Consider the following 54,975-nt stretch of genomic DNA (forward strand, 5'->3'; position numbering starts at 1 on the left):
ATGCGGAGACCATGGCGGCCTATGCGGCGGCAGTGGAGGGGGGCTACCGCTTCTTCAGTTACGGTGATGCCATGTTCATCACCCGCAATCCCGCTCCGCGCGGGCCCGAGGACCCAGCATGACCCGCACCTGCCGAATGAACTTCGAGCTCTTGGCCACCGATGGCAAGGCCCGTCGCGGCCGTTTGACCTTCCCGCGTGGCGTGGTGGAAACCCCTGCTTTCATGCCGGTCGGCACCTACGGCACGGTGAAGGGCATGCTGCCGCGCGATATCGAGGCAATCGGTGCGCAGATCATCCTCGGCAACACGTTCCACCTCTGGCTACGACCGGGGATGGAAGTGATCAAGCGCCACGGCGACCTGCATGGCTTCATGCAATGGCAGGGGCCGATCCTCACCGACTCCGGAGGTTTCCAGGTGTTCAGCCTGGGCGCTATGCGCAAGATCAAGGAGGAGGGGGTGACCTTTGCTTCCCCGGTAGACGGCGCCAAGGTCTTCATGGGGCCGGAGGAGTCGATGCAAGTCCAGCGCGACCTGGGCTCCGATATTGTGATGATCTTCGACGAATGCACGCCCTATCCGGCTGACTTCGACGTGGCCAAGCGCTCCATGGAGCTGTCGCTGCGCTGGGCCAAACGCTCGAAGGTTGCCCATGGCGAAAGCACTGCAGCGCTGTTCGGCATTGTTCAGGGCGGTATGCATGAAGAACTGCGCATGCGCTCTCTGGAGGGCCTGGGCGCGCTGGATTTCGATGGACTGGCCATCGGTGGGCTTTCCGTTGGTGAGCCGAAGGAAGAGATGATTCGCGTCCTCGACTACCTGCCGGCGCAGATGCCAGCCGACAAGCCTCGCTACCTGATGGGGGTGGGCAAACCCGAGGATCTAGTGGAGGGTGTGCGCCGGGGGGTGGACATGTTCGACTGCGTGATGCCGACCCGTAATGCGCGCAACGGCCACTTGTTCATCGAGACGGGCGTGTTGAAAATCCGCAACTCGGTGCACAGGCACGACGAGTCTCCCTTGGATCCGACCTGCGATTGTTACACCTGCAAACACTTCTCCCGTGCCTACCTGCATCACCTCGACAAATGCGGTGAAATGCTGGGCAGCATGCTGAATACAATCCACAACTTGCGCCATTACCAGCGCCTGATGGCTGGTTTGCGCGAGGCTATCCAACAGGGTAAATTGGCCGCCTTTGTCGATACCTTCTATGCCCGACGTGGCTTGCCAGTGCCGCCTCTGGATTGAGTCGAAGCAATCGTTTCAAGACCTGGATATTCAAATCCTTATAACAGGAGTTTTACATGAGCTTTCTGATTCCCGCCGCTTATGCCGACGCCGCCCCGGCCGCTGCTGCTGGCCCCGCCGGTACCGGTTTCGAGTGGGTTTTCCTGGTCGGCTTCCTGGTCATCTTCTACCTGATGATCTGGCGTCCCCAGGCCAAGCGCGCCAAGGAGCACAAGAACCTGCTTACAAGCCTGCAGAAGGGTGATGAAGTGGTGACCTCTGGTGGTATCGCCGGCAAGGTGGTCAAGGTCTCCGATGACTTCGTCGTCATCGAGGTGTCCGACACTGTCGAGCTGAAGTTCCAGAAGGCGGCCATCGCAGCGACCCTGCCGAAGGGCACGCTCAAAGCCATCTAACGAATCACGGATCACCATCGACGGGGCGCTTGAGGCGCCCCGCGTCATAACGGGCGGTGTCATGCTCAACAAATATCCACTGTGGAAGTACCTGCTGATCCTGGCTGTGCTGGCGATTGGTCTGGTCTATTCCGCTCCCAATCTCTATCCAGATGATCCGGCCATTCAGGTCAGCGGCGCCAGCACGGCGCTGAAGATCCAGCAGGCTGATCTGGACCGGACCATCGAAGCCCTCAAGGGCGCGGGCATTGAGGTCAAGGCCGCCTCCCTGAGTGAGCGCGGTGGTTTGCTGCGTCTGACCAAGCTGGCTGATCAGCTGCCGGCCAAGGATGTGGTACGCAAGGTCCTGGGTGACGATTATGTGGTGGCCTTGAACCTGGCGCCGACCACTCCGGATTGGCTGCGCAATCTGGGCGCCACGCCGATGAAGCTGGGCCTCGACCTTTCCGGTGGTGTGCACTTCCTGCTGGAAGTCGACATGGAAAAGGCGGTATCGGCTCGTGTGAAAATATATGAAGGTGAAGTCCGTACCCTGCTGCGCAAGGAGCGTGTCCGTTACCGCAGCCTGCCGGCCCAGGACAATGGCTTCCAACTCGGTTTTACCGACCAGGATTCCCTCGACAAGGCCCAGTCGTTGATTCGCAAGAGCTTCACCGACTTCGACCTGACCACCACTGAGCGTGGTGGCCAGCAGGTGCTGCAGCTCGCCTTGAAACAGGCCAAGCTGGCGGAGATCCGCGAGTATTCCATCAAGCAGAACCTCACCACCGTCCGTAACCGCGTCAACGAATTGGGCGTGGCGGAACCGATCGTACAGCGCCAGGGCGCCAACCGCATTGTGGTAGAGCTGCCGGGCGTGCAGGACACGGCTGAAGCGAAGCGTATTCTTGGCAAGACTGCCAACCTGGAGTTCCGCCTGGCGGCCGAGCCGACTGCCAGCAAGGCATCCACAGAATCGTTCGAATTCCGTGAACCGGGTCGTCCGCCGGTGGCGCTGGAGCGCAGCCTGATCATCACCGGCGACCAGGTCACTGATGCCCAGGCCAGCTACGACGAGAACGGTCGCCCGCAGGTGAACATCCGACTCGACGGCCATGGCGGCGAGCTTATGAGTCGCGCTACCCGCAATAACGTAGGCCGCAGCATGGCGGTGATCTTCATCGAGCAGCGTCCGATGACACGCTACGTGAAGCAGATGGTCGACGGCGTCGAGCAGGAAGTGGCAGTACAGAGCTTCAAGGAGGAGAAGAAGATCATCAGCCTGGCGACCATTCAGTCGCCGCTGGGCAGTCAATTCCGCATCACGGGCCTGGATGGCCAGGGCGAGTCCTCCGAACTGGCACTGCTGTTGCGTGCGGGTGGTTTGGCCGCGCCAATGTATTTCGCCGAGGAGCGGACCATTGGCCCGAGCCTGGGGGCGGAAAACATCATCAAGGGCATCGAGTCTACCGAGTGGGCGATGGTCTTCGTCTCCCTGTTCATCATCGCCATTTATCGCTTCTTCGGCTTCCTGGCGACCATTGCACTGGCATTCAACCTGGTGCTGCTGGTGGGGCTGATGTCGGTGATCGGGGCAACTCTGACCCTGCCAGGTATTGCCGGTATCGTGCTGACCCTGGGTATGGCGGTGGACGCCAACGTGCTGATCTACTCCCGTATACGCGAGGAGCTGGCCAATGGCCTGTCGGTGCAGCGGGCAATCCATGAGGGCTTTGATCGCGCCTACACTGCGATCGTCGACAGTAACCTGACCACGCTGCTGGTCGGCGGCATCCTATTCGCGCTGGGGACCGGTCCGATCAAAGGCTTCGCCGTGACCATGTCGCTGGGGATCATCACTTCGATGTTCACCGCCATCATGTTCACCCGTGGCATGGTCAACCTGATCTTCGGTGGCCGCAACTTCAAGAAACTGTGGATTTGAGGTCTTGCCATGATCAAGTCAACCATCCGTTTCATGGCGATACGCAATATTGCGTTCTCCATTACCGTGATCATCAGCCTCATCGGCATTGGCAGTCTGTTCGTCAAGGGTCTTAACTTCGGCCTGGACTTCACGGGCGGCACGCTGATCGAGCTGGCCTACGAGCAGCCCGCCAATCTCGACCGGATCAAGACCGAGCTTGGGCAAGTGGGTTATGAGGATGCCGTGGTGCAGAGCTTCGGTGCCTCAACCGACGTCCTGGTGCGGCTTGCTGGTGATGACCCGCAACTGGGTAACCAGGTTGCCGAGGCGCTGCGAAAGGTCGATGCCGAGAGCAAATTTGTGCTCAAGCGCGTCGAGTTCGTTGGTCCGCAGGTGGGCGAAGAGCTGCGCGACCAGGGTGGTCTCGCAATGCTGCTGGCGCTTGGGGGTGTCCTTCTCTACCTGGCCTTCCGCTTCCAGTGGAAGTTCGGTGTAGGGGCGATTGCCTCGCTGGTGCATGACGTGATCGTGACCCTGGGCATCCTGGCGTTCTTCCAGATCCCCTTCGATCTCACCGTGCTGGCAGCCGTGCTGGCGATGATTGGTTACTCGTTGAACGACACCATCATCATCTTTGACCGTATCCGCGAGAACTTCCGGGTGCTGCGCCGTGCCGACTTGATCGAGAACATCGACGTGTCCTGCACCCAGACTCTGCTGCGGACAATTGCTACTTCTGTCTCTACAGCGCTGGCATTGTTCGCTCTGCTGATCTTCGGTGGTGACAGCTTGCACGGCTTTGCCTTGTCGTTGCTGGTGGGTGTGGTGGTGGGTACCTACTCATCCATTTATATCAGTGCACCGGTGCTGATCTGGCTGAAGTTGACCTCAGAGGACCTGATCCCGCCGGCGGCGACTGCCGAGGCGGATGATCGTCCCTAAGGGTGCGTTGAACGAAGTCTGCACGCAGGGCCCGGCATAGTCGGGCCTTGTCGTTTATGGTGATGCCGTTTGATCGTCAGAGACTGCCGTCTCATTTGTCTGATTATTCTGGTGTGTCTGGGAACTTGTGTATTAACTGCTCCTCCAAGGCAAGGAGTGGGCGTGATTGCCTGGTAGGGAAGAGAATCAGGAGGTTCATGTGAACAAGTCGATGCTCGTCGGTGCCATTTTGGGTGCGGTCGGCGTTACTGCTGGCGGCGCCGTTGCAACCTATAAGCTGGTTGGCAGCGGTCCGGAATATGCCGAGGTGCTCGCTGTCCAGCCGGTCAACGAAACAATTCAGACCCCACGTGAGGTTTGTAATGATGTGGCGGTCACCCGACAGCGTCCGGTGAAGGATCAACACCAGATCGCTGGTACCGTGATTGGTGCCGTGGCTGGTGGCTTGTTGGGCAACCAGGTTGGTGGTGGTACGGGCAAGAAGATCGCTACCGTGGCGGGAGCTGTAGGTGGTGGTTACGCCGGCAACAAAGTGCAGGAGCACATGCAGGCAAGTGACACCTATACGACCACCGAGACTCGATGCAAGACAGTGACCGATACCAGCGAGCAGCTGGTGGGTTACGACGTGAAATACCAGATTGACGGCAAGGTTAGTCAAGTGCGGATGGATCATGATCCGGGTAGCCGTATCCCGCTGACTGACGAGGGGCAATTGGTTCTGACGCAGCAGCAGCCGGCAGGTATTCAGCAGTAAAAGCAGAATCGAGCCATAAAAAAACCCGGCCAAGGCCGGGTTTTTTGTGTGAGTGCAGGATCAGCGCTTCAGCGATGGGGGCAGGTGCGGCTGGATAGCCGTCAATACGGCCTTGAAGCACTTGGTGTTGCCCGCTACCACATGGCCCTTTTCGAGGAAATCGTGGCCGCCGTTGAAGTCGCTGACCAGGCCGCCCGCTTCTTGGACCAGTAGGGCGCCCGCGGCCATATCCCACTCGGAGAGGCCGAATTCCCAATAGGCATCGAAGCGGCCAGCTGCGACATAGGCAAGGTCCAGGCTGGCGGAGCCGGCGCGGCGGATGCCGGCGGTCTGGCCAACCAGGCTGCGGAACATGCCGAAATAGTTGTCGAGATGATCCATCTGGCTGTCGCGGAACGGGAAGCCGGTCCCCAGGAGTGCGCCTTCCAGGCTCTTGCGCGGACTGACGCGCAGGCGGCGACCGTTCAGGGCTGCGCCGCGGCCGCGGCTGGCGGTGAATTCTTCCTGGCGGACCGGGTCGAGGACTACTGCATGTTCCAGGCGACCTTTGTACTTGCAGGCGATGCTCACGGCGTAATGGGGGACTCCACGGATGAAGTTCGTGGTGCCGTCCAGCGGATCGATGATCCACTGGTAGTCCGCGCCTTCACCGCTGCCTTCAAGCACGCCACCTTCTTCACCAAGGATGCCGTGGTTCGGGTAGGCCTTGCGCAATGCCTGGACGATGGTCAGCTCGGCTGCGCGATCGACCTCGGTGACATAATCCTTGGCATCCTTCTCGTTGATCGAAATAACGTCCAGGCGTTCGATCGAGCGGAAAATCAATTCACCGGCGCTGCGGGCGGCGCGCAGGGCGATATTCAGCATAGGCTGCATGGGGAAGTCACCTGGGTCGTTAAAGAAAGCCGCACATGGTATCAGAAAATGTCTGGTGCAGGCAGGGGCGGTGCCATGTTTCGTGGCGTCGGGGCGAGGGCTCCGGTAATATTCCGCTCCCCCTGGCGTTCTGGTAAGAGGCAAGGCGTTGCTGCATAACATTCGTGTGGTGCTGGTCAATACCAGTCATCCCGGCAATATCGGTGGTGCCGCGCGCGCCATGAAGAACATGGGTCTGTCGCGCCTAGTCCTGGTCGATCCCGAGGATTTTCCCAGCGTGGAGGCGCTTGCCCGCGCGTCCGGGGCCGACGACCTGTTGGCCAATGCCCAGGTGGTCAATACCCTGGAAGAAGCGCTGGTGGGTTGCAGTCTGGTGCTTGGTACCAGCGCCCGCGACCGGCGCATTCCGTGGCCGTTGCTCGATCCGCGTGAGTGCGGGCGCGCTACGGTTGAGCAGGTCCAGCAGGGTGGTGAAGTCGCGCTGGTGTTCGGTCGCGAGTATGCCGGCCTGACCAATGAGGAGCTGCAGCGTTGCCAGTTCCATGTGCATATCCCCTCCGATCCGGATTTCTCTTCCCTCAATCTCGCGGCTGCGGTCCAGGTACTGACCTATGAGGTGCGCATGGCCTGGCTGGCGGCGGAGGGCAAGCCCAGCAAGACGGAGAAGCTGGAAACCACTGCGATGCTCAATGCAGTGCCGGTGACCATGGACGAGCTGGAGCTTTTCTATGGGCACCTCCAAAGCACGCTGGTGGAGATCGGTTTCCTTGATCCAGAAAAGCCGCGTCACCTGATGTCGCGTCTGCGTCGACTTTACGGGCGCAGTGGAATCAGCAAGCTTGAGATGAACATCCTGCGTGGCATCCTTACTGAGACCCAGAAGGCTGCGCGTGGGGAAATACAGAAGCGGAGAGACTCCTGATGTTAGAGCGCATGCGAGAAGACATTCAAAGCGTTTTCCACCGAGATCCGGCGGCGCGCAATGCCTTCGAGGTGCTCACGTGTTATCCAGGGTTGCACGCAATCTGGCTGCATCGTATCGCCCATGCCCTTTGGGTGGCTGGCTGGAAGTGGGTTGCGCGCCTGGTGTCGAATTTTGGTCGCTGGTTCACTGGGATCGAGATTCATCCAGGGGCGAAGATCGGTCGCCGATTCTTCATCGATCATGGGATGGGTATCGTCATCGGCGAGACGGCCGAGATCGGTGATGATGTCACGCTCTACCAGGGTGTGACCCTGGGTGGCACCAGTTGGAACAAGGGCAAGCGCCACCCGACGCTTGAGGATGGTGTCGTGGTGGGGGCGGGTGCCAAGGTGCTTGGACCGTTCACTGTGGGTGCCGGGGCCAAGATCGGCTCCAATGCCGTGGTGACCAAAGCTGTTCCGGCTGGTGCTACCGCAGTTGGTATTCCGGGGCGGATCATCGTCAAGGTCGATCCGGAGCAGGAGGCCAAGCGCCAGGCGATTGCCGAGCGATTCGGGTTCGATGCTTACGGTGTCGGCCAGGATATGCCCGACCCTGTAGCGCGTGCGATCGGTCACTTGTTGGATCATGTGCAGGCCGTGGATGAGCGGCTTGATGGCATGTGCAAGGCGCTTACCGCTCTGGGCAGTGACTACTGCGCCAAGGCCCTGCCGGAGCTTCGCGAGGAAGATTTTGCGGGGGTCAAGGACGAGGAAAGCAAGCCGGTTTCCTGATGCCCCACCAGGGGCGCGGTTTCTGCTATGATGCGCGCCCCTGCAAGATGTAATCCCGACTGTTTTGATAGGTCTTATAGTTGACTTAAATAGTCGGGAATTGCATACTCGCTGCACTTCAGCGATTCCGTGGTATCCACCATGCGATTGACCACCAAAGGCCGTTACGCCGTCACCGCCATGCTTGACTTGGCGCTGCATGCGCAGCATGGGCCGGTTTCTCTGGCCGATATCTCCGAGCGGCAGGGCATATCTCTGTCTTATCTCGAACAGCTTTTTGCCAAGTTGCGTCGTGGCAACCTGGTTAGCAGTGTGCGTGGCCCGGGCGGCGGTTACCAGCTGTCCCGTGATATGCACGGGATTCACGTGGCTCAAGTGATTGATGCGGTCAATGAGTCTGTGGATGCCACCCGTTGCCAGGGGTTGGGCGACTGCCACTCCGGCGATACCTGTCTGACCCACCACCTGTGGTGCGACCTGAGTCTGCAGATCCACGAGTTCCTCAGCGGCATCAGTCTGGCTGACCTCGTCAACCGTCGCGAGGTCCAGGAAGTCGCTCAGCGACAGGATCAACGCCGTTGTGGAAGCAGCGACAGGGCGTCACACCTCGATAAGATTGAAGCGTCCGCCATCGATTGAGCAGGGCGCTGGCCGGATTGGCCCCGATACCTGATAGGAGAGCCCAGATGAAATTGCCGATTTACCTCGACTACTCCGCCACCACGCCAGTGGATCCGCGGGTTGCCCAGAAAATGAGCGAATGCCTGCTGGTCGATGGCAATTTCGGTAACCCGGCCTCGCGTTCCCACGTGTTCGGCTGGAAGGCTGAAGAGGCGGTGGAAAATGCCCGTCGTCAGGTGGCTGAGCTGGTGAATGCCGATCCGCGCGAGATCGTCTGGACCTCCGGTGCCACTGAGTCCGATAACCTCGCGATCAAGGGCGTGGCACACTTCTACAGCAGCAAGGGCAAGCACATCATCACTTCGAAGATCGAGCACAAGGCGGTGTTGGATACCACTCGCCAGCTCGAGCGTGAAGGCTTCGAGGTCACCTACCTGGAGCCGGGTGAAGACGGTCTGATTACCCCGGCGATGGTCGAGGCCGCGCTCCGCGACGACACCATTCTGGTCTCGGTCATGCACGTGAACAACGAGATCGGCACAATCAATGACATCGCGGCCATTGGCGAGCTGACCCGCTCCCGCGGCGTGCTGTTCCATGTCGATGCTGCCCAGTCCACCGGCAAGGTCGAGATCGATCTCGAGAAACTCAAGGTCGACCTGATGTCTTTCTCCGCCCACAAGACCTACGGCCCGAAAGGCATTGGTGCCCTTTATGTGCGTCGTAAACCGCGCGTGCGTCTGGAAGCCATGATGCATGGCGGTGGTCACGAGCGTGGCATGCGTTCCGGCACTCTGGCGACCCACCAGATCGTTGGCATGGGCGAGGCGTTTCATATCGCCAAGCAGGAGATGGCCAGCGAGACCAAGCGTATCAAGGCGCTTGCTGATCGTTTTTGGGCGCAAATCGATGGCATGGAGGAGGTCTATTTGAACGGAAGCGCTACTTCTCGCGTGCCGCATAACCTCAATGTCAGCTTCAACTACGTTGAGGGCGAATCCCTGATCATGGCGCTGAAGGACCTTGCGGTGTCCTCGGGCTCGGCCTGTACTTCGGCCTCCCTTGAGCCGTCCTATGTGCTGCGTGCTCTGGGTCGTAACGATGAGCTGGCGCACAGCTCCATTCGCTTCACCTTTGGCCGTTTCACGACCGAAGAAGAGGTTGACTACGCGGCTGCCAAGGTTCGTGAGGCAGTGAGCAAGCTCCGCGAATTGTCCCCACTGTGGGATATGTACAAAGAGGGCGTCGACCTCTCCCAGGTCGAATGGCAGGCGCACTGACGCCCCCCTGATGAGCGAGGAATAACTACCATGTCATACAGCGAAAAGGTCATCGACCATTACGAAAACCCGCGCAACGTCGGCAAGCTCGACGCGCAGGATCCGAACGTGGGCACCGGCATGGTCGGCGCTCCGGCATGTGGCGACGTGATGCGTCTGCAGATCAAGGTCAATGAAGAGGGCGTCATCGAAGACGCTAAGTTCAAGACCTATGGCTGCGGTTCCGCGATTGCTTCCAGCTCGCTCGCTACTGAGTGGATGAAGGGCAAGACTCTGGATGAGGCGGCCTCGATCAAGAACACTACCATCGCCGAAGAGCTCGCTCTGCCGCCGGTGAAGATTCACTGCTCGGTACTGGCCGAGGACGCCATCAAAGCGGCTGTCCACGACTACAAGCAGAAAAAGGGTCTGCTCTAAGCGCTCGAACGAGTAAGGAGTTGCAATGGCCATCAGCATGACCGAATCCGCCGCCAGCCACGTGCGTCGCTCGATCGAGGGGCGCGGCAAGGGCGAGGGTATCCGTCTTGGGGTGCGTACGACCGGCTGCTCCGGCCTCGCTTACGTGCTCGAGTTTGTCGACGAAGTGACCTCTGACGACCTGGTCTTCGAGAGTCATGGCGTGAAGGTGATCATCGATCCCAAAAGCCTGACTTATCTCGATGGCACCGAGCTGGACTTCGTCCGTGAGGGGCTCAACGAGGGCTTCAAGTTCAACAATCCGAACGTGCGCGGCGAATGTGGCTGCGGCGAGAGCTTCAACGTCTGAGGCCAGTGTGGGAACTCCTTGCCATTTCGCACTGTTCGACCTGAAGCCGGATTTTCGTATTGATCTCGAGCAGCTTGCTGCTCGTTATCGCGAGTTGGCGCGCAGTGTCCACCCAGATCGTTTCGCTGATGCTTCCGAGCGCGAACAGCGGCTGGCGTTGGAGCATGCGGCGCAACTCAACGATGCGTACCAGACGCTTAAGAGTCCGCCGCGCAGGGCCTTGTACCTGTTGGCCTTGAAAGGGCAGCAGTTACCCCTTGAGGCGACGGTGCAGGATCCGCACTTCCTCCTGCAGCAGATGCAGTGGCGTGAAGAGTTGGAGGAGTTGCAGGAGAGTGCCGATCTTGCAGGTGTTGCCGCCTTCAAGCGGAGACTCAAGGTTGCACAGGGCGAGCTGGATAGCGATTTTGCGGAATGCTGGGACGATCCTGAGCGCCGTGAGGAGGCTGAGCGGCTTATGCGGCGCATGCAATTTCTCGACAAGCTGACCCACGAAGTGCGCCAACTGGAAGAGCGCCTCGACGATTAACCCGCGTTACCGCCTCGGTTGTCGGTACGCCTGACAAATAGACAAGCATGGCCTTACTGCAGATCGCTGAACCCGGGCAAAGCCCCCAGCCGCACCAGCGCCGTCTGGCGGTGGGTATTGACCTGGGTACCACCAATTCTCTGGTCGCCGCAGTGCGTAGCGGCGTTTCCGAGCCGCTGCCGGATGCTGAGGGGCAGGTGATCCTCCCGTCGGCAGTGCGTTACCACGCTGATCGCGTCGAAGTGGGGCACTCTGCCAAGCAGGCCGCCGCCAGTGATCCCTTGAACACCATCCTATCGGTAAAGCGCTTCATGGGGCGTGGCCTGGAGGATGTGAAGCTCCTGGGCGATCAACTGCCTTACCGCTTCATTGGTGGCGAGTCGCAGATGCCGTTCATCGACACTGTCCAGGGCGCCAAGAGCCCTGTTGAAGTGTCGGCAGACATCCTCAAGGTCCTGCGTCAGCGTGCCGAGGAAAGCCTGGGCGGCGACCTGGTCGGTGCGGTGATTACGGTTCCTGCTTATTTCGACGAAGCCCAGCGCCAGGCTACCAAGGATGCTGCGCGTCTTGCGGGGCTCAATGTCCTGCGCCTGCTCAATGAGCCTACGGCTGCAGCAGTTGCTTATGGTCTGGACAAGCAGGCTGAGGGAGTCGTTGCCATCTATGACCTGGGTGGCGGTACTTTCGATATTTCCATCCTGCGCCTGACGCGCGGGGTATTCGAAGTGATGGCTACTGGCGGCGATAGCGCGCTGGGTGGCGATGACTTTGATCATGCCATTGCGGGCTGGATGGTTCAGCAGGCGGGGTTGTCGGCGGATCTTGATCCGGGCGCCCAGCGTAGCCTGCTGCGTGCAGCCTGCGAGGCGAAAGAAGCCCTCACTCACGTTGATAACGTTGAGCTGGCCTATGGCGATTGGCGCGGCACGCTGACTCGCGAGCAGTTCGATGCCCTGATCGAGCCCATGGTGGCTCGTAGCCTGAAAGCGTGCCGTCGTGCTGTCCGCGATGCGAGCATAGAGGTCGACGAGGTCGAGGCAGTGGTCATGGTCGGTGGCTCGACTCGTGTACCGCGTGTGCGCTCAGCGGTAGCTGAAATGTTCGGCAGGGAGCCGCTGACCGATATCGATCCGGATCAGGTCGTTGCCATCGGTGCTGCGGTCCAGGCGGATACCCTGGCGGGCAACAAACGTGGCGAGGAGCTCCTGCTACTTGATGTGATTCCGCTTTCCCTTGGTCTGGAAACCATGGGTGGGCTGATGGAAAAGGTGATTCCTCGCAATACCACCATTCCGGTGGCCAGGGCGCAGGACTTCACGACCTATAAGGATGGCCAGACGGCCATGATGATCCACGTGCTTCAGGGTGAGCGCGAGCTGATCAAGGATTGCCGGTCCCTGGCGCGTTTCGACTTGCGCGGTATCCCGCCGATGGTGGCGGGTGCGGCGAAGATTCGTGTGACCTTCCAGGTGGATGCCGATGGACTGCTCGGGGTAACGGCTCGTGAGCTGGCCTCCGGCGTCGAGGCAAGCATCCAGGTCAAGCCCTCCTACGGCCTGACCGATGGTGAGATCTCGCGCATGCTGAAGGACTCCTTCCAGCATGCCGGCGAAGACAAGAACGCCCGTGCGCTGCGCGAGCAACAGGTTGAGGCAGAGCGCTTGCTCGAAGCGGTTCAGGCGGCAGTGGATGCTGATGGCGAGCGCCTGCTCGATGAGACTGAGCGCGCTGCCATTCTAGATAGCATGCAAACCCTGCGTGAACTGGCCGGTGGCACTGATGTCGTCGCCATCGAGATGCAGATCAAGCGTTTGTCGCAGGTGACCGACGCATTCGCCGCGCGTCGCATGGACGCCGCTGTCAAAGCGGCATTGTCCGGCCGCCGGCTCAATGAAATCGAGGAATGACCCAGAGATGCCGCAGATCATATTCCTGCCCCATGCCGAGCATTGCCCAGAGGGGGCTGTGGTCGAAGCGCAGCCGGGCGAGAGCATTCTGAAAGCTGCACTGCGCAATGGTATCGATATCGAGCATGCGTGCGAGATGTCCTGTGCCTGCACCACCTGCCATGTCGTGGTGCGGGAGGGATTCGACTCCATGGAGCCTTCCGACGAACTGGAGGACGACATGCTCGACAAGGCCTGGGGGCTGGAGCCTAATTCGCGCTTGTCCTGCCAGGCAGTGGTGGCGGACGAAGACTTGGTGGTGGAGATACCCAAGTACACCATCAACCAGGTATCGGAAGGGCACTGAGGAGTTTGCCATGAGCCTTAAATGGATCGATGTGCTGGAAATTGCCATCCAGCTCGCCGAAACCAAGCCGGATGTCGATCCGCGCTTTGTCAACTTCGTCGACCTGCATACCTGGGTCTTGGCCTTGCCTGACTTCTCTGACGATCCGCAGCGTGGCGGCGAGAAGGTCCTTGAGGCGATTCAGGCGGCCTGGATCGAAGAAGCAGATTGACCTCGGGCTACGGCCCTACGCATTTAACCTTAACCCGCGTATAATTCGCGGGTTTAATTTTTCGCTTTAATCCTTGTTTCTGGAGTTTTTCCATGGCTGTCGAACGTACCCTCTCCATCATCAAGCCGGATGCCGTTGCCAAGAACGTCGTTGGTGAGATCGTCACCCGCTTCGAAAAGGCTGGCCTGCGCGTCGTTGCGGCCAAGATGGTCCAGCTGTCCGAGCGCGAAGCCGGCGGCTTCTATGCCGAGCACAAGGAGCGCGGCTTCTTCAAGGACCTCGTTTCCTTCATGACCTCCGGTCCGGTTGTCGTTCAGGTACTGGAAGGCGAGAACGCCATTGCCAAGAACCGTGAGCTGATGGGCGCTACCGATCCGAAGAAAGCTGACGCCGGCACCATTCGCGCTGATTTCGCCGTTTCCATCGACGAAAACGCCGTTCACGGTTCCGACTCCGAGGCTTCCGCTGCTCGCGAAATCGCTTACTTCTTCGCCGCCACCGAAGTGTGCGCTCGCATTCGCTAATGGCGAACGCGCGAGGGTGAAGCCATGAATGAATCGACCGGTAAAGTGAACCTGCTGGGCCTGACCCAGCCGCAACTGGAAAGCTTCTTCGAGTCCATCGGGGAGAAGCGCTTCCGCGCCGGCCAGGTGATGAAGTGGATTCACCACTTTGGCGTCGATGATTTCGACGCCATGAGCAATATCGGCAAGGCCTTGCGCGAAAAGCTCAAGGCCTCTGCCGAGATTCGCGGCCCGGAAGTGGTCAGTCAGGACATTTCCAGCGACGGCACCCGCAAATGGGTGGTGCGCGTGGCCTCCGGTAGCTGCGTTGAAACTGTTTACATTCCCCAGGGAGGGCGCGGCACGCTCTGCGTTTCGTCCCAGGCCGGCTGTGCGCTGGATTGCAGCTTCTGCTCCACCGGCAAGCAGGGTTTCAACAGTGACCTGACTTCGGCTGAAGTGATCGGCCAGGTCTGGATCGCCAACAAATCGTTCGGCACCATCCCGGCGAAGATCGACCGTGCCATCACCAACGTGGTGATGATGGGCATGGGCGAACCGCTGCTGAATTTCGATAACGTGGTCGCCGCCATGAACATCATGATGGACGACCTCGGCTACGGTATCTCCAAGCGCAAAGTCACGCTGTCCACCTCGGGCGTGGCCCCGATGATCGACAAGCTTGGCGAAGTGATCGATGTATCGCTGGCGTTGTCGCTGCACGCACCCAACGACCCGCTGCGCAATGAGTTGGTACCGATCAACAAGAAGTATCCGCTGGCTGTGGTACTGGACGCCTGCCGCCGCTATATCTCCCGTCTTGGCGAAAAGCGCGTGCTGACGATCGAGTACACCCTGCTTAAGGACGTCAACGACCAGCCCGCGCACGCGGCGCAGATGATCGAGTTGCTCAAGGACTTCCCTTGCAAGATCAACTTGATCCCCTTCAACCCGTTCCCGCACTCGGGGTATGAGCGGCCGAGCAACAACTCGATCCGCCGCTTCCAGGACCTGTTGCACAAGGCCGGACACAATGTCACCGTCCGCACCACGCGTGGCGAAGACATCGACGCAGCCTGTGGACAGCTGGTCGGCCAGGTGATGGATCGCACCCGCCGCAGCGAGCGCTATATCGCTGTGCGTCAGCTGAATGCTGACGCTGAGACTGCACGCGATACTGCGAACCGGAACTGAAGGACGAACACCCATGACCCTGCGCGCCATGCTGCTGCTTGTTTTCGCTAGCCTGCTGGCTGCCTGCGTGTCGACTGGTCACGTCGATCCGATGACGACTGACCAGGGGCGTGATGCCGCGCGTGACGCCTATATCCAGTTGGGCATCGGTTACCTGCAGCAGGGCGATTCGGAGCGGGCCAAGGTACCGCTGAAGAAAGCCCTGGAACTGGATCCTTCGAACGCCGACGCACATGCGGCACTGGCCTTGGTGTTCCAGAGCGAGATCGAGCCTGAACTGGCTGATGAGCACTACCGCAAGGCGCTATCGGCGCGTAAGGATGCTCGTATCCTGAACAACTACGGCAGCTTCCTCTTCGAGCAGGGGCGTTACAAGGACGCTTATGAGCGCTTCGAGGAAGCGGCCGCTGATAACCTCTATCCAGAGCGCTCACGTGTCTTCGAGAACCTCGGCATGACCGCGTTGAAGATGCAGCAGGTGCCGCTGGCCAAGCAGCATTTTGAGAAGTCCCTGCGCCTCAATCGTCAGCAGCCATTGGCGCTGTTGGAGATGGCGCAGCTCTCGTTCAACGAAAAGCAGTACGTCCCGGCACGTGATTATTACAAGCGTTTCAGCGGCATAGCCCCACAGAATGCGCGGAGCCTGCTGCTCGGCTCGCGCCTGGCACGGATTTTTGAAGACCGTGATCAGGCTGCCACCCTGGGCCTGCAACTCAAACGACTCTATCCCGGTACGCCGGAATATCAGCAATACCTTTCGGAGCAATGATGAAAGCGTCGCATCCCGAAGCTGTAGCGGCGACTCGCGCGAACCCAGGCGAGACCCTGCGTCACGCCCGCGAGGGCAAAGACTGGACCATCGACGAGGTCGCTCGTCATCTCAACCTGACCGAGCAGGCCCTGCGCCAGCTCGAAGCTGGAGCGTTCGACCAGCTGCCGGGGCATACCTTCGCCCGAGGCTACGTGCGCGCCTACGCAAAGTTGTTGGGCATGGACCAGGCTAGCCTGGTGAACGAGTTCGACCAGTACACCGGTACCGATGCCAAGGGCAGCAGTGTGCACAGCCTCGGTCGTATCGAAGAACCTGTGCGCCTGTCGCAGAGTGTTCTGCGAATTGTCAGCTTTGTCATCCTGGTGGCCCTTGGTGGTATCGGCTTCCTCTGGTGGCAGGAGCAGTCGCAGCGTGGCAAGGAAGAGCCTGCCAACGCCAGTCTTGAACATGTGGAAGTCGAGAGTGCCGATGGCACCACGCAGATCCACCCGCTGGATGAACCCGAAGACCAGGCCGCTGCACAAGCCCAGGAGGGGGAGGCTCCCGTGCCCGTCCAGGTTTCGCCTGAACTGGCGGCCCAACCTGATCAGGCCGCGTCACCCGACGCGACTCCGGCCGCGCCTTCTGCTCCGGCAAGTGAGGCTCCGGCACCCCCTGGCTCCCCTGAGGACTCCATACCAACGCCTGCCAATCCGGCTGCACCGGCACCTGCGCCGTCAGCTCCAGCTCCGGCGCCCGCAATACCGGCAGTACCGGCAGCGAGCGTTGCCGCAGTTGCCTCTGATCCTGCTTCCGCTGCGGCACCTCAGCCGCCGGCCGTTGCCGCCGGGCAGGGGGTCGTACGTATCAAATTCACTGCTAACTGCTGGACCCAGGTTACCGACGCCGATGGCAAGGTACTGGTCAGCGCTCTGAAGCGAACCGGCGATAGCCTGGAGTTGGCCGGCAAGGTCCCCTTCGAAGTCCGTCTGGGTTTCGCCCGCGGCGCGCAGCTTAGCTTCAACGGCCAATCCGTGGACGTCGCACCCTTCGTCCGTGGCGAAACCGCACGCCTGAAGTTGGGGCAGTAACCCATGCATTGCGAATCCCCGATCAAACGCCGTCACTCCCGGAAAATCTGGGTAGGTTCTGTTCCCGTGGGCGGCGATGCGCCCATTGCGGTGCAGAGCATGACCAACACAGACACCTGCGATGTCGCCGCTACCGTTGGCCAGATCCAGCGACTGGTTGACGCAGGCGTCGATATCGTTCGCGTATCCGTGCCGGACATGGACGCAGCCGAAGCCTTTGGCAAGATCAAACAGCTGGTCCAGGTACCTCTGGTTGCCGATATCCACTTTGACTACAAGATTGCCTTGCGCGTCGCTGAATTAGGTGTCGATTGCCTGCGCATCAACCCCGGCAATATCGGCCGAGAGGACCGTGTCAGGGCAGTGGTAGATGCAGCTCGCGACCGTGGCATTCCAATCCGCATCGGGGTCAATGCTGGTTCGCTGGAGAAGGACCTGCAAAAAAAATACGGCGAGCCGACCCCGCAAGCACTGGTCGAGTCCGCAATGCGCCACGTCGAACACCTCGACAAGCTCGATTTCCAAGATTTCAAGGTCAGCGTCAAGGCCTCCGATGTCTTTATGGCCGTCGAAGCTTATCGCCTGCTGGCCAAGCAGATCGTACAGCCGCTGCACCTCGGTATCACCGAGGCGGGCGGGCTGCGTTCTGGAACGGTGAAGTCCGCAGTCGGCCTGGGCATGCTGCTGGCTGAAGGTATTGGCGATACTATCCGTATCTCGCTGGCCGCCGATCCGGTCGAAGAGGTCAAGGTCGGCTTCGACATCCTCAAGTCGCTCCACCTGCGTTCGCGCGGCATCAACTTCATCGCCTGCCCGAGCTGCTCGCGGCAGAACTTCGATGTGGTCAAGACCATGAACGAGCTGGAGGGTCGTCTTGAGGACCTGCTGGTCCCGCTGGATGTCGCCGTAATCGGTTGTGTGGTCAACGGCCCCGGTGAAGCCAAGGAGGCCCATGTAGGCCTGACCGGTGGCACACCGAATAACCTCGTCTATATCGACGGCAAGCCCGCTCAGAAACTGACCAATGACAACCTGGTCGATGAGCTGGAGCGCCTGATCCGCCAGAAAGCGGCTGAAAAGGCCGAGGCTGATGCGGCGGTCATCGCCCGTAGCTGAATTTAAGGAATCCTCGTGAGCAAGACCCTGCAAGCTATCCGTGGCATGAATGACATCCTGCCGGAACAGACGCCCACCTGGCGTTACCTGGAAAATACCCTGGCGGAATTGCTGGATGGCTATGGTTACAAGGAAATCCGCCTGCCGATCCTCGAGTTCACCGAGCTGTTCGCGCGTGGTATCGGCGAAGGCACCGACGTGGTCGACAAGGAGATGTACACCTTCCTCGACCGCAACGAAGAGTCCCTGACCCTGCGGCCAGAAGGTACTGCCGGCTGCGTGCGGGCGATGCTGGAGCATGGTCTCACTGGCGGCGGCCAGGTCCAGAAACTCTGGTACGCCGGCCCGATGTTCCGCTACGAAAAGCCGCAGAAGGGCCGTTATCGCCAGTTCCACCAGATGGGTGTCGAGGTCTTCAACCTACCTGGGCCTGATATCGACGCTGAGCTCATCGTCCTGACCTGGCGCCTTTGGAAAAAGCTCGGCCTCGCCGACGCAGTGACCCTGCAACTCAATAGCCTGGGCTCCAGCGAGGCGCGTGCGCGTTACCGGGATGCCCTGGTGGCGTACTTGCAGGAGCGTTATGACCTGCTGGACGAAGACAGCCAGCGCCGCCTGACGACCAACCCGCTGCGCATCCTCGACAGCAAGAACGGTGGCACCCAGGCACTCCTGGTCGACGCCCCGACCTTGCACGACTACCTGGACGGAGAATCTATCGCCCACTTCGAGGGGCTCAAGGCGCGCCTGGATGCCGTCGGGATCCGCTACGAGATCAACCAGAAGCTGGTCCGCGGCCTCGACTATTACGGCCGTACCGTTTTCGAGTGGGTGACCGACAAGCTTGGTGCCCAGGGCACCGTTTGTGCCGGCGGCCGCTACGACGGACTGGTCAGCCAGTTCGGTGGCAAGCCGACTCCGGGTGTTGGTTACGCGATGGGCGTCGAACGCCTTGTGCTGCTGCTGGAAACTCTCGACCTGGTGCCGGAAGAGCTAAGCAGACCGGCGGATGTCTATCTCTGCGCCTTCGGCGAGCCGGCCGAACTGGCAGCCCTGGGCTTGGCCGAGCGGCTGCGCGATGCATTGCCGGGCGTGCGCTTGCTGGTCAACGCCGGGGCCGGAAGTTTCAAGAGCCAGTTCAAGAAGGCCGACAAGAGCGGGGCGCGCTACGCCCTGATCCTGGGGGACGACGAACTTGCCAAGCGCGTGGTAGGTTTCAAGCCGCTGCGTGATGACAGCGAACAACAAAGCATTGCCTGGGATGCTCTTGCCGAGCACCTGGCCGCCTGCCTGGCGCAGGCTTGAGCATTCAGCGATTAGGAGTAAGGGATCAGCATGCAAACCGAAGAAGAACAGATTGCGGAGCTCAAGGACTGGTGGCAACGCAACGGCAAGCCCTTGCTCACTGGCGGCGTATTGGCGCTGGCCGTGGTCTTCGGATGGCAGGCCTGGCAGAAGTACCAGACCAACCACGCACAGGGTGCTTCGATCCTGTACCAACAGCTGCTGGAAACGACGCTTACTCCGAGCGGCACTCCCGATGCAGCCAAGGTGGCAGAACTCGCTGGCAAGCTGAAGAGCGAATTCGCCGGTAGCCATTACGCCCAGTACGGTAGTCTGTTCGTGGCCAAGGTCGCGGTCGAGGCCGGTAAGCTCGACGATGCCGCTGCCGAGCTCAAAACTGTACTCGACAAGCCCGCCGACGACACCCTGGCCGAGCTGGCTCGCCAGCGTCTGGCACGGGTCTTGGCCGCCCAAGGGAAAGCCGAGGATGCGCTGAAGCTGCTGGAGGGGGATGCTGACAAGGCGTTCGCTGCCAGCCGTGAAGAGCTCAAGGGTGACTTCCTGGTGCAACTGGGGCGTGCCGACGAGGCTCATGCCGCCTACCAGAAGGCCAAGGCCGCATTGCCAGAAGATGCTGCTGTGGGTGGCCTGCAGATGAAAATCGACGACCTGGCTAAAGGGGACGCCTGACGTGATGCGTTGGAAGAATGCCGCACTGCTCGCCCTCGCCGTCCTGGCTGTCGGTTGCAGCAGCAATAGCAAGAAGGAACTGCCTCCTGCCGAGCTGCCTGAGATTACCGAGGAAGTATCGCTGGAGAAGGGCTGGAGCCGTTCGATCGGCGAAGGCCAGGGTGAAACCTATAACCTGCTGGTTCCGGCGGTCGATGGCGATGTGATCTACGCCGCCGATGTCGAAGGCGTGGTCATGGCGATCAACCGCTTCGACGGCGATGTGATCTGGAAGCAGGATCTCGAACTCCCGGTTTCCGGCGCCGTTGGTGTGGGTTCCGGCCTTGTCATGCTCGGTACCCTGAAAGGTGAAGTGGTGGCGCTGGACGCCAGCACGGGCGAAGAAAAATGGCGTTCCCGCGTCAATGGCGAAGTACTCGCGCCGCCAGCCAGCAATGGTGACGTGGTCGTGGTACAGACCCAGAACGACACCCTGTTCGCCTTCGATGCATCGACCGGCAACCAGCGCTGGATGTTCGAGAACACGCCCGCTGTGCTGACCCTGCGTGGAACCGGTGGCCCGGTAGTGACCAACCGTCTGGCTGTTGCCGGCCTGTCCAGCGGCAAGGTAATCGCCCTGGACGTCCAGCGTGGCATTCCGGTGTGGGAGCAGCGTGTTGCCGTTCCCCAGGGGCGTTCCGAACTGGATCGTGTGGTAGACATCGACGGCGGGCTGCTGCTGTCGGCCGACACGCTGTATGTCGCGACGTATCAGGGGCGCGTCGCTGCGCTCGACTTGGAGAGCGGTCGCGTGCTCTGGCAGCGTGAAGCTTCCAGCTATGCCGGCGTTGCGCAGGGATTCGGCAACGTTTACGTAAGCCTGGCCAATGGTAGCGTCGAAGGGATCGACGAGCGCTCTGCCTCTGCCTTGTGGACCAACGACTCGCTGGCACGTCGCCAGCTGTCGGCTCCTGAAGTGTTTTCCAGCTATGTGGCGGTAGGTGACTACGAAGGTTATGTGCACCTGTTGAGCCAGGTGGACGGTCATTTCGTCGGCCGCACGAAGGTCGACAGTGACGGTCTGCGTGCCCGGCCGCTGGTGGTTGGCGAGTGGATGTATGCCTATGGCAACGGCGGCAAGCTGGTCGCCCTGACCATCCGCTAAGCTAAACCACGATGTCCGGCCGCTGCCGTTCGACGGCAGCGGCCTTTGTGTTTTCAGAATTAATCAGTGGAGAGCCTTATGGTTCCCGTAATCGCCCTGGTGGGGCGGCCCAACGTGGGCAAGTCCACCTTGTTCAACCGCCTGACCAAGACCCGCAACGCGATCGTTGCGGAGTACGCCGGTCTGACCCGTGACCGCCAGTATGGCGAGGCGAAGTGGCAGGGGCGTACCTACATCGTCGTTGACACCGGGGGAATCTCCGGCGACGAGGACGGTATCGATGCGAAAATGGCCGCGCAGTCCCTACAGGCCATAGAAGAAGCAGACGCCGTGCTGTTCATGGTGGATTCCCGCGCAGGGATGACCGCTGCCGACCAGATGATCGCGGAGCACCTGCGCAAGCGGAACAAACGCTGCTTTCTGGTGGCGAACAAGGTCGACACCGTTGACCCTGACCTGGCCCGAGCAGAGTTCAGCCCGCTGGGTCTGGGTGACGCCTTGCCGATCGCAGCAGCTCACGGCCGCGGCATCAACCACATGCTGCAGGAAGCACTGGGTATTTTCCCCCGCGATAAGGATGCCGACGAACTCGAATCCTCCGAGGCTGAGGAAGTTGCCGAAGGCGCCGAACCGAGCCGCGTGCCCGGGCCGAGTGAGAAGGATGGCATCAAGATCGCCATCATCGGCCGTCCCAACGTTGGCAAGTCGACCCTGGTCAACCGCATGCTCGGTGAAGAGCGGGTCATCGTGTACGACCAGGCCGGTACGACGCGCGACAGCATCTACATTCCGTTCGAGCGCAACGAAGAGAAGTACACCCTGATCGACACCGCCGGTGTGCGCCGTCGCGGCAAGATCTTCGAAGCGGTGGAAAAGTTCTCAGTGGTCAAGACGCTGCAGGCGATCCAGGACGCCAACGTCGTGATCTTCGTCATGGATGCCCGCGAAGGGGTGGTCGAGCACGACCTGAACCTGCTCGGGTTCGTGCTGGAGACCGGCCGTGCGCTGGTCATCGCGCTGAACAAATGGGATGGCATGGAGCCGAGCGAGCGTGATTATGTGAAGACCGAACTGGAACGCCGGCTTTTCTTCGTCGATTTCGCCGACATCCACTTCATCTCGGCCTTGCACGGCACCGGAGTTGGGCATCTGTACAAATCGGTGCAGGAATCCTTCCGCTCGGCCATTACCCGCTGGCCCACCAGCCGCCTGACCCAGATCCTCGAGGATGCTGTGCAGGAGCACCAGCCGCCAATGGTCAACGGCCGTCGCATCAAGCTGCGTTATGCCCACTTGGGCGGTGCCAACCCGCCGCTGATCGTGATCCATGGCAACCAGGTGGATGCGGTACCGCGCTCCTACACCCGCTACCTGGAAAACACTTACAGAAGGGTGTTGCGCCTGGTCGGTACGCCGATCCGTATCGAGTACAAGGGTGGCGAAAACCCGTACGAAGGCAAGAAGAATACCCTGACAGAGCGCCAGGTGAACAAGAAGCGCCGGCTCATGTCGCACCACAAGAAGGCAGAGAAGAAACGCCGCGACAAGAAGCGTTGATACTCGCTGGATCGGAAGAGGGCGCCCAGGTGGCGCCCTTTTTTCATGCCTCGTGGGGGCTGGCATCCTTTGAGGGGGCGAATTCATTCGCGAAACGCCTCGGTGCCCCGCCAAGGACATGCTCAGGTTGGTGACCACCACATTCAGGCTTTAAGCTATGCACACTTCCCAGTCGCCAGCGGCCTGATGAAATGATCCACAGCAAGTTGCCCAACGTCGGCACCACGATTTTCACCCGCATGTCCCAGCTCGCCGCGGAAACCGGCGCGCTCAACCTGTCCCAGGGCTTCCCTGATTTCGCCGCGCCGGCTGCTCTCTGCGAGGCGGTCGGTCGGCACATTGCTGCCGGGCATAACCAATACGCGCCGATGACCGGCTTGCCGGCATTGCGTGAACAGGTTGCGGCGAAGGTAGCGACCTTCTACCGCCGCCAGGTCAGCTCCGATAGCGAGGTGACCATCACCCCCGGCGCCACCGAGGCGATCTTCTGTGCGATCCAGGCCGTGGTGCGGGCCGGCGATGAAGTGATCGTCCTCGACCCGTCCTACGACAGCTACGAGCCGTCGGTTGAGTTGGCCGGCGGTCGCTGCGTCCATGTGCCCCTGGCCCTGCCCGGTTTCTCCATCGACTGGCAGCGCATGCGCGATGCGCTCAGTTCGCGGACGCGGCTGATCATCATCAACAGCCCGCACAACCCCAGTGGGGCACTGATTTCCCGTGTCGAACTGGACCAGCTCGCGGAGCTGATCCGGGATCGCGATATCTACCTGATTTCGGACGAGGTCTACGAACACCTGCTGTTCGATGGCGCCCAGCATGTGAGTGTCCTGCAGCACGATGAGTTGTATGCGCGTGCTTTCGTCATCAGCTCGTTTGGCAAGACCTACCACGTCACGGGTTGGAAGACGGGTTACGTCGTAGCGCCGCCAGCACTGTCGGCCGAGCTGCGCAAAGTGCACCAATATGTCAACTTCTGTGGCGTAACCCCGCTGCAGTGGGCGCTGGCTGACTTCATGGCCGAGCACCCAGAGCACCTGGCCGAGCTGCCAGGTTTCTACCAGGGCAAACGCGATCTCTTCTGCGACCTCCTGGCGGTTTCGCGCTTCAGCTTCACCCGGGCGCCGGGTACCTACTTCCAGTTGGTGGATTACAGCGCCATCCGTCCCGAGCTTGACGATGTGGCCATGTCCGAATGGTTGACCCGCGAGCATGGCGTTGCCGCAATTCCCGTGTCGGTCTTCTACCAGAGTCCACCGAAGGACCTGCGCCTGGTGCGCTTCTGCTTCGCCAAACGTGAGGAGACGCTGCGTCAGGCGGCGGAAAAGCTATGCGCGATCTGACCGCACTACCAGACCTCAAGCTGGCCTTGGTGCAGACCACGCTGGCCTGGCATGACAGCGCCGCCAACATTGCGCATTTCGAAGGCATGCTCGAATCGGCCCGGGGCGCCGATCTCGTCGTGCTGCCGGAGATGTTCACCACCGGCTTCTCGATGGAGTCCGAAGTCCTGGCTGAACCGGAGCAGGGCCCGACCTATGCCTGGCTGCAAGCGCAGGCACGACGCCTTGACGCCGTGATCACCGGCAGCCTGATCATCCGGGCCGCCGATGGCAGCCACCGTAACCGCCTGCTTTGGGCGCGCCCGGATGGTGAAGTGCTGCACTACGACAAACGCCACCTGTTCCGCATGGCCGGCGAACACAAGCATTACACGCCGGGGGAAACCCAGGCCCTGTTCGAGCTGAAGGGTTGGCGGATACGCCCGCTTATCTGTTACGACCTTCGCTTCCCGGTATGGAGCCGTGACCCACACGGCACCGACCTGCTGCTGTACACAGCGAACTGGCCGGCAGCGCGCCGCCATCACTGGAATCGACTGCTGCCGGCCCGAGCGGTGGAGAACCTCTGTTACGTCGCGGCAGTGAACCGCGTCGGCGAGGACGGCAAGGGCCACGCCTACAGTGGCGACAGCCAGGTGCTCGATTTCCAAGGCGAAACCATGCTGGATACCGGTGGGGGCGATGGCGTGTTCCTCGCTACGCTTTCGGCGGCCCATCTGGCGTCCTATCGCGAGCGCTTCCCCGCGTACCTGGATGCGGATAGCTTCAGCATCCAGCCCTGACCACCTCATTCCGCCTCGGCACCAGCCCGGTGCCGAGGTGCCTGTCGATCGCTCGCTCTTAAGACGCGTCCGGAATACCCCTCCTTACCGCGGCGGCCCGCTATCTCCGCCTGGTGGCGACCTCTGCCACCTGCAAGCCCGAGTGGAAAGCGAACGCCGAGTACCAGACTGGTGACAAGGTGCAGTGGAAGGGGCGTGAGTACCTCGCCCGCTGGTGGACCCGTGGCAACGAGCCGGGCAAACCGGCCTTCATCGGGCTGGACGGCAGCGGCAAGGTCTGGCGTGACGAGGGCGCCTGCCACTGATTGCGGCCCTGGGCGTTGCCCTTGGACTTGCGGAGGGCGTGAGCAAAGAAAAACCCCGCTATAAGCGGGGTTTTTCCGTTCGGCAGTAACCTCAGGCCGCTTGGGCCTCAGCTTGGCTCAGCGCACGGTTGAGGGCGCTGAACAGCGCGCGGAAGCTCGCCGTGGTCAGGTTCTCGTCGATGCCGATGCCATGCAGGGCGCGGCCGTTGTTGACGCGCAGCTCGATGTAGGCTGCAGCCTTGGCGTTGGTGCCGGAGCCGATAGCGTGCTCGGAGTAGTCCATGATCTCCACCTTGACCGGCAGGCTGGCGACCAGGGCTTCCAACGGTCCCTTGCCCATGCCGCGCAGGTGCTGGGTTTCACCCTTGACGGCAACCTCGATATCCACCGCGCTGGTGCCGTTCTCTTCCTGCAGGCGATGACCTTTGAGGGTGTACGGGGAAGTGGCCTGCAGGTACTCGCTTTCGAGCAGGCGGTAGATCTGCTGCGCAGTCATTTCCAGGCCCAGGCGGTCGGTCTCCTTCTGCACGACCTGGCTGAATTCGATCTGCATGCGGCGCGGCAGGCTGATGCCGTACTCCTGCTCCAGCAGGAAGGTGATGCCGCCCTTGCCGGACTGGCTGTTGACGCGGATAACCGCCTCGTAGCTGCGGCCGATGTCGGCCGGGTCGATCGGCAAATAGGGCACTTCCCACAGCGCGTCATCCTGCTGCTGGGCGAAGCCCTTGCGGATGGCGTCCTGGTGGGAACCGGAAAACGCGGTATGCACCAGGTCGCCGACATAAGGGTGGCGCGGGTGAACCGGCAACTGATTGCACTCCTCGACCACCTTGCGCACGGCATCGATGTCGGAAAAATCCAGCTGAGGGTGGAGGCCCTGCGTGTACATGTTCAGTGCGACGGTCACCAGGTCGACGTTGCCGGTGCGTTCGCCATTGCCGAACAGGCAGCCTTCGACACGGTCAGCGCCGGCCATCAGGCCCAGTTCGGTGGCGGCGACGCCAGTGCCGCGGTCGTTGTGGGTGTGCAGGCTGATGATCACCGAGTCGCGACGGCTGACATGCCGGCAGAACCACTCGATCTGGTCGGCGTAGATGTTCGGCGTGGCACATTCCACGGTGGCCGGCAGGTTGAGGATGACTTTGTTCTGCGGTGTCGGTTGCCACACGTTGATCACGGCGTCGCAGACCTCTACGGCGAAGTCCAGCTCGGTGGAGCTGAAGATTTCCGGCGAATACTGGAAGGTCCACTGGGTTTCCGGCTGTTCGGTGGCCAGCTTCTTGATCAGCGTGGCGGCGTTTACCGCAATGTCGATCACGCCTTGCTTGTCCTGGTTGAACACGATGCGGCGGAAGGATGGCGCAGTGGCGTTATAGACGTGGACGATGGCCTTCTTCGCTCCGCGAAGGGACTCGAAGGTGCGAGTGATCAGATCTTCGCGAGCCTGGGTCAGCACCTGGATGGTGACATCGTCCGGAATGCGGTTGTTCTCGATCAGATCGCGCACGAAGTCGAAATCCGTCTGCGAGGCCGAAGGGAACGCTACCTCGATCTCTTTCAGGCCTACTTTCACCAGTGTCTCGAAGAACCGCAGCTTTTTCGGCGCATCCATCGGCTCGATCAGCGACTGGTTGCCGTCGCGCAAGTCGGAGCTGCACCAGATCGGTACTTCGGTGATGGTTTTGGACGGCCAGGTGCGGTCGGGCAGGTTGATGGCCGGGAACGCACGGTACTTGCGGGACGGGTCGTTGAGCATGGACATGGGGCAAATCCTTTTTCTTCGGGTCTGGCGGGCAGCCCGGACAAGTCGAAATGGGTAGCAGCGGCGGAGGCGGGTTCAGCTACGCAGTCGCGGGCTGACCAGTCGCAGGCAGGCGTGTTGACGCAGAAGAATGAGGGTATGTGCGGTTTTCATGGGGGTAACCCTATTCGGCGTGAGCGAACATGGCAAGTCTTGCTGAAAAATTGGTGGATTACATCGGTGGCGCTTCAAGGGTGAGATTTTATTGCGCTGACGATGCCTTTGGCTTGATTTGGTTGCTCTTGCATGAAGCGAGGCAGCTCGCGAATGGCGCCATCACTCATTCGCGAGTCAGGATCAGGCGCGACCGCTACCTCAGGAAGGGGCTTTCGGTGCAGCGGGCAGCCGCAGCTCGCGCATGTCGACCCCGCTGGGGTGCTGGAAGACTCGCAGGCCGAACTCCGGAAGGATCGCTAGCAGGTGGTCGAAGATGTCGGACTGGATAGCCTCGTAGCGCGACCAGACAGTGGTGGCAGTGAAGCAGTAAAGCTCCAGCGGCAAGCCGTCTGCGGTTGCCGCAAGTTGGCGCACCAGCAGCGTCATGTCTTTGCGGATGTCGCTGTTTTCCCGCAGGTAATTCTCCACGTAGGCGCGGAACGTGCCGAGGTTGGTCAACTGGCGACTGTTGATTGGTAGGCGGCTGGACTCGTCCAGTTGGCTGTTCCAGCTGAGCAGCTCGCTTTCCTTGGTCTTGAGGTAGCTGTTCAGCAGGCGGAAGCGGTGCAGTTGGACGATGTCCTCGTCGCTGAGGAAATGCACGCTGTTCTGATCCAGGTAGAGGCAGCGCTTGATCCGCCGCCCGCCGGATTCCTGCATCCCACGCCAGTTCTTGAACGAGTCGGTGATGAAACGCTTGGTGGGGATAGTGGTGATGGTCTTGTCCCAGTTCTGCACCTTCACCGTATGCAGGGCGATGTCGACCACATCGCCGTCGGCGTTCAACTGAGGCATCTCCACCCAGTCGCCGACGCGGATGATGTCATTGGAGGTGATCTGCACGCTCGCCACCAGGGACAGCAGGGTGTCCTGGAAGATCAACATCAGCACTGCGGCCATGGCACCGAGGCCTGAGAGCAGGATCAGCGGCGAACGGTCGATCAGGCTGGCGATCATCAGGATCGTGGCGATGGCGAAGATCGCGATCTTCAGCACCTGCAAGTAGCCCTTGATGGGCCGCAGGTGGGCGTCCTTGCGGCGCTGGTAGAGGGTGTTGACGATATCCAGCACGGCGCTCAGGGCCAGGGCGATGGTAAGGGTGATGAAGGCAGCGCAGACGTTGGTCACCACTTCCACCAGGCTGCTTGGCAGGTTGGGGACGACCTTCACCCCGCCGGCCAGCACCAGCGCCGGCAGCACATTGGCCAGGCGCTTGATCAGGCCGTGGTCCTGGATCGGCGCAGCGCGACCGTGGACAATGGCGCCAGCAGCGTGGAACAGTCCGCGGACCAGGATGCGCCTGACCAGCCAGTTGGACAGCCAGGCGAGCAGGATGAGGACGGTGGAGGCGACAATGGTGTGCAACTCGTCGTGCTGCCGCAGCCACTCCAGCCAGTGGATGAATTCGCTCTGCATGGGCGGCTCCCTGTGACTATCCGCTGGGCGGGGTCTAGCCCCGTAAACCGGGGGACCTTAGCAAATCCATCGCCGCACGCCCACGGCAGGCCGTTAACCGCAGGTGTAGGATCAGGGCCTGAATGCACCGATGAAGATGGCCGGGTCGACCCGCACATCATTGAGGCTGACATTCCAGTGCATGTGCGGGCCGGTCGCCCGTCCAGTAGCGCCTACCTGCCCGACCGCTACGCCACGCGGTACCTGCTGGCCGAGCTTCACGTCCACTTTGGACATGTGACAGAACATGCTGATCAGGCCTTGCCCGTGGTCGAGGAATACGGTGCGGCCATTGAAGAAGTAATCGCCGATCAGGATCACCTTACCTGCCGCAGGAGCCTTGATGGGCGTGCCGGCACCGACGGCGAAATCCAGGCCGGAGTGCGGGTTGCGCTCCTCGCCATTGAAGAAGCGGCGCAGGCCGAAAGGGCTGGAGAGCGGGCCGTCGACGGGTTTGTCGAATAGCAGGTTGCTTGGTGTTCCAGGGCTGAAACGCTGATACGCCTTGGTCTGCTCCGCCAGTTCGCGATCGATGCGTTTGAGGTCCTCGGGTAGCGGGTTCACCTTTCGCGTGTCTTTCAGGGTGATGCGCTGTTCCTTGTAATCCCGGCTGCGGACCTCGAAAGCCAGGGCGCGGCTGCCGTCAGCGTCTTGCACCTGGACCTGCTGCCGGCCGGGCTTGGTGGTCAGGGGGATACCGACAATGGCGATCCAGTCGCGGCCTTCCTCATGCACGATCAGCACCGGTTTACCTTGATAGCTGGCGGTTGGCGCCTGGCTGGCCGGGCCTAGCTGGACTACGGCGACGCCACCTGGAACCGGCTTGTTCAACAGGCGACTGATAAAACCTTCGGCATGGGCCGGCAGGGTAAGGCAGAGGAGCAGGGCGGCTACAAAACGCATGATCAGTCCAGCAAGGAGAGGTTCATGGGTGTGAGGTGGTTATCTTCCACCCGTACGTCCAGCTCGCCTTCAGCCAGTCGGGCCTTGAGGCGTTGGCCGGGGCGGGTCTGGCTGGCAGCGCGAACCGCCTGTCCCTTGTCGTCGAGCAGGATGCTGTAGCCCCGTCCGAGGGTGGCCAGTGGGCTGACGACGTGCAGCGTTTGTGCCAGGGAGTCGAGGCGCTGGCGCCGATCCTTCAGTGTCTCGCGGGCTGCGCGCGGTAGGCGGGCGGACAGGCTGTCGAGCTTCTGCCTGAGCAGGGTCAGTACGCGGCCGGGGTGCTGCGCTGCCAGGCGGGTGTCAAGGCGGGCCAGGCGCTCGTGGCGCACCTGAAGGTTGCGCTCGAACGCACGGCGAAGACGCATGTCGAGCTCGTCCAAGCGCTGGGACTGCTGGCGCAGGCGTTCGCCAGGGTGGCGCAGGCGCCGGAACAGGCCATCCAGGCGCAGGCGCTCGCGGGTCAGCTGGTCACGCAGGCGCAGGACCAGACGCCGATGCAGGCTGTCCAGGCGCTGTTGCAGGTCTCCGACATCCGGCGCCAGGAGTTCGGCGGCAGCGGAAGGGGTCGGGGCGCGAACGTCAGCGACGAAATCGCTGATGGATACGTCAGTCTCGTGGCCAACAGCGCTGACAATGGGCGTGCGGCAGGCTGCCACTGCGCGGGCGACGGCCTCTTCGTTGAAACACCAGAGGTCTTCCAGCGAACCGCCGCCACGGGCGAGGATCAGCGCATCGAAGCCTTGGGCATCGGCCAGCGCCAAGGCGCGGACGATCTGTCCGGTGGCCTCACGCCCCTGCACGGCGGTCGGGATCAGCGTGAGCTGAACCTGCGGCGCTCGGCGGCGGAACACACTGATGATGTCGCGGATCACCGCGCCGGTGGGCGAACTGACGATGCCAATGCGGCGAGGATGGGCCGGTAGAACCTGCTTGCGTTCGGCGGCGAACAGTCCCTCGGCGGCGAGCTTTTCCTTCAGTGTTTCGAAAGCCAGGCGCAGGGCGCCATCACCGGCAGGTTCCATTGCATCGGCGATCAACTGGTAGTCGCCGCGGCCTTCGAACAGCGAGACCTTGCCTCGCACCCGCACGGCCAGCCCATCACGCAGGGTCTGGCGCAGGCGCTGGGCGTTCTGGCGGAACAGCGCGCAGCGAACCTGGGCCTGGGCATCCTTGAGAGTGAAATAAAGATGGCCTGACGCAGGCCGGGCGAGGTTGGAAATCTCGCCTTCGACCCATACTTGCGGGAAGACGTCTTCCAGCAGATGGCGGGCGCGTTGATTGAGCTGGCTGACGGTCAGCACCTCGCGGTCGAGGCCGAGCCGTTGGAAGGGGTCCTTGATCATGGGGCAGCATGATAAAGGCTTTGCCTGGCTGCGCCATAGTTGAGGGGGTACGCGTGAAGTTAAACTGCGCGCCCTTCTTACCGAGCAGGAGCCTGATATGGAGAAGAACCAAGCGATAATCGTGCCTCAGGTATCCAGCGTCCCGGGACATCAGGCCCTGGCGGCGCGCATGCTGAACTGGTTGGCCAAGCGCAAGGTGGTCGACGCGCTGCCCAGCACTTGCGGCCGGCGCGGCAACCACATGGCCTATGCGATTGCCCCAGGCGCCCGGCAAGTGGTGAAGCATCCGGAGCGACTGCCCTTCGGCCAGCCGATCAACGGTCTGGAGGTGGTGGACAAGCGCTGCATCTATATCCCCAGCCGAGAATTCCTTGGTGAGGCCGGTTGCCCCGAGTGCCGTCAGGAGATCGGCGAGCCGCTGTTCGAGAGCCTCGACGACTGGGCTCCGGGCTACACGGATAATTTCACCTGTCCGGAATGCGGCCATGAAGACGATATCAATGGCTTTCTGTTCCTCCAGCCCTGCGGATTCTCCAACCTGGGATTCATCTTCAACGGCTGGGGGGAGGCGGCGTTCACCCAGGCCTTTCTTGATGCCTTTGCCGAGCGGCTGGGGTTCGCTGTGCGTGTGATTCGCGTTGATGACTGATTGGGCCTGGCTACCGCTGGTCGCTTGGCCAGAACGGCTTGGCGCAAGGGCAATTGCGCATCGGTTTGAGCTCAGTGGGCGACCGGGGAACGTTTTTTGCTGGGGAATGGCGCTGTAACCCATCGGCCGCGTTGAGTGTAGGCCCGGGCCTCGTTATAATGGCGCGCTTCCAATTTTCCCGCCTGGGAGCCTCCCCGCCATGCTGCGCATCAGCCAAGAAGCCCTGACCTTCGACGACGTTCTCCTGATCCCGGGTTATTCCGAGGTTCTGCCGAAGGATGTCAGCCTCAAGACCCGCCTGACCCGCGGCATCGAACTGAATATCCCGCTGGTGTCCGCTGCGATGGATACCGTGACCGAAGCGCGCCTGGCCATTGCCATGGCCCAGGAAGGCGGCATCGGCATCATCCACAAGAACATGACCATCGAGCAGCAGGCTGCCGAAGTGCGCAAGGTCAAGCGCCACGAAACCGCGATCGTCCGCGACCCGGTGACCGTGACCCCTTCGACCAAGATCATCGAACTGCTGCAGATCGCCCGTGAGTATGGCTTCTCCGGCTTCCCGGTGGTGGAGGAGGGCGAATTGGTCGGCATCGTGACCGGGCGCGACCTGCGCTTCAAGCCAAACGTCGGTGATACCGTCGCGGCGATCATGACTCCGAAGGAGCAGCTGGTTACCGCCCGTGAAGGCACGCCGCTGGAGGATATGAAGGCCAAGCTCTATGAGAATCGCATCGAGAAGATGCTGGTCGTCGACGAGAACTTCTATCTGCGCGGCCTGGTCACCTTCCGCGATATCGAAAAAGCCAAGACCTACCCGCTGGCGTCGAAGGACGAGCAGGGTCGCCTGCGCGTTGGTGCTGCAGTGGGGACCGGCGCTGATACCGGTGAGCGTGTTGCGGCACTGGTAGCGGCAGGTGTTGATGTGGTCGTGGTCGATACCGCGCACGGCCACTCCAAGGGTGTGATCGATCGCGTTCGCTGGGTCAAGGACCACTACCCGCATGTCCAGGTGATCGGTGGCAACATCGCTACGGGTGAGGCCGCCAAGGCCCTGGCCGAGGCTGGCGCCGATGCGGTCAAGGTCGGCATCGGCCCGGGTTCCATCTGCACCACGCGTATCGTCGCCGGTGTCGGCGTCCCGCAGATCTCCGCCATCGCCAACGTTGCGGCCGCCCTGGCTGGCTCGGGCATACCGTTGATCGCCGACGGTGGCATCCGTTTCTCCGGTGACTTGTCCAAGGCGATCGTCGCTGGCGCTTCCTGCGTCATGATGGGGTCGATGTTTGCCGGTACCGAAGAGGCTCCGGGCGAAGTCGAACTGTTCCAGGGCCGTACCTACAAAGCCTACCGCGGCATGGGCTCCTTGGGCGCGATGTCCCAATCCCAGGGGTCCAGTGACCGTTACTTCCAGGACTCCTCCGCGGGGGCCGAGAAGCTGGTGCCGGAAGGTATCGAAGGCCGCGTGCCGTACAAGGGTTCCCTGAGCGTCATCGTCCACCAGCTGATGGGGGGGCTGCGTGCGTCGATGGGCTACACCGGTTGCGCGACCATTGAAGACATGCGCACCAAGCCGCAATTCGTACGCATCACCGGAGCGGGCATGGCCGAATCCCACGTGCATGACGTACAGATCACCAAAGAAGCCCCGAACTATCGGGTTGGTTGAGCGCAGCTCAACCAACAGCTGCAGGCGACAGGCTGCAGGTAGGAACCAAGCTGCCCGCCCTGGTAGCTTGAGACTTGCAGCTTGTCGCTCAACTCATTTATCGAGAGCCCGCGCATGGCCCATCAAGATATCCACGCCCACCGCATCCTGATCCTCGACTTCGGCTCCCAGTACACCCAGCTGATCGCCCGCCGCGTGCGCGAGATCGGTGTGTACTGCGAAATCCACCCGTTCGACATGGACAATGAGGCGATCCGCGCCTTCGCTCCTAAAGGCATCATCCTCGCCGGCGGTCCCGAGTCGGTGCACGAAGCCGATAGCCCGCGCGCACCGCACGCAGTTTTCGACCTCAACGTGCCGCTGTTCGGAATCTGCTATGGCATGCAGACCATGGCGGAGCAGCTCGGCGGTAAGGTGCAGGGCTCGGACCTGCGCGAGTTCGGCTATGCCCGCGTTGATGTAGTCGGTAAGGCCCGCCTGCTCGATGGCATCGAAGACCATGTGGACGACGACGGCGTGCTGGGCCTGGATGTGTGGATGAGCCACGGCGACAAGGTTACCGACATGCCTGCCGGCTTCCATATCCTGGCCAGCACCCCTAGCTGCCCGATCGCGGCCATGGCCGATGACGGCCGCGGCTACTACGGCGTGCAGTTCCACCCGGAAGTGACCCACACCAAGCAGGGGCTGCGCATCCTGTCGCGCTTCGTCCTCGATATCTGCGGCTGCGCCGCATTGTGGACCCCGTCCAATATCGTTGACGACGCCATCGCTACCGTGCGTGCCCAGGTGGGTTCGTCCAAGGTGTTGCTGGGTCTGTCCGGCGGCGTTGATTCCTCGGTGGTGGCAGCCCTGTTGCACAAGGCGATTGGTGATCAGCTGACCTGTGTGTTCGTCGACAACGGCCTGCTGCGCCTGCACGAAGGTGACCAGGTGATGGCCATGTTCGCCGAGAACATGGGCGTCAAGGTGATCCGTTCCAACTCCGAAGAGCGCTTCCTAAGCGGTCTGGCGGGCGTCAGCGATCCAGAGGAGAAGCGCAAGATCATCGGTCGCACCTTCATCGAAGTCTTCGATGAAGAGGCCACCCGCCTACAGGGAATCAAGTTCCTCGCTCAAGGCACCATCTACCCGGACGTGATCGAGTCGGCAGGCGCCAAGACTGGCAAGGCCCACGTGATCAAGTCGCACCACAATGTCGGTGGCCTGCCGGAAGACATGCAATTCGAACTGGTCGAGCCGCTGCGTGAGCTGTTCAAGGACGAAGTACGCAAGATCGGCCTGGAACTGGGCCTGCCTTACGACATGGTTTACCGTCACCCGTTCCCGGGCCCGGGCCTGGGTGTGCGCATCCTCGGTGAGGTGAAGAAGGAGTACGCCGATCTGCTACGTCGTGCCGACCACATCTTCATCGAAGAGCTGCGCAACTTCGATTGGTACCACAAGACCAGCCAAGCCTTCGTGGTCTTCCAGCCGGTGAAATCGGTGGGCGTGGTAGGCGATGGCCGTCGTTACGCCTGGGTCGTCGCGCTGCGCGCGGTTGAAACGATCGACTTCATGACCGCAAGGTGGGCGCACCTGCCCTATGAGTTGCTGGAGAAGGTCAGCAACCGCATCATCAACGAGATCGAAGGCATCTCCCGCGTCACCTACGACGTGTCGAGCAAGCCGCCGGCGACCATCGAGTGGGAATGACGCCTACTTTGGGCTTCTAGTCCGCTAACGGCGTCCAGAACTGGCCAGGCCCTGAAAAGCCTGGCCAGTTTCGTTTTGGCAGGTTGGTGCCGAGCGGAGCGAGGCCCGACGATCCCCGCCACCACCCCCGTTGGGCTTTGCTGCGCTCGCTGAGCCAATCTACGCGGGAGCTCGCGTAGCCACCACCAGTGTCAGTCGGGCCATCAGGCCGTTGCCCGTGGAGGCTTGACTGAGGGTCGCAACAGACTGCTCGCCCTGTTGCCGGCGGAAGATGTAGTCCCGTGCCTGGGGCGTCCACTCCTCGCCGGGATGGCGGTAGGTTGGCAAGGTCATGGCCTCGCGCACGATCGGCTCGGGGAAATACAGTTGGCCGGTATGGATATCCCGCCCACTGAGGTAGCGTCCTTCACGAATATGACCGCCAAGGTGCAGCTTGACGTGGACGTGGTTGGTGCGGCCCGGGTAGTAGCCAGGGAGGATGCTGCGGAACTCCACTCGGCCCGCGCCATCGGTGACCTGCATACCGCGCAGGAAGCGGCTCCCTTCATTGGCGCCGACACCCGAATAGGCCCCTTGGGCATCGCAATGCCAGATCTCCAGGGCGGCACCGCTCAGTGGCCGACAACCTTCGGCGTCCAGCGCCTCGAACTGCAGGAGGAGCGGTATGCCGGGCTTACCGTCGGTAATGTCCTGGCGCAGAAGCGCGTCATCCAAGTAGAAGGGGCCTGCGGTCTGTTCGGGGCTGAGCCGGCAGGATGGCGTAGTGCTGGCCCAGGCCAGGCGCGGCCACTGCAGCAGGAACAGGCTGCCGACACCGAGTTGCACGAACTGGCGACGGGTGGGGTCCATGGGGAGACTCCTCTGCACAGGGGCTGGTTACTTATCCTACGCCGATCTTCGAGGGGGGACGCTTGCCGACCCGCTGCGCCGTTTGGTCGCAATTTTACGCCGCCAGCGTGGCGCTGCCTGGCTGATAGCTGCGCAAATGCGTCTACTTACCCTTATCTTCGGCGTAGGCAGGGTGTATCTTGTGCGGCCCGAAATCGCCGACCTGCCAGAGGTCGGCGCGATTAGCCGATGGGACAGCCCCGTTTTCCATCGAGGAGCCTGAACCCATGTCGTTCACTCGCAGACAAATTCTCGGCGGCCTGGCCGGACTCGGCGCGGTCGGCCTTGGTGTTGGGGGCGCTCGCTATTGGCTAGGTCGCACCCTCGACGCCAGGACTCACGATTACGAGCTGATTGCCGCGCCGCTTGACCTCGAACTGGTCTCCGGCCACACCACACCTGCCTGGGGCTACGGCGGCCAGGCGCCTGGCGTCGAACTCCGCTCGCGGCAGGGCGATTGGCTGCGTGTACGCTTCATCAACAAGCTGGATGAGCCTACCACTATCCATTGGCACGGCATTCGTCTGCCGCTGGAGATGGATGGCGTCCCGTATGTTTCCCAACTGCCGGTCTTGCCTGGAGAGTATTTCGATTACCGCTTCAAGACCGAGGATGCCGGCAGTTTCTGGTACCACCCGCATGTTTCGAGCGCGCATCAACTGGGACGTGGGCTGGTTGGCCCCTTGATCGTCGAAGAACGCGAGCCCAGCGGTTTCAGGCATGAGCGGGTGCTCAACCTCAAGACCTGGCATGTTGACCAGCAAGGCGCTTTCACGGCTTTCAGCGTGCCACGCGAGGCCGCGCGGGAGGGTACCCGCGGGCGTCTCTCCAGCGTCAATGGGGTTTCCCTGCCGACCCTCGAGCTGCCCGCCGGGCAAGTGGTGCGCTTGCGCATCCTTAACCTCGACAACACGGTGACTTACCGCCTGAATCTGCCGGGTGCCGATGTCCGCGTTTATGCCCTGGATGGTCACCCGGTCGAACCGCGCCCGCTGGGCAAGGAATACTGGCTCGGCCCCGGCATGCGCATCGAGCTGGCGCTGAAGGTGCCGGCAGCAGGCCAGGAACTGCCGCTGCGCAATGGCCCCCTGCGTCTGGCGACGCTCAAGAGTGTGCCGAGCAACGAAGCGCCGGGTGAGTGGCCTGCAGCGCTTCCTGTCAATCCGGTGGCTGAGCCTGATCTGGACAAGGCCCAGGTGCTGCGCTTCAACTTCGAATGGGCGGCGACCTTGGTGGATAGCAACGCCCAGGGGCGTCGCAGTCATTACTGGCAGATCAACGGCAAGGCTTGGGACATCGACGACAAGACCTGTGCCGACCGCCCCATCGCCAAGCTGCAGAAGGATGGGCACTACATCTTCGAATTGCGCAACATGGCCCAGTACCTCCACCCCATCCATTTGCATGGCATGGCATTCAAGGTGCTGAGTTCCGATCGGCGTGACATCGTTCCTTACTTTACCGATACCTATCTGCTGGGCAAGAACGAGACCGCCCGGATTGCCCTGGTGGCGGATAACCCGGGGATCTGGATGTTCCATTGCCACGTGATCGACCATATGGAAACCGGCCTGATGGCCGCTATCGAAGTTGCCTGAGTGACCTATGCGCCAACCCCGGATCATCGACCGTAGCCAGGATGAGCATTTCATGCGCGAGGCCCTTGCCCTCGCTGCCGAGGGTGCCGCACTGGGTGAAGTGCCAGTGGGCGCCGTGCTGGTGCAGGATGGGCAGATCATCGGGCGTGGATTCAATTGCCCGATCACCCGTCACGACCCCAGCGCCCATGCTGAAATGGTCGCTGTCCGCGATGCGGCGCAGGCGGCGGAAAACTACCGGCTGGTGGGCAGCACGCTCTACGTCACTCTGGAACCCTGCAGCATGTGTGCAGGGCTGATCGTCCACTCGCGTGTCAGCCGCGTTGTCTACGGCGCCACCGAGCCCAAGGCGGGTGTCGTCGTCAGCCGGGGGCAGTTTTTTAGCCAGGAATTCCTCAACCATCGTGTGCTGGTTGAGGGGGGCGTGTTGGCTCAGGAGTGCAGCCAGTTGCTCTCCGGCTTCTTCCAGTCCCGCCGGGCTGCGCGCAAGGACAGTTGAAGCCCGTGCGACCGTTTGGCGGCGCTTACGACCAAAGTCGTAGGCATGTTTCGTTTGAAACAACAGGTCGTGTGATATTTTGCGCGCCCGCCGAAAATGGCGGTCCAGAGCGGTACGGTTGCGTGCCTTATCTGGAGGCGTCCTGAAGTAGGGGCGCTCGCCAGGAGGCGCCCGTCACCCCGTTGTCCCGAAGTGCCCTCGTTCATTCTCAAACGCAAAGGCCATGGCAGCTCAAGGTCCGGGCCCTCCTTTTTGTTTTGTTGAATGCCGATGTGAGGGAGCTGTTATGAGTGATACCCGGGTCCAGTCGTATCAGGATCAGGTTGGGGCGGAGTCGGTCGACTCGTCGGGGCTGGAGGTCAAGCGTCTGAGCTTCCTCGAGGCTGTGGCGATGATCGTGGGGACCAACATAGGCGCAGGCGTCCTGTCCATGGCATACGCCAGCCGCAAGGCCGGTTTCATGCCGCTGCTGATATGGCTGGCAGTCGCAGGGGTGTTCACCACCATCTCCATGCTCTACGTGTCGGAAACGGCACTGCGTACCCGCACCCACAACCAGCTCAGTGGCCTTGCCCAGCGCTATGTGGGTTCGTTCGGCTCCTGGGCCATCTTTGTCTCTGTAGCGGTCAACAGTATCGGCGCACTGATTGCCTACATGAGCGGCAGCGGCAAGATCCTCAGCGCTTTCCTGGGGATCAGTCCGGCGGTTGGCAGCCTGTTATTCTTCATTCCGGCGGCGCTGGTGCTTTATCTCGGCCTCGGTGCGATCGGCAAGGGCGAGAAGTTCATCAGCATTGGCATGGTCAGCATGATCCTGGTGCTGGTCATCGCTACCCTGGTCAATCAGAACACCGATGTGGCACACCTGCTCGAGGGTGACTGGGTCTACATGGTGCCGGTGTTCAATATCGCGGTCTTCTGCTTTTCGGCCCAATACATCGTGCCGGAGATGGCGCGCGGCTTCAGCCATGCCCCGGAAAGGCTGCCCAAGGCGGTTATCACCGGCATGCTACTGACGTTCGTTCTGCTGGCCATCGTGCCGATGTCGGTGATCTCCCTGACCGGCCTGGAGAACCAGACCGAAGTGGCTACGCTCGCCTGGGGCCAGGCGTTGGGACAGTGGGCGTTCTACACCGCCAACACCTTCGCTTTATGCGCAATGTTGACTTCCTACTGGGGGCTGGGTGGCAGCTTCCTGACCAATATCTTCGACAAGTTCCGCTCCCTTGGCGCGGAGTCCCAGCCGAAGACCCGCCTGGTGGTGCTTGGCCTGGTCTGCGTGCCGCCGTTCGCACTGGCATACAGCGGCATGGTCGGCTTCGTGAGCGCCCTCTATTTTGCTGGCGCCTTCAGCGGCGTGATCCTGTCCATCATGCCGATCCTCATGCTGCGCTCCGCTCGCCGTAATGGTGACTTGCAGCCTGCCTGGCAATGCGGCTGGATTGCCAATCCGCTGATTCAGGTAGTCATCGTGATGATCTACTTGGCCAGCGCGGCCTATGCGATTTGCAGTGCCTTGAACCTGCTGCCATCCGGCTGGTGATGCAGAAATGAAAAAGCCCGCATTGCGGGCTTTTTGTGGGTGACTGGTAGCGAGTCGGGTCAGAGTCTTTCGTCCTGCTCTTTGGTTGGGCGTGTCTTGTTCACGCCTGGCAGGTGGGTGGTGTTCTCCGCCAATTGGCTGCCTTCCATTTGCGGCTGCGTGACCCAGGTGAGGATGTCGTAGTAGCGGCGAATGTTCTGCACGAAATGCACCGCCTCGCCCCCACGGGCATAACCATAGCGCGTCTTGCGGTACCACTGTTTCTGCGACAGCCGCGGAAGCATCTTCTTCACGTCCAGCCACTTGTTCGGGTCGAGCCCTTCTGCCTTGGCCAGCTTGCGCGCGTCGCCCAGATGGGCAATGCCGATGTTGTAGGCGGCCAGGGCAAACCAGGTGCGGTCCGGCTCTTTCAGGTCATCCGAAAGGCCGTCCTTGATCATCGCAAAGTATTTTCCGCCGCCATGAATGCTTTGCTTGGGGTCGAGGCGGTTGGAAACGCCCATGGCCTGGGCGGTGCCTTCGGTGAGCATCATCAGGCCACGGACGCCGGTCTTGGAGGTGGCTGTCGGCTGCCAGAGCGACTCCTGATAGCCGATGGCCGCCAACAGTCGCCAGTCGACTTCGCTTTTCTGCGAAGCCTTGCGGAAGTGCGGCTCATAGCGCGGCAGGCGCTGCTGCAGGTGCTTGGCGAATGTATAGGCACCGACGTAACCCAATACGTCGACGTGGCCGTAATAGCGGTCCTTCAGCCGTTGCAGAGTGCCATCCTTGCGGGATTTGTCGAGGAAGGCGTTCACTTCGTCGAGCAGGCTGTTGTCTTCGCCTGGCGCCATGGCCCAGGCCAGGCTGGTGGCATCGCCCAGGTCGAAGGCCACTCGGACGTTGGGGAAATAGACCTGGTTCATCGCCAATTCGTTGGAGTCCACCAGCGTCAGGTCGATCTCCCCTTCGTCCACCATGCGCAGTAGGTCGACCACCTCGACCTCGTCGGACTCTTCGTATTTGAGGCCCGGCATCGAAGCCTTCAGGGCGGCCAGTTGTTCGGCGTGGCTGCTGCCCTTCAATACCAGGATGCGCCGACCGACAAGATCGTTGGGGCGGGTAGGGCGGCGATCACCGTTGCGGTAGATGACTTGGGGTGTCACATCCAGATACGGATGGGAGAAGCGCACTTCGGATTTGCGGCTTTCGCTGGCCACCAGGCCGGCCATGGCGATGACTGGGCCTTCGGCTTGGCCCAGGCGCGAGAACAGGTCGTCGACCTTGTCCGCGGTCTCGATCTCCAGGTCCACGCCCAGGTCCTTGGCAAAGCGCTTGGCCAGTTCGTATTCGAAGCCCGTCTCGCCGTTGCGGTCCTGAAAGTACGTAGCGGGGCTGTTGCGGGTAATCACGCGTAGCACGCCTTCCTCCTGAATGCGCTCGAGCATGGAGGGCTGCTTGCAGCCGCCGAGCATCAGAAGGAATCCGGTCGCCAGCAGCCAGAAGGTGCGGTGCTTACGGAACGTATGTTGGATGAGCATCCACGCAGTATACGCAAAGGCTGGCGGGTGCCATATCTCGACAGCGTATATGTTCTCTGCTAGCAGTCGGACGACGTGAGGGCTCCGGCAGAGGTGCCGGAAAGCGGTGCTTTGCGCTAGAATGCACGGCCTCCAAGCACACCCCTTCCCCAGAGGCTGTCCCGAAGATGTTGATCCTGCGCGGTGCTCCCGCCCTTTCCGCTTTTCGCCACGGCAAATTGCTCGAGCAACTGACCCAGAAGGTCCCCGCCGTAAGCGGACTCTACGCCGAGTTCGCCCATTTTGCCGAAGTGACTGGCGCTCTCAACGGTGACGAGGAACAGGTTCTGGCGCGCCTGCTCAAGTACGGCCCCAGCGTGGCGGTGCAAGAGCCCAATGGTCGCCTGTTGCTGGTGGTGCCGCGCTTCGGCACCATCTCGCCCTGGTCGAGCAAGGCCACCGATATCGCCCATAACTGCGGCCTGGCGAAGATCGAGCGCATCGAGCGAGGCATTGCTTACTACGTCGCCGGGGAGCTCTCCGACGCCGAGGTTCAACTGGTCGCCAGTGTCCTTCATGACCGCATGACCCAGTTGGTGCTGGATGGCCTGGAGCAGGCCGCCGGCCTGTTCAGTCGTGCCCAGCCCAAGCCGCTGACCGTCGTCGACGTGCTGGGCGGCGGTCGCGCTGCCCTGGAAAAAGCCAACCTGGAACTGGGTTTGGCGCTTGCCGAGGACGAGATCGACTACCTGGTGAAGAGCTTCAATGAAATGGGGCGTAACCCCCATGACGTCGAGCTGATGATGTTCGCCCAGGCCAACTCCGAACATTGCCGTCACAAGATCTTCAACGCCAGTTGGGATATCGACGGTCAGGCCCAGGAGAAGAGCCTGTTCGGCATGATCAAGAACACCTACGAGATGCACCATGAAGGTGTGCTGTCCGCCTACAAGGACAACGCCTCAGTGATCGAAGGTGCCACGGCCGGACGCTTCTTCCCCGATCCGCAGAGCCGTCAGTACGGTGCGACTCAGGAGCCCGTGCACATCCTGATGAAGGTGGAAACCCACAACCACCCGACGGCCATCGCTCCATTCCCGGGGGCCTCCACGGGCTCCGGCGGCGAGATCCGCGACGAAGGTGCAACCGGTCGCGGCGCCAAACCGAAGGCCGGCCTTACGGGTTTCACCGTCTCCAATCTGCAGATCCCCGGCTTCGAACAGCCTTGGGAAAAGCCCTACGGCAAGCCCGATCGCATCGTTACCGCCCTGGATATAATGATCGAGGGGCCGTTGGGTGGTGCTGCATTCAACAACGAATTCGGCCGTCCGGCCCTGACCGGCTATTTCCGTACGTTCGAGCAGGCGGTAAACACGCCGCGCGGTGAAGAAGTGCGCGGTTATCACAAGCCGATCATGCTCGCTGGCGGCATGGGCAACATCCGTGCAGAACACGTGCAGAAGGGCGAGATTTCCGTTGGCGCCAAGCTGATCGTGCTCGGCGGCCCGGCCATGCTCATCGGCCTGGGGGGCGGTGCTGCCTCCTCCATGGCCACCGGCACCAGCTCAGCTGACCTGGACTTCGCCTCGGTACAGCGGGATAACCCGGAAATGGAGCGCCGTTGCCAGGAAGTCATCGATCGCTGCTGGCAGCTGGGTGCGGATAACCCGATCAAGTTCATCCATGACGTCGGCGCCGGTGGCATCTCCAACGCCCTGCCTGAGTTGATCAACGACGGCGGCCGCGGCGGTCGCTTCGAGCTGCGCGCGGTGCCCAACGACGAGCCGGGTATGAGCCCCCTGGAAATCTGGTGCAACGAATCCCAGGAGCGGTACGTCCTCTCCGTGGATGCTGCTGACTTCGAGCGCTTCAAGGCCATTTGCGAGCGCGAACGCTGCCCGTTTGCCGTCGTCGGTGAGGCCATTGAAGAGCCGCACCTGACCGTGGCTGACAGCCACTTCGGCAACAAGCCGGTGGACATGCCGCTGAACGTGCTGCTCGGCAAGCCGCCGCGCATGCACCGCTCGGTGAGCCGTGAGGCTGAGCTGGGCGATGATTTCGCTGCAGCAGAACTGGATGTCGGCGAGGCTGTTGATCGCGTACTGCGTCACCCAGCGGTCGCCAGCAAGAACTTCCTGATCACCATTGGTGACCGCACCATCACTGGCCTGGTGGCTCGTGACCAGATGGTTGGCCCCTGGCAGGTTCCGGTAGCGGACTGCGCAGTCACCGCGGCCAGTTTCGACGTCTACACCGGCGAAGCCATGGCCATGGGCGAGCGTACCCCGCTGGCCCTGCTGAGCGCCGCTGCATCGGGGCGCATGGCCATTGGTGAAACCATCACCAACCTGTCTGCGGCCAAGATCGAAAAGCTGGGTGATATCAAGCTGTCCGCCAACTGGATGGCCGCCGCCGGCCACCCGGGCGAAGATGCACGCCTGTATGAGACTGTGAAGGCGGTGGGCATGGAGCTGTGCCCGGCGCTGGGCATCACCATTCCGGTGGGCAAGGACTCCATGTCCATGAAGACCCGTTGGCAGGATGAGGGGGTGGATAAGTCCGTCACCTCGCCGCTGTCGCTGATCGTCACCGGCTTCGCCCCCGTTAGTGATATCCGCAAGACCCTGACGCCGCAGCTGCGCCTGGACAAGGGCGAGACCGACTTGATCCTGATCGACCTCGGCCGTGGCCAGAACCGCCTGGGTGGTTCGATTCTCGCCCAGGTCTACAGCAAGCTCGGCCAGAGCGTTCCGGATGTCGATGACGCCGAAGACCTCAAGGCGTTCTTTGCCGTCATCCAGGGATTGAATGACGACGGCCACCTGCTGGCCTACCACGATCGCTCGGACGGTGGCCTGCTGGCGACCACGCTGGAAATGGCCTTCGCTGGCCACTGCGGCCTGAACCTTTATCTCGATGCATTGGCAGATGGCCGTGAAGGCCTGGCAGGAGTGCTGTTCAACGAAGAGCTGGGTGCGGTTATCCAGGTACGCCAGGAAGCCACTCCGGAAGTGCTGGCGCAGTTCAGCGCTGCCGGCCTCGGCGATTGCGTGGCGGTCATCGGTCAGCCGGTCAATGGCGCCGACGTTGCCATCAGCTTCAATGGCGAATCCGTTTTCCAAGGTGAGCGCCGCATGCTGCAGCGCCAGTGGTCGGAAACCAGCTACCAGATCCAGCGCCTGCGCGATAACGCCTATTGCGCCGATCAGGAATTCGACGGCCTGCTGGACGAAGACAACCCAGGTCTCTCGGTGAAGCTGAGCTACGACGTCAACCAGGACATCGCTGCTCCTTACATCAAGAAGGGCGTGCGCCCACAAGTGGCGATCCTGCGTGAGCAGGGCGTCAACGGTCAGGTCGAGATGGCCGCGGCCTTCGACCGCGCTGGCTTTGCCGCCATTGACGTGCACATGAGCGACATCCTGGCTGGACGCGTCAGCCTGGATGATTTCAAGGGCTTGGTGGCCTGCGGCGGTTTCTCCTACGGCGACGTACTCGGTGCCGGAGAGGGGTGGGCCAAGTCCATCCTGTTTAACACCCGTGCCCGTGACGGCTTCCAGGCCTTCTTCGAGCGGAAGGATAGCTTCGCCCTAGGCGTGTGCAACGGTTGCCAGATGATGTCCAACCTGCACGAGCTGATCCCCGGTACCGAGTTCTGGCCGCACTTCGTGCGTAACCGCTCTGAGCAGTTTGAAGCCCGCGTGGCCATGGTCCAGGTGCAGGATTCGGCCTCGATCTTCCTGCGTGGCATGGCGGGCTCGCGTTTGCCGATTGCCATCGCTCACGGCGAAGGTCATGCGGAATTCGAAAGCGAGGAAGCTCTGCTGGAAGCGGATCTGTCCGGTTGCGTCTCCATGCGTTTCGTCGATAACCACGGCAAGGTCACCGAGAGCTACCCGGCCAACCCCAACGGCTCTCCACGTGGCATCACTGGCCTGACCAGCCGTGACGGCCGTGTCACGATCATGATGCCGCACCCGGAACGTGTGTTCCGTGCCGTGCAGAACTCCTGGCGCCCGGACGAGTGGCAGGAAGATGCAGGCTGGATGCGCATGTTCCGTAACGCACGTGTTTGGGTGGATTAAAATCCGGCCAGAGCAGGCTCTGATGACCCTCTCCCGAACGGGAGAGGGTGCTTGATGGGTGGAGAGGGCGGCTTTTGCTCTCATCTCCTTCTGTCCATCTGCTTTCGTCCGCAGAGTCTCCCATGTCGGACCGCAATCCCCTCATTCTTCCCGAAGTCCGCCACCTGCAACCCGGCAATGTTTGCCGGCTCTGTCGCTGCGGCCGTTCTTCCGAGCTCCCTGATTGTCCTACCCACTGTCCGGATGGCCTAGTGATCCAGGCTGGCCGTGAGCAGTTCCTGTTGCTCTGTCGCTGTGGTCATTCGGCTCGTTTGCCGTACTGTGACGGCAGTCACAACCTGCCGAAGCCCACACTTGGCCAATGTTGGTGGCGATTCTGGAAGGGGCTCTGAGACGCTCTTGTTGCTGTTCGGGAAAGAACCCTTGCCCGCTTGAGCGGTCTAACTCGCTGTATGTGAACAATGCCGCGGCATGATTGAGGTCAAAGTGCCATCATGCGATTGTCGACTCTGTTTACCCGACCACGTGGAGACCTTGATGTACAAGCTGTGCTTCTACGTTCCAGAGAGCCATCTGGAGCCTGTGAAAAAAGCCGTTTTCGCTGTGGGGGGTGGCCGTATCGGCGCTTATGACAGTTGTTGCTGGCAGGCGCTGGGCCAAGGCCAGTTCCGGCCACTGGAGGGCAGTCATCCCTATCTGGGGCAGTCGGGGAAACTGGAGCAGGTTGCTGAATGGAAGGTGGAGATGGTGGTGGCCGATGAGCTGATCCATGCCGCAGTCAAAGCCTTGAAACAGGCTCACCCGTACGAGACTCCGGCCTTCGAGGTATGGCGGCTTTCTGATCTGGTGTTCTGAGATGGCGAACGGTAGCTCAACAGGGTGCAAAAAAGGCTCCTGAAGGCGCCTTTCCAGTATTTGTGAGTGGGGTCATGGCCTGATTTCGATCAGGGTGCCATCCTTCACGAGGCTCCAGATTTCGCGCATGTCGGCATTCTTCATGGCGATGCAGCCTTCGGTCCAGTCGAGCGAATGGAAGTACCACTCGGGATACTCCTCATCCAGCGGGGTGCCGTGGATCATGATCATCCCGCCGGGAGGGAAGCCCTTTTCCCGCGCACGCGCCGAATCACGGGCATTGGGGTAGGAAATGTGCAGGGCGAGATTGAATTTGTCGCTGGTCTTGCGCCAGTCGATCCAATAAAAACCTTCCGGAGTGCGCTGGTCGCCTTCGCGCAGCTTGGGACCGCTGGGTTGCTTGCCCAAGGAGATGCGGTAGGACTTGAGGATGTCCCCCCGATTGAGCAGCAGCAATTTTCGCTCGGATTTCACCACCAACACCTTGTCGATAGGCTTCCCGGCCAGCGTCGGCGCAGTGCTGGCTTGGGCGAGAGCCGCAAGGCTCAATGACAAAACAACTAGCAACCAGCGCATTGGCACAACTTCCCCACACTTTTGTCAGTAAGCAGTCAGGCGGTCAGGTTTTCTTGTAGTGGGCCAGCAACGGCGCAATCGGCTCGTTGCGCACTGGGAAGACCTGCCCGACGCGGTCGGCGAAGTAACATTCTAAGGTACGGCCTACTGTCGGGAAAGCCAGCTCCGCCCATGGGATCTCCTGTTCGTGGAACAGTCGAACTTCCAGGCTCTCATCGCCCGCGGAAAAATCCAGGTCGACCAGTTCGGCGAGGAAGAAGGTGTAGACCTGGCTGATGTGGGGCAGGTCGAAAAGCGTATAGAGGCGGAGATCGCGGACGCGAGCGCAGGCTTCTTCAAGGGTCTCCCGACTGGCCGCCTGTTCCATGGTTTCGCCGTTCTCCATGAAGCCGGCGGGGAGGGTCCAATAGCCTCGGCGTGGATGGATGGCTCGGCGGCAGAGCAGCACCTGTTCACCCCACGTCGGGAGGCATCCGGCGACTATGCGTGGATTCTGGTAATGGACGGCGTGGCAACTGGTGCAGACATGGCGCAGCCGATTGTCGCCATCGGGAATGCGCTGAACCAGGGACCCGCCGCACTGGCTGCAGAATTTCATCGTCGTTCCTCGGGTGCAGGCCTTTATCTTGGCGCGGCGAGGTGTCGCACGGCAAGCGTTCAGCGGGGCAAACCAAAGGTGATGAATGATGCGTCCTGTCGGTCCGGGGCTTGGGTGGCACTTTGGTTCATGCCATCATGCCGAACAGAAGTAGAGAATGAGAATGTCCATGCTGGATGACCTGCTCCGACGCGTGCAGAGCTACTCCCCACGAACCCTGGAGACGGATCGCGACTTCCCTGAAGCCGCGGTGCTGGTGCCGATCACCCGCAGTGATGAGCCGGAGTTGGTGCTGACGTTGCGTGCCAGCGGCTTGTCCACCCATGGTGGCGAAGTGGCCTTTCCTGGAGGGCGGCGAGACCCGGAAGATGCTGACCTCGTCCGCACGGCGCTGCGTGAGGCGGAGGAGGAGGTCGGGCTCCCGCCAGGCCTTGTGGAGGTGATTGGCCCTCTGAGTACGCTGGTGTCCCGGCATGGCATCAAGGTCACGCCTTTCGTTGGAATGGTTCCCGATTTTGTGGAGTACAAGGCCAACCATGGCGAGATCGAATCGGTATTCAGCGTGCCCTTGGCATTCTTCCGCGACGATCCACGGGATATGACCCACCGCATCGACTACCTCGGCAGGAGCTGGTATGTGCCCTGCTATCAGTACGGCCCCTACAAGATTTGGGGGCTTACCGCGATCATGGTGGTGGAGCTGGTCAACCTGGTGTTCGATGCCGAAATCGAGATGCGCAATCCGCCAGCGACCTTTATCAACCTCAAATAAGCCCCCTGTTGAGGAGTGCCTGATGAAATACCGTCTGGGCAATGCCCGAGTCGATGCCCACCCAGACAGTTGGATCGCGCCCAATGCGACGGTCATCGGCAATGTCCGACTGGAGCCGGGCGCAAGTGTCTGGTTCGGCGCCGTGCTGCGTGGTGACAACGAGCTGATCCACATTGGTGAAAACAGCAACGTCCAGGATGGCACCGTCATGCACACCGACATGGGCTATCCGCTCAGTATTGGCAAGTCGGTCACCATCGGTCACAACGTCATGCTGCATGGTTGCTCCGTCGGTGACTTCAGCCTGATTGGCATCAACGCGGTCGTGCTCAACGGAGCGAAGATCGGCAGGTACTGCATCATTGGCGCCAATGCGCTGATTCCCGAGGGCAAAGAAATCCCCGATGGCTCACTGGTCATGGGCTCGCCTGGCAAGGTGGTGCGGGAATTGACCGAGCAGCAGAAGAAAATGCTCGAGGCGAGTGCCGCCCATTACGTGCACAACGCGCAGCGCTATGCGCGCGACTTGGTTGAGCAGGGCGACTGATGGAAAACGAACGCCCGGTCCGCTCTCCCTGTATCCAGGTCTGTGTGCTTGATGATTACGATATCTGCAGCGGCTGCCAGCGCAGCGCTGATGAAATCACCCGCTGGGGACGCATGGATAATGCCGAGCGCCGCGAGGTGCTGGCACGCTGCGTAGAGCGCGCCCGCGCTGGCGGTTTTTACCTGACGCCTCCCAGCCACGTATCTTGACCCTCCGAGGAAGTGACATGCCCCGTATTGGAACCCCCTTGTCGCCCTGTGCGACCCGCGTACTGCTGTGTGGCTCTGGCGAGCTCGGCAAGGAGGTGGTGATCGAACTGCAGCGCCTGGGCTGCGAAGTGATCGCCGTGGATCGTTATGCCAACGCCCCTGCCATGCAGGTCGCCCATCGCAGTCATGTGATCAGCATGCTCGACGGCGCCGCGCTCAGGGCTGTAATCGAAGCAGAGCGTCCGCATTACATCGTTCCCGAGATCGAGGCCATTGCCACATCGACACTGGTGGAATTGGAAGCCGAAGGCTATACCGTGGTCCCGACTGCGCGAGCTGCGCAGCTGACGATGAACCGCGAAGGTATTCGCCGCCTGGCTGCCGAGGAGCTGGGCCTGCCTACCTCCCCTTATCGTTTTGCTGACTCCTTCGAGGACTATCGCGCAGCCGTCGCCAGTGTCGGCTATCCCTGCGTGGTGAAGCCGATCATGAGCTCGTCCGGCAAGGGGCAGTCAGTCCTCAAGAGCGATGCTGACCTGCAGGCAGCCTGGGACTATGCCCAAGAGGGTGGTCGTGCGGGCAAGGGGCGGGTCATCGTTGAAGGCTTCATCGACTTCGACTACGAAATCACCCTGCTCACTGTCCGTCATGTCGGTGGCACCAGCTTCTGCGCCCCCATTGGTCACCGTCAGGTAAAGGGCGACTACCATGAATCCTGGCAGCCCCAGGCGATGAGCCCTGATGCACTGGCCGAATCCGAGCGAATTGCCAGAGCGGTCACCGAGGCCCTCGGCGGCCGCGGCCTGTTTGGCGTCGAACTGTTCGTCAAGGGCGACCAGGTGTGGTTCAGTGAGGTTTCACCGCGCCCCCACGACACCGGTCTGGTCACCCTGATCTCCCAGGAGCTCTCCGAGTTTGCCCTGCATGCCCGGGCCATCCTTGGTCTGCCGATTCCGGTCATTCGCCAGCAAGGGCCGTCGGCCTCGGCGGTAATCCTGGTGGAGGGGTGCTCCAGCCAAGTCAGCTTCGGCAATCTGGGTGCGGCATTAAGTGAGCCGGACACGGCGTTGCGTCTGTTCGGCAAGCCAGAAGTGGATGGCCAGCGCCGCATGGGGGTGGCCTTGGCTCGGGATGAGTCGGTCGAAGCCGCGAGGCAGAAGGCCACCCGTTCGGCCCAGGCCGTCCAAGTCGAGCTGTGAGTCGCCTGGCGGGGTTCTTGTGGTGGGCGACGGCAATGCCGTTACTGCCACTGGTCCTGCCAATGGCGGTACTTGCCCGTCGATCCGCCTTGCGTCTGGCGCCTGCTGCCGGGCCGCAACAGGGATTGGTGGGCGATGCATACCCCGGTGAACCGCTGCGGTTGTTGCTGATTGGTGAATCGACTGTCGTGGGTGTCGGAGCGTCCTGTCTTGATCACGCGCTAATCGGGCGGCTGGCCAGTGCGCTGGCCAAGAGGCTGGCGCGTCAGGTGGCTTGGCGGGCTTGCGGCGAAAACGGCATTACGGCGGCGGGCGCTGTCGAGAGGCTGCTGCCGGATGTTCAGGGCGAGGCAGTCGACCTGCTGATACTGGTTTTCGGAGTCAACGACACTACTCATTTCAGTTCAGCTCGCACCTGGGGTGAATCGCTGCTGGCATTGGCCCGTCCCTTCTCGGAACGCGGCTCTCGCGTTGCCCTGGCCGGCGTGCCGCCCCTTCAGTACTTTTCAGCGTTGCCCTGGCTGCTCCGGCTATTGCTGGGATGGCGTGCTCGACTGCTTGATCGACGGCTCAGGGAGTTGGCTGCGCGCGAGGGACTGGGCTATTGCGCGACCACGCTGGAGATGCGCGCCGAGTACCTGGCGCTTGATGGCTATCATCCGTCGCAGCGAGGTTATGAGGTCTGGGCGGAGGCGATGGCAGACTGGCTTATTGCATCGGCGTCGGGGCTGTCCCCGGCCCAGTCGCTGAGTGGCGCGGCTGATGGCAACGTATGGGGTGCGAACTGAGGGCTATGGCCTGACTGAAAGGTCCGCGCGCCAGGCCAGAACGCGCTGCACGCGGTTTTCCCCGGACTGCAGGATTTCCAGTCGATAAGGTCCGACCTTCAGGCATACGCTGCAATCTGGAATCTGCTCCAGGGCCTCGGTGACCAGCCCATTGAGGGTCTTGGGGCCATCGCAGGGCAAGTGCCAGCCCAATACCCGGTTCAACTCGCGCAGATGAAGAGCGCCATCGAGTTCGTAGCGGCCATTCTCCAGGGGCTTGATGCCAGGGTTTGGGCTGAAGTCCTCCAGGCTGCCGAACTCGCCTACCAGCTCCTGGAAGATATCTTCCAGGCTGACCAGGCCCACCACGTCGCCGTACTCGTCGACCACAATCCCCAGGCGCCGCTGGTTCTTCTGGAAGTTCACCAGCTGCGTAAGCAGTGGCGTGCTTTCCGGAATGAAATAGGTCTCCCGGCTAGCGGTGAGCAGCGATTCGGCGCTGGGCAGGCCTTCTGCCATCAGGCGCGGCACTTGGCGCAGGTGCAGGATTCCCTCTATTTGGTTGATATCTTCACGGAATAGCGGGAGGCGGGTATGGGTAGCGTTGCGCAATTGCTCCTGCAGCGCCTCTGGCGGTGTGGCCAGGTCGATGCCTTGGATCTCGCTCCGCGGAATCATGATGGCGCTGACGGTCACCTTCTGCAGCGCGCCGATCATTGCAACCGGGAGGCGGGATTGCGGCTGGATCTTAACGCCTCGTCGGCGCCGAGATAGGATCCAGGCTACTAGCGCGGCTGCCAGTAGGGCGAGGGTCAGGCCAAGCAGGAAACCGACGAGTAGTCCGTGCATGGCCTGTAGTCAGATGTGCAGGATGAATTCGCGGACGAGCTTGCTGCCGAAGTAGGCCAGCATCAGCAGGCAGAAGCCTGCCAGGGTCCAGCGTACGGCTTTATGTCCACGCCAGCCCAGTTGGTGGCGACCCCACAGCAGCACGCCAAACACGATCCAGGCGATGCAGGACAGGATGGTCTTGTGCGCCAGGTGCTGGGCGAACAGGTTGTCGACGAACAGCCAGCCCGACAGTAGCGACAGAGACAGCAGGCTCCAGCCAGCCCACAGGAAGCCGAACAGCAGGCTCTCCATGGTCTGTAGCGCGGGGAAGTTCTTGATCAGTCCGGATGGGTGCTTGTGCTTGAGTTGGTAGTCCTGCAAGAGCAGGAGCAGCGCCTGGAACACGGCGATTGTCAGTAGGCCGTAGGCCAGGATGGACAGGAGGATGTGCGAGAGGATGCCTATGTGCTCGTCGATTGGCTGCGCCGTGCCGCCGGGCATGAACGCCGCCAGCAATACGGTCAGTGCGCCCAGTGGCAGCAGGAGCATCAGCAGGTTCTCGACTGGAATTCGAGCGCAAGCCACCAGAATCAGCAGGATCACCGCAGCGGCGATCAGACTGGCCGCATTGAAGAAATCCAGGTTCAGTCCTGCCGGGGTTACCAGCTGGAAGAACAGGCTGACGCCATGGGCGAGCAGAGCCGCCGCGCCGCAGAGGATCAGCAGCCGCTTGTTCGGTGTTGCGCGCTGGCTCAGGCGCAGGCCTTGATAGCCAGAGGCGCCCGCATAGAGGAAAGCAGCCAGGAGGCTGGGCAGCAGAGGGTGCATAAGTCCTTGTAAGGCAAGCCCGAAAGGCCGTGAGTGTGGCATACAAGGCCGGCGGGTGAAAGACCGCTGGCGGTGTCGGTGCCGCCGACACTTCGCTATAATCCGCCGCCTGCCGCTAGCTCAGCCGGGGCTCCTGAGAGCCCGAAAGGAACGCGCATGTTTGAAAACCTAACCGACCGCCTCTCGCAGACGCTGCGCCATGTCACCGGCAAGGCCAAGCTGACCGAGGACAACATCAAGGACACCCTGCGTGAAGTGCGCATGGCCCTGCTCGAGGCCGACGTCGCCTTGTCAGTGGTCAAGGACTTCGTGGGCAAGATCAAGGAACGCGCAGTCGGTACCGAGGTGTCGAAGAGCCTGACGCCGGGGCAGGCTTTCGTGAAGATCGTCCAGGCCGAGCTGGTGGATCTGATGGGCGCCGCCAACGAAGATCTGTCGCTCAATGCTGCGCCACCGGCGGTCATCCTCATGGCCGGCCTGCAGGGCGCGGGCAAGACCACCACTGTTGGCAAACTGGCGCGCTTCCTCAAGGAGCGCAAGAAGAAGTCGGTACTGGTCGTGTCGGCGGACGTCTACCGCCCGGCGGCGATCAAGCAGCTGGAAACCCTGGCCAACGATCTCGACGTGACGTTCTTCCCGTCGGACACCAGCCAGAAGCCGGTGGATATCGCCCAGGCGGCGATCCGTGAGGCCAGGCTCAAGTTCATCGATGTGGTCATCGTCGACACCGCCGGCCGACTGCACGTCGACGCGGAAATGATGAGCGAAATCCAGCAGGTCCATGCCGCGATCAAACCGGTAGAGACGTTGTTCGTGGTCGATGCGATGACCGGTCAGGATGCTGCCAATACCGCCAAGGCCTTCAATGATGCCCTGCCGCTCACTGGCGTGGTGCTGACCAAGGTGGACGGTGACGCCCGCGGCGGTGCCGCCCTGTCGGTGCGTGCCATCACCGGCAAGCCGATCAAGTTCCTCGGTATGGGCGAGAAGAGCGAAGCCCTCGACCCGTTCCACCCGGACCGTATCGCCTCGCGCATCCTCGGCATGGGTGACGTCCTCAGCCTGATCGAGCAGGCTGAGCAGAGCATGGATCGCGAGAAGGCCGAGAAACTCGCGAAAAAGATCAAGAAGGGCAAGGGCTTCGACCTCGAAGACTTCCGTGACCAGTTGCAGCAGATGAAGAGCATGGGCGGTCTCGGCAGCCTGATGGACAAACTGCCGATGCTGGGAGGTGTGAACCTGTCCCAGATGGGCAATGCCCAGAACGCGGCGGAGAAGCAGTTCAAGCAGATGGAGGCAATCATCAACTCCATGACGCCGGCCGAACGCCGCGATCCAGACGTGATCAGTGGATCGCGCAAGCGCCGCATCGCCCTGGGCTCCGGCACCCAGGTGCAGGATGTCGGACGTCTGATCAAGCAGCACAAGCAGATGCAGAAAATGATGAAGAAAGTCACTGCCAAGGGTGGCATGGCCAGGATGATGCGTGGCATGGGGGGGATGTTCCCTGGCGGGATGCCGAAGATGTGAAATCTGGCCGCCGACCGGAGGCCAGTAAAAAGAGATTTGCAATCGGCTGGATAATCTTTAGAATATGCGGCCTTTCGGGCCCATGGCCCATGTGTGCATACAGCTTGAAAAGCACCGACTACAGGAACGAAGTTCAATGGTAACCATCCGTCTTGCCCGTGGCGGCTCCAAGAAGCGCCCCTTCTACCACCTGACCGTGACCAACAGCCGCAATGCGCGCGATGGTCGCTTCGTTGAGCGCATCGGCTTCTTCAACCCGGTTGCTCAGGGTGCAGAAGTGAAGCTCTCCGTGAACCAGGAGCGTGCCAGCTACTGGCTGAGCCAGGGCGCCCAGCCGTCTGAGCGTGTTGCTCAGCTGCTGAAGGAAGCTGCCAAGGCTGCTGCCTAAGCATCTTTATGAGCACGACGCCGGCCCCCGCCGAGGATCTGATCGTTCTCGGCAAGATATTCTCGGTGCATGGCGTACGTGGCGAGGTGAAGGTCTACTCCTTCACCGATCCGCTGGATAACGTGCTCGATTACCGCCGTTGGACGCTTAAGCGTGACAACGAGGTAAAGCAGGTCGAGGTCATCAGTGGGCGTGTGCATGGCAAGGTCCTGGTGGCAAAGCTGAAGGGATTGGACGACCGTGATGTCGCCCGCACTTACGCAGGTTTTGAAATTTGCGTGCCTCGCAGTGAGCTGCCCGAACTCAGCGATGACGAGTTCTACTGGTACCAGTTGGAAGGTCTCAATGTGATCAACCAGGACGGGCAATTGCTCGGCCGTGTCGATCATCTTCTCGAGACCGGTGCCAACGACGTGATGGTGGTCAAGCCCTGCGCTGGCAGCCTGGATGACCGTGAGCGCCTTCTGCCCTATACGGAGCAGTGTGTGCAATCGGTCGATCTGGATGCCGGTGAAATGCGGGTGGATTGGGACGCCGATTTCTAAGGGCCTGACTTGAAAAGCATGCAGGTCGAAGTCATCAGCATCTTTCCCGAGATGTTCGCCGCCATCAGCGAATACGGCATTACCAGCCGTGCGGTGAAGCAGGGGCTCTTGAAGCTGAACTGCTGGAATCCGCGTAGCTTCACCGAAGATCGTCACCAGACGGTGGACGATCGCCCTTTCGGTGGTGGCCCAGGCATGGTCATGAAGATCCAGCCCCTGGAACGAGCCCTGGCAGCAGCCAAGGCGGCCGCAGGGGAGCGTGCGA

57 protein-coding genes (2 of these 57 running past the window's edge) are annotated in these 54,975 nt (G+C 61.5%); 46 read left to right on the forward strand and 11 right to left on the reverse strand.

Going from position 1 to position 54,975, the window contains the following annotated elements:
• From queA to OXH74_RS13710, 6 genes are all read left to right on the forward strand, one after another.
• Positions 1-122 carry the final stretch of a tRNA preQ1(34) S-adenosylmethionine ribosyltransferase-isomerase QueA gene (gene queA / locus OXH74_RS13685; RefSeq protein ID WP_375737505.1) on the forward strand. Its footprint begins 928 nt before the window's first position, so only the last 122 of its 1,050 coding nucleotides appear in the window; its start codon lies off the left edge, out of view; its stop codon occupies positions 120-122.
• Positions 123-136: 14 nt separating this feature from the next.
• A complete protein-coding gene (tgt, locus tag OXH74_RS13690; protein WP_375741612.1) occupies positions 137-1,252 on the forward strand; it encodes a tRNA guanosine(34) transglycosylase Tgt in 1,116 nt (371 codons plus the stop codon).
• A gap of 56 nt (positions 1,253-1,308) precedes the next feature.
• Entirely contained in the window at positions 1,309-1,647 is a 339-nt protein-coding gene (yajC, locus tag OXH74_RS13695) for a preprotein translocase subunit YajC (RefSeq protein WP_215378254.1), read from the forward strand.
• A 61-nt stretch (positions 1,648-1,708) separates the two neighbouring features.
• On the forward strand, positions 1,709-3,571 hold the full coding sequence (gene secD / locus OXH74_RS13700; protein WP_375737506.1) for a protein translocase subunit SecD: 1,863 nt from the start codon (positions 1,709-1,711) through the stop codon (positions 3,569-3,571).
• A 12-nt stretch (positions 3,572-3,583) separates the two neighbouring features.
• Entirely contained in the window at positions 3,584-4,495 is a 912-nt protein-coding gene (secF, locus tag OXH74_RS13705) for a protein translocase subunit SecF (RefSeq protein WP_375741613.1), read from the forward strand.
• Between the two features lie 199 nt (positions 4,496-4,694).
• Positions 4,695-5,252 (forward strand): glycine zipper 2TM domain-containing protein, encoded by a 558-nt coding sequence (locus OXH74_RS13710; RefSeq protein ID WP_375737507.1) that lies wholly within the window; start codon positions 4,695-4,697, stop codon positions 5,250-5,252.
• 60 nt (positions 5,253-5,312) lie between these two features.
• Here the strand turns inward: OXH74_RS13710 and suhB are convergent, their stop codons facing one another.
• On the reverse strand, positions 5,313-6,128 hold the full coding sequence (suhB, locus tag OXH74_RS13715; RefSeq protein ID WP_375737508.1) for an inositol-phosphate phosphatase: 816 nt from the start codon (positions 6,126-6,128) through the stop codon (positions 5,313-5,315).
• Between the two features lie 148 nt (positions 6,129-6,276).
• Here suhB and trmJ point away from each other — a divergent pair, with 148 nt between their 5' ends.
• The 22 genes from trmJ (at position 6,277) to OXH74_RS13825 (ending at position 25,243) form a co-directional block, all read left to right on the forward strand.
• A complete protein-coding gene (gene trmJ, locus OXH74_RS13720) occupies positions 6,277-7,050 on the forward strand; it encodes a tRNA (cytosine(32)/uridine(32)-2'-O)-methyltransferase TrmJ (RefSeq protein ID WP_375737509.1) in 774 nt (257 codons plus the stop codon).
• Positions 7,050-7,826, forward strand: coding sequence for a serine O-acetyltransferase (cysE, locus tag OXH74_RS13725; protein WP_375737510.1), 777 nt, complete (start codon positions 7,050-7,052; stop codon positions 7,824-7,826). Before trmJ ends, cysE begins: the two co-directional genes overlap by 1 nt.
• Positions 7,827-7,967: 141 nt before the next feature.
• Positions 7,968-8,465: a Fe-S cluster assembly transcriptional regulator IscR gene (gene iscR, locus OXH74_RS13730; RefSeq protein ID WP_215378273.1), complete on the forward strand. Its 498-nt coding sequence runs from the start codon at positions 7,968-7,970 to the stop codon at positions 8,463-8,465.
• 47 nt (positions 8,466-8,512) lie between these two features.
• Complete coding sequence (locus OXH74_RS13735) at positions 8,513-9,727, forward strand: IscS subfamily cysteine desulfurase (RefSeq protein ID WP_375737511.1); 1,215 nt, start codon at positions 8,513-8,515, stop codon at positions 9,725-9,727.
• 30 nt (positions 9,728-9,757) lie between these two features.
• The gene (iscU, locus tag OXH74_RS13740) at positions 9,758-10,144 is read left to right on the forward strand and encodes a Fe-S cluster assembly scaffold IscU (protein WP_215378279.1); all 387 of its coding nucleotides are present in this window, start codon (positions 9,758-9,760) and stop codon (positions 10,142-10,144) included.
• Positions 10,145-10,169: 25 nt separating this feature from the next.
• Complete coding sequence (iscA, locus tag OXH74_RS13745) at positions 10,170-10,493, forward strand: iron-sulfur cluster assembly protein IscA (protein ID WP_215378282.1); 324 nt, start codon at positions 10,170-10,172, stop codon at positions 10,491-10,493.
• Between the two features lie 7 nt (positions 10,494-10,500).
• Positions 10,501-11,022, forward strand: a complete 522-nt coding sequence (gene hscB, locus OXH74_RS13750) for a co-chaperone HscB (RefSeq protein ID WP_215378434.1) — start codon at positions 10,501-10,503, stop codon at positions 11,020-11,022.
• 47 nt (positions 11,023-11,069) lie between these two features.
• On the forward strand, positions 11,070-12,929 hold the full coding sequence (hscA, locus tag OXH74_RS13755) for a Fe-S protein assembly chaperone HscA (protein ID WP_375737512.1): 1,860 nt from the start codon (positions 11,070-11,072) through the stop codon (positions 12,927-12,929).
• 7 nt (positions 12,930-12,936) lie between these two features.
• Positions 12,937-13,275, forward strand: coding sequence for an ISC system 2Fe-2S type ferredoxin (gene fdx / locus OXH74_RS13760; protein ID WP_375737513.1), 339 nt, complete (start codon positions 12,937-12,939; stop codon positions 13,273-13,275).
• Positions 13,276-13,285: 10 nt separating this feature from the next.
• On the forward strand, positions 13,286-13,486 hold the full coding sequence (gene iscX, locus OXH74_RS13765; RefSeq protein WP_215378292.1) for a Fe-S cluster assembly protein IscX: 201 nt from the start codon (positions 13,286-13,288) through the stop codon (positions 13,484-13,486).
• 92 nt (positions 13,487-13,578) lie between these two features.
• On the forward strand, positions 13,579-14,010 hold the full coding sequence (ndk, locus tag OXH74_RS13770) for a nucleoside-diphosphate kinase (RefSeq protein WP_215378295.1): 432 nt from the start codon (positions 13,579-13,581) through the stop codon (positions 14,008-14,010).
• 24 nt (positions 14,011-14,034) lie between these two features.
• Complete coding sequence (gene rlmN / locus OXH74_RS13775; RefSeq protein WP_375737514.1) at positions 14,035-15,183, forward strand: 23S rRNA (adenine(2503)-C(2))-methyltransferase RlmN; 1,149 nt, start codon at positions 14,035-14,037, stop codon at positions 15,181-15,183.
• A 13-nt stretch (positions 15,184-15,196) separates the two neighbouring features.
• A complete protein-coding gene (pilW, locus tag OXH74_RS13780) occupies positions 15,197-15,952 on the forward strand; it encodes a type IV pilus biogenesis/stability protein PilW (protein WP_215378302.1) in 756 nt (251 codons plus the stop codon).
• Positions 15,952-17,025: a RodZ domain-containing protein gene (locus OXH74_RS13785; protein ID WP_375737515.1), complete on the forward strand. Its 1,074-nt coding sequence runs from the start codon at positions 15,952-15,954 to the stop codon at positions 17,023-17,025. Before pilW ends, OXH74_RS13785 begins: the two co-directional genes overlap by 1 nt.
• A 3-nt stretch (positions 17,026-17,028) precedes the next feature.
• Entirely contained in the window at positions 17,029-18,141 is a 1,113-nt protein-coding gene (ispG, locus tag OXH74_RS13790) for a flavodoxin-dependent (E)-4-hydroxy-3-methylbut-2-enyl-diphosphate synthase (RefSeq protein WP_215378306.1), read from the forward strand.
• A 15-nt stretch (positions 18,142-18,156) separates the two neighbouring features.
• Positions 18,157-19,446, forward strand: a complete 1,290-nt coding sequence (gene hisS, locus OXH74_RS13795; protein ID WP_375737516.1) for a histidine--tRNA ligase — start codon at positions 18,157-18,159, stop codon at positions 19,444-19,446.
• Positions 19,447-19,476: 30 nt separating this feature from the next.
• Entirely contained in the window at positions 19,477-20,115 is a 639-nt protein-coding gene (locus OXH74_RS13800; protein ID WP_375737517.1) for a YfgM family protein, read from the forward strand.
• Positions 20,116-20,119: 4 nt separating this feature from the next.
• Complete coding sequence (gene bamB, locus OXH74_RS13805; RefSeq protein ID WP_375737518.1) at positions 20,120-21,259, forward strand: outer membrane protein assembly factor BamB; 1,140 nt, start codon at positions 20,120-20,122, stop codon at positions 21,257-21,259.
• A gap of 78 nt (positions 21,260-21,337) precedes the next feature.
• Positions 21,338-22,816: a ribosome biogenesis GTPase Der gene (gene der / locus OXH74_RS13810; RefSeq protein WP_375737519.1), complete on the forward strand. Its 1,479-nt coding sequence runs from the start codon at positions 21,338-21,340 to the stop codon at positions 22,814-22,816.
• A 191-nt stretch (positions 22,817-23,007) separates the two neighbouring features.
• Positions 23,008-24,156 carry a pyridoxal phosphate-dependent aminotransferase gene (locus OXH74_RS13815; RefSeq protein ID WP_375737520.1) on the forward strand — a complete coding sequence of 383 codons (1,149 nt, stop codon included), beginning with the start codon at positions 23,008-23,010 and terminating at the stop codon, positions 24,154-24,156.
• Positions 24,144-24,938, forward strand: coding sequence for an amidohydrolase (locus OXH74_RS13820; RefSeq protein ID WP_375737521.1), 795 nt, complete (start codon positions 24,144-24,146; stop codon positions 24,936-24,938). The genes OXH74_RS13815 and OXH74_RS13820 overlap by 13 nt, the downstream gene beginning before the upstream one ends.
• A 113-nt stretch (positions 24,939-25,051) precedes the next feature.
• Positions 25,052-25,243 carry a carbohydrate-binding protein gene (locus OXH74_RS13825; protein WP_375737522.1) on the forward strand — a complete coding sequence of 64 codons (192 nt, stop codon included), beginning with the start codon at positions 25,052-25,054 and terminating at the stop codon, positions 25,241-25,243.
• Between the two features lie 91 nt (positions 25,244-25,334).
• On the opposite strand, the gene leuA is transcribed toward OXH74_RS13825, so the two are convergent.
• From leuA to xseA, 4 genes are all read right to left on the reverse strand, one after another.
• Complete coding sequence (gene leuA / locus OXH74_RS13830; protein WP_375737523.1) at positions 25,335-27,005, reverse strand: 2-isopropylmalate synthase; 1,671 nt, start codon at positions 27,003-27,005, stop codon at positions 25,335-25,337.
• Between the two features lie 354 nt (positions 27,006-27,359).
• Positions 27,360-28,616, reverse strand: coding sequence for a mechanosensitive ion channel family protein (locus OXH74_RS13835; RefSeq protein ID WP_375737524.1), 1,257 nt, complete (start codon positions 28,614-28,616; stop codon positions 27,360-27,362).
• 111 nt (positions 28,617-28,727) lie between these two features.
• Positions 28,728-29,558, reverse strand: coding sequence for a peptidoglycan DD-metalloendopeptidase family protein (locus OXH74_RS13840; protein ID WP_375737525.1), 831 nt, complete (start codon positions 29,556-29,558; stop codon positions 28,728-28,730).
• A gap of 2 nt (positions 29,559-29,560) precedes the next feature.
• Positions 29,561-30,940, reverse strand: coding sequence for an exodeoxyribonuclease VII large subunit (gene xseA, locus OXH74_RS13845; protein ID WP_375737526.1), 1,380 nt, complete (start codon positions 30,938-30,940; stop codon positions 29,561-29,563).
• Between the two features lie 97 nt (positions 30,941-31,037).
• On the opposite strand from xseA, the gene OXH74_RS13850 reads away from it, so the two are divergent.
• From OXH74_RS13850 to guaA, 3 genes are all read left to right on the forward strand, one after another.
• A complete protein-coding gene (locus OXH74_RS13850) occupies positions 31,038-31,589 on the forward strand; it encodes a sugar ABC transporter ATPase (RefSeq protein ID WP_215378329.1) in 552 nt (183 codons plus the stop codon).
• A 199-nt stretch (positions 31,590-31,788) separates the two neighbouring features.
• Positions 31,789-33,258 (forward strand): IMP dehydrogenase, encoded by a 1,470-nt coding sequence (gene guaB, locus OXH74_RS13855; RefSeq protein WP_375737527.1) that lies wholly within the window; start codon positions 31,789-31,791, stop codon positions 33,256-33,258.
• Between the two features lie 114 nt (positions 33,259-33,372).
• Entirely contained in the window at positions 33,373-34,953 is a 1,581-nt protein-coding gene (gene guaA, locus OXH74_RS13860) for a glutamine-hydrolyzing GMP synthase (RefSeq protein WP_215378334.1), read from the forward strand.
• 159 nt (positions 34,954-35,112) lie between these two features.
• Here guaA and OXH74_RS13865 read toward each other — a convergent pair whose 3' ends face one another.
• Positions 35,113-35,802 carry an intradiol ring-cleavage dioxygenase gene (locus tag OXH74_RS13865; RefSeq protein WP_375737528.1) on the reverse strand — a complete coding sequence of 230 codons (690 nt, stop codon included), beginning with the start codon at positions 35,800-35,802 and terminating at the stop codon, positions 35,113-35,115.
• A gap of 266 nt (positions 35,803-36,068) precedes the next feature.
• Between OXH74_RS13865 and OXH74_RS13870 the strand changes: the two genes are divergently transcribed.
• From OXH74_RS13870 to OXH74_RS13880, 3 genes are all read left to right on the forward strand, one after another.
• Positions 36,069-37,439, forward strand: a complete 1,371-nt coding sequence (locus OXH74_RS13870; RefSeq protein WP_375737529.1) for a multicopper oxidase family protein — start codon at positions 36,069-36,071, stop codon at positions 37,437-37,439.
• 7 nt (positions 37,440-37,446) lie between these two features.
• Positions 37,447-37,938 (forward strand): tRNA adenosine(34) deaminase TadA, encoded by a 492-nt coding sequence (gene tadA / locus OXH74_RS13875; RefSeq protein ID WP_375737530.1) that lies wholly within the window; start codon positions 37,447-37,449, stop codon positions 37,936-37,938.
• 286 nt (positions 37,939-38,224) lie between these two features.
• Positions 38,225-39,481, forward strand: a complete 1,257-nt coding sequence (locus OXH74_RS13880; RefSeq protein ID WP_215378343.1) for an amino acid permease — start codon at positions 38,225-38,227, stop codon at positions 39,479-39,481.
• Positions 39,482-39,540: 59 nt separating this feature from the next.
• Here OXH74_RS13880 and mltF read toward each other — a convergent pair whose 3' ends face one another.
• Complete coding sequence (gene mltF, locus OXH74_RS13885; protein WP_375737531.1) at positions 39,541-41,001, reverse strand: membrane-bound lytic murein transglycosylase MltF; 1,461 nt, start codon at positions 40,999-41,001, stop codon at positions 39,541-39,543.
• Positions 41,002-41,168: 167 nt separating this feature from the next.
• Here mltF and purL point away from each other — a divergent pair, with 167 nt between their 5' ends.
• From purL to OXH74_RS13900, 3 genes are all read left to right on the forward strand, one after another.
• Complete coding sequence (purL, locus tag OXH74_RS13890) at positions 41,169-45,065, forward strand: phosphoribosylformylglycinamidine synthase (RefSeq protein WP_375737532.1); 3,897 nt, start codon at positions 41,169-41,171, stop codon at positions 45,063-45,065.
• A 122-nt stretch (positions 45,066-45,187) separates the two neighbouring features.
• The gene (locus OXH74_RS13895) at positions 45,188-45,457 is read left to right on the forward strand and encodes a CDGSH iron-sulfur domain-containing protein (RefSeq protein ID WP_375737533.1); all 270 of its coding nucleotides are present in this window, start codon (positions 45,188-45,190) and stop codon (positions 45,455-45,457) included.
• Positions 45,458-45,602: 145 nt separating this feature from the next.
• Complete coding sequence (locus OXH74_RS13900; RefSeq protein ID WP_375737534.1) at positions 45,603-45,920, forward strand: NGG1p interacting factor NIF3; 318 nt, start codon at positions 45,603-45,605, stop codon at positions 45,918-45,920.
• A 72-nt stretch (positions 45,921-45,992) separates the two neighbouring features.
• Here the strand turns inward: OXH74_RS13900 and OXH74_RS13905 are convergent, their stop codons facing one another.
• Positions 45,993-46,496 carry a murein L,D-transpeptidase family protein gene (locus OXH74_RS13905; protein ID WP_215378353.1) on the reverse strand — a complete coding sequence of 168 codons (504 nt, stop codon included), beginning with the start codon at positions 46,494-46,496 and terminating at the stop codon, positions 45,993-45,995.
• Between the two features lie 43 nt (positions 46,497-46,539).
• Positions 46,540-47,094, reverse strand: a complete 555-nt coding sequence (locus tag OXH74_RS13910; protein ID WP_375737535.1) for an NUDIX hydrolase — start codon at positions 47,092-47,094, stop codon at positions 46,540-46,542.
• A gap of 169 nt (positions 47,095-47,263) precedes the next feature.
• Between OXH74_RS13910 and OXH74_RS13915 the strand changes: the two genes are divergently transcribed.
• The 5 genes from OXH74_RS13915 to OXH74_RS13935 are packed head-to-tail and all read left to right on the forward strand — an operon-like array spanning position 47,264 to position 50,609.
• Positions 47,264-47,866: a CoA pyrophosphatase gene (locus OXH74_RS13915; protein ID WP_375741614.1), complete on the forward strand. Its 603-nt coding sequence runs from the start codon at positions 47,264-47,266 to the stop codon at positions 47,864-47,866.
• Positions 47,867-47,888: 22 nt separating this feature from the next.
• Entirely contained in the window at positions 47,889-48,413 is a 525-nt protein-coding gene (locus tag OXH74_RS13920) for a gamma carbonic anhydrase family protein (RefSeq protein ID WP_375737536.1), read from the forward strand.
• Positions 48,413-48,622 carry a DUF1289 domain-containing protein gene (locus OXH74_RS13925; protein ID WP_375737537.1) on the forward strand — a complete coding sequence of 70 codons (210 nt, stop codon included), beginning with the start codon at positions 48,413-48,415 and terminating at the stop codon, positions 48,620-48,622. The genes OXH74_RS13920 and OXH74_RS13925 overlap by 1 nt, the downstream gene beginning before the upstream one ends.
• 17 nt (positions 48,623-48,639) lie before the next feature.
• Positions 48,640-49,821: a formate-dependent phosphoribosylglycinamide formyltransferase gene (gene purT / locus OXH74_RS13930; protein ID WP_375737538.1), complete on the forward strand. Its 1,182-nt coding sequence runs from the start codon at positions 48,640-48,642 to the stop codon at positions 49,819-49,821.
• Positions 49,818-50,609, forward strand: a complete 792-nt coding sequence (locus tag OXH74_RS13935; RefSeq protein WP_375737539.1) for an SGNH/GDSL hydrolase family protein — start codon at positions 49,818-49,820, stop codon at positions 50,607-50,609. Before purT ends, OXH74_RS13935 begins: the two co-directional genes overlap by 4 nt.
• A gap of 3 nt (positions 50,610-50,612) precedes the next feature.
• On the opposite strand, the gene OXH74_RS13940 is transcribed toward OXH74_RS13935, so the two are convergent.
• Positions 50,613-51,437, reverse strand: a complete 825-nt coding sequence (locus OXH74_RS13940; protein ID WP_375737540.1) for a transporter associated domain-containing protein — start codon at positions 51,435-51,437, stop codon at positions 50,613-50,615.
• Positions 51,438-51,446: 9 nt separating this feature from the next.
• On the reverse strand, positions 51,447-52,247 hold the full coding sequence (locus OXH74_RS13945) for an inner membrane protein YpjD (RefSeq protein ID WP_375737541.1): 801 nt from the start codon (positions 52,245-52,247) through the stop codon (positions 51,447-51,449).
• Positions 52,248-52,403: 156 nt separating this feature from the next.
• On the opposite strand from OXH74_RS13945, the gene ffh reads away from it, so the two are divergent.
• The 4 genes from ffh to trmD all read left to right on the forward strand — a co-directional run.
• The gene (ffh, locus tag OXH74_RS13950) at positions 52,404-53,777 is read left to right on the forward strand and encodes a signal recognition particle protein (protein ID WP_375737542.1); all 1,374 of its coding nucleotides are present in this window, start codon (positions 52,404-52,406) and stop codon (positions 53,775-53,777) included.
• A gap of 136 nt (positions 53,778-53,913) precedes the next feature.
• Positions 53,914-54,165, forward strand: coding sequence for a 30S ribosomal protein S16 (rpsP, locus tag OXH74_RS13955; RefSeq protein ID WP_215378374.1), 252 nt, complete (start codon positions 53,914-53,916; stop codon positions 54,163-54,165).
• A gap of 8 nt (positions 54,166-54,173) precedes the next feature.
• A complete protein-coding gene (gene rimM, locus OXH74_RS13960) occupies positions 54,174-54,710 on the forward strand; it encodes a ribosome maturation factor RimM (protein WP_375737543.1) in 537 nt (178 codons plus the stop codon).
• Between the two features lie 18 nt (positions 54,711-54,728).
• Positions 54,729-54,975 carry the 5' end (the start) of a tRNA (guanosine(37)-N1)-methyltransferase TrmD gene (gene trmD / locus OXH74_RS13965; protein WP_215378440.1) on the forward strand. 497 nt of this gene lie beyond the right edge of the window, so the window shows 247 of its 744 coding nt (coding positions 1-247); its start codon is at positions 54,729-54,731; its stop codon lies beyond the right edge, outside the window.

The organism is Metapseudomonas boanensis (assembly GCF_042232855.1).
Taxonomy (GTDB): Bacteria; Pseudomonadota; Gammaproteobacteria; order Pseudomonadales; family Pseudomonadaceae; genus Metapseudomonas; species Metapseudomonas boanensis.

What these genes read in the sequence shown, in the direction of transcription:
- tgt (WP_375741612.1), top strand. Translation starts at nt 137, where the DNA reads ATGAACTTCGAGCTCTTGGCCACCGATGGCAAGGCCCGTCGCGGCCGT.
- yajC (WP_215378254.1), top strand. Translation starts at nt 1,309, where the DNA reads ATGAGCTTTCTGATTCCCGCCGCTTATGCCGACGCCGCCCCGGCCGCT.
- secD (WP_375737506.1), top strand. Translation starts at nt 1,709, where the DNA reads ATGCTCAACAAATATCCACTGTGGAAGTACCTGCTGATCCTGGCTGTG.
- suhB (WP_375737508.1), bottom strand. Translation starts at nt 6,128, where the DNA reads ATGCAGCCTATGCTGAATATCGCCCTGCGCGCCGCCCGCAGCGCCGGT.
- cysE (WP_375737510.1), top strand. Translation starts at nt 7,050, where the DNA reads ATGTTAGAGCGCATGCGAGAAGACATTCAAAGCGTTTTCCACCGAGAT.
- iscR (WP_215378273.1), top strand. Translation starts at nt 7,968, where the DNA reads ATGCGATTGACCACCAAAGGCCGTTACGCCGTCACCGCCATGCTTGAC.
- OXH74_RS13735 (WP_375737511.1), top strand. Translation starts at nt 8,513, where the DNA reads ATGAAATTGCCGATTTACCTCGACTACTCCGCCACCACGCCAGTGGAT.
- iscU (WP_215378279.1), top strand. Translation starts at nt 9,758, where the DNA reads ATGTCATACAGCGAAAAGGTCATCGACCATTACGAAAACCCGCGCAAC.
- iscA (WP_215378282.1), top strand. Translation starts at nt 10,170, where the DNA reads ATGGCCATCAGCATGACCGAATCCGCCGCCAGCCACGTGCGTCGCTCG.
- hscA (WP_375737512.1), top strand. Translation starts at nt 11,070, where the DNA reads ATGGCCTTACTGCAGATCGCTGAACCCGGGCAAAGCCCCCAGCCGCAC.
- fdx (WP_375737513.1), top strand. Translation starts at nt 12,937, where the DNA reads ATGCCGCAGATCATATTCCTGCCCCATGCCGAGCATTGCCCAGAGGGG.
- iscX (WP_215378292.1), top strand. Translation starts at nt 13,286, where the DNA reads ATGAGCCTTAAATGGATCGATGTGCTGGAAATTGCCATCCAGCTCGCC.
- ndk (WP_215378295.1), top strand. Translation starts at nt 13,579, where the DNA reads ATGGCTGTCGAACGTACCCTCTCCATCATCAAGCCGGATGCCGTTGCC.
- rlmN (WP_375737514.1), top strand. Translation starts at nt 14,035, where the DNA reads ATGAATGAATCGACCGGTAAAGTGAACCTGCTGGGCCTGACCCAGCCG.
- pilW (WP_215378302.1), top strand. Translation starts at nt 15,197, where the DNA reads ATGACCCTGCGCGCCATGCTGCTGCTTGTTTTCGCTAGCCTGCTGGCT.
- OXH74_RS13785 (WP_375737515.1), top strand. Translation starts at nt 15,952, where the DNA reads ATGAAAGCGTCGCATCCCGAAGCTGTAGCGGCGACTCGCGCGAACCCA.
- ispG (WP_215378306.1), top strand. Translation starts at nt 17,029, where the DNA reads ATGCATTGCGAATCCCCGATCAAACGCCGTCACTCCCGGAAAATCTGG.
- OXH74_RS13800 (WP_375737517.1), top strand. Translation starts at nt 19,477, where the DNA reads ATGCAAACCGAAGAAGAACAGATTGCGGAGCTCAAGGACTGGTGGCAA.
- bamB (WP_375737518.1), top strand. Translation starts at nt 20,120, where the DNA reads ATGCGTTGGAAGAATGCCGCACTGCTCGCCCTCGCCGTCCTGGCTGTC.
- der (WP_375737519.1), top strand. Translation starts at nt 21,338, where the DNA reads ATGGTTCCCGTAATCGCCCTGGTGGGGCGGCCCAACGTGGGCAAGTCC.
- OXH74_RS13815 (WP_375737520.1), top strand. Translation starts at nt 23,008, where the DNA reads ATGATCCACAGCAAGTTGCCCAACGTCGGCACCACGATTTTCACCCGC.
- OXH74_RS13820 (WP_375737521.1), top strand. Translation starts at nt 24,144, where the DNA reads ATGCGCGATCTGACCGCACTACCAGACCTCAAGCTGGCCTTGGTGCAG.
- leuA (WP_375737523.1), bottom strand. Translation starts at nt 27,005, where the DNA reads ATGTCCATGCTCAACGACCCGTCCCGCAAGTACCGTGCGTTCCCGGCC.
- OXH74_RS13835 (WP_375737524.1), bottom strand. Translation starts at nt 28,616, where the DNA reads ATGCAGAGCGAATTCATCCACTGGCTGGAGTGGCTGCGGCAGCACGAC.
- OXH74_RS13840 (WP_375737525.1), bottom strand. Translation starts at nt 29,558, where the DNA reads ATGCGTTTTGTAGCCGCCCTGCTCCTCTGCCTTACCCTGCCGGCCCAT.
- xseA (WP_375737526.1), bottom strand. Translation starts at nt 30,940, where the DNA reads ATGATCAAGGACCCCTTCCAACGGCTCGGCCTCGACCGCGAGGTGCTG.
- OXH74_RS13850 (WP_215378329.1), top strand. Translation starts at nt 31,038, where the DNA reads ATGGAGAAGAACCAAGCGATAATCGTGCCTCAGGTATCCAGCGTCCCG.
- guaB (WP_375737527.1), top strand. Translation starts at nt 31,789, where the DNA reads ATGCTGCGCATCAGCCAAGAAGCCCTGACCTTCGACGACGTTCTCCTG.
- guaA (WP_215378334.1), top strand. Translation starts at nt 33,373, where the DNA reads ATGGCCCATCAAGATATCCACGCCCACCGCATCCTGATCCTCGACTTC.
- OXH74_RS13865 (WP_375737528.1), bottom strand. Translation starts at nt 35,802, where the DNA reads ATGGACCCCACCCGTCGCCAGTTCGTGCAACTCGGTGTCGGCAGCCTG.
- OXH74_RS13870 (WP_375737529.1), top strand. Translation starts at nt 36,069, where the DNA reads ATGTCGTTCACTCGCAGACAAATTCTCGGCGGCCTGGCCGGACTCGGC.
- tadA (WP_375737530.1), top strand. Translation starts at nt 37,447, where the DNA reads ATGCGCCAACCCCGGATCATCGACCGTAGCCAGGATGAGCATTTCATG.
- OXH74_RS13880 (WP_215378343.1), top strand. Translation starts at nt 38,225, where the DNA reads ATGAGTGATACCCGGGTCCAGTCGTATCAGGATCAGGTTGGGGCGGAG.
- mltF (WP_375737531.1), bottom strand. Translation starts at nt 41,001, where the DNA reads ATGCTCATCCAACATACGTTCCGTAAGCACCGCACCTTCTGGCTGCTG.
- purL (WP_375737532.1), top strand. Translation starts at nt 41,169, where the DNA reads ATGTTGATCCTGCGCGGTGCTCCCGCCCTTTCCGCTTTTCGCCACGGC.
- OXH74_RS13895 (WP_375737533.1), top strand. Translation starts at nt 45,188, where the DNA reads ATGTCGGACCGCAATCCCCTCATTCTTCCCGAAGTCCGCCACCTGCAA.
- OXH74_RS13900 (WP_375737534.1), top strand. Translation starts at nt 45,603, where the DNA reads ATGTACAAGCTGTGCTTCTACGTTCCAGAGAGCCATCTGGAGCCTGTG.
- OXH74_RS13905 (WP_215378353.1), bottom strand. Translation starts at nt 46,496, where the DNA reads ATGCGCTGGTTGCTAGTTGTTTTGTCATTGAGCCTTGCGGCTCTCGCC.
- OXH74_RS13910 (WP_375737535.1), bottom strand. Translation starts at nt 47,094, where the DNA reads ATGAAATTCTGCAGCCAGTGCGGCGGGTCCCTGGTTCAGCGCATTCCC.
- OXH74_RS13915 (WP_375741614.1), top strand. Translation starts at nt 47,264, where the DNA reads ATGCTGGATGACCTGCTCCGACGCGTGCAGAGCTACTCCCCACGAACC.
- OXH74_RS13920 (WP_375737536.1), top strand. Translation starts at nt 47,889, where the DNA reads ATGAAATACCGTCTGGGCAATGCCCGAGTCGATGCCCACCCAGACAGT.
- OXH74_RS13925 (WP_375737537.1), top strand. Translation starts at nt 48,413, where the DNA reads ATGGAAAACGAACGCCCGGTCCGCTCTCCCTGTATCCAGGTCTGTGTG.
- purT (WP_375737538.1), top strand. Translation starts at nt 48,640, where the DNA reads ATGCCCCGTATTGGAACCCCCTTGTCGCCCTGTGCGACCCGCGTACTG.
- OXH74_RS13940 (WP_375737540.1), bottom strand. Translation starts at nt 51,437, where the DNA reads ATGCACGGACTACTCGTCGGTTTCCTGCTTGGCCTGACCCTCGCCCTA.
- OXH74_RS13945 (WP_375737541.1), bottom strand. Translation starts at nt 52,247, where the DNA reads ATGCACCCTCTGCTGCCCAGCCTCCTGGCTGCTTTCCTCTATGCGGGC.
- ffh (WP_375737542.1), top strand. Translation starts at nt 52,404, where the DNA reads ATGTTTGAAAACCTAACCGACCGCCTCTCGCAGACGCTGCGCCATGTC.
- rpsP (WP_215378374.1), top strand. Translation starts at nt 53,914, where the DNA reads ATGGTAACCATCCGTCTTGCCCGTGGCGGCTCCAAGAAGCGCCCCTTC.
- rimM (WP_375737543.1), top strand. Translation starts at nt 54,174, where the DNA reads ATGAGCACGACGCCGGCCCCCGCCGAGGATCTGATCGTTCTCGGCAAG.